This window comes from Caballeronia sordidicola (assembly GCF_002220365.1).
Lineage (GTDB): Bacteria > Pseudomonadota > Gammaproteobacteria > Burkholderiales > Burkholderiaceae > Caballeronia > Caballeronia sordidicola_C.
The window spans coordinates 170,474-215,520 of record NZ_MTHB01000063.1 but is presented as its reverse complement, the minus strand read 5'-3'; the positions used below and the strand labels follow the sequence as shown (position 1 = coordinate 215,520).

Sequence of the window (45,047 nt, the reverse complement as noted above, 5' to 3'; positions counted from 1 at the left end):
GCGGGAAATCATCCCGCCGCGCGTCGTCCTGGAGCATCAGTATTCTTTTACCGCGCTTTTGGCGCTACCGAACGATCAACCGTCGAGCCCGTCGAGCAGGTCGGCCATGTCATCGGCGTGCTCTTCCTCAACTGCCAGGATCGTTTCGAAGATCCGGCGCGTGGTGACATCTTTTTCGCCGAGATAGCGAATGATTTCAGCATACGTGTCGATGGCAATGCGTTCCGCGATGAGATTCTCGCGAATCATGTCGATCAGATTGGCGCCTTCCTTGTACTCCGAATGCGCGCGTGACGCGAGACTATCGGGCGCGAAATTTGGCTCGCCGCCCAACTGGACAATTCGCTCGGCGATGGTGTCGGCGTGTTCCTGCTCCTCGGTTGCGTGCTGCGCGAATTCCGACGCAACAGCTTCCGAATGGATGCCCTTTGCCATGAAGTAATGGCGTTTATAGCGAAGCGTGCAGACAATCTCTGTGGCGAGTGAATCGTTCAGCAGCTTCAGCACGACTTCCTTGTCGGCGCCATACGTCGACGTGACCGAACCATCGTCCATGTGCTGACGAGCGCTGGCGCGAATTTTCTCCATGTCCAGCACGAACGGGTCGGACTTACCGGCGGGACCCTTCGATTGTGCCGGTGCAGCTTTTACAGCAGACGATTTCGACATTGATGTGCTCCAGAAAGAGAATGGATTTTTTGTTTGGCGGTGGGACAGCTTCCTGACTGCAGCCTCGCCGGATAGAGGCCCCGACCAGCGTCCTGAGTCGCTCTTGCGATCGCTCGCATACGGCGTGCCTGCTCGTGCCAGGCGCTTATCGTTTATCTCGCTTGGGGCGGCACGGCCTGTCACCTGCATGGCCGGCCGCTCGCGACCATCACGTTCGAAACACGCCCAGCAACAACGTAACCACGAAAACGACGAGAAAGATGTAGAACAGGATCTTCGCGATCTCGGCAGCGCCTGCTGCAATCCCGGTAAAACCGAACACAGCAGCAATAATCGCGATGATGAAAAAAACAACAGCGTAATGGAGCATGACGACCTTCCCTCTTGGTGGGTTCTTATAGGCCTCGGATCGGGCGTCGAATCCGGCTTTAAGGATGACTCGGGTGGACACTTGCCTTAAAGCGTGAAGTCAGCGTGAAGTCGCCCGCCCGTAGCGCAGGGTTTAGATAAAACCGGTCGAAGCATGCGAGCTTCAAGTACCGATGGCGATGGCTAAGGCCGCTAATCGACTATTTTCTTCGTCACGATAAAACCGAGCACAAGAAATACGACGCACAGGATCAGGAACAGCACGAACAGGAACTTCGCAATGCTGGCCGCGCCTGCAGCCACGCCGGTGAAGCCGAGCAAGCCCGCGACGACGGCGACAATGGCAAAAAACAATGCCCACTTCAACATGATCGGTTCCCCAATGAGGTTGGACTACTAGCCGGATGTTATCGAGGTGGTGATGGGCTGCCATCTGGATGCACGCCGTTTTTCGTGTAGGACATCACTGACAAACGCTTTCAATTCACTTCTGGTTTAACCCGGCCTGTCGTCAATCAAGCACAAGTGACCGTAATTCGATCAGCCCGGCACGGCGTGAAAAGTTACACTGGCCGCACCGAAACCCGGCGCACTCCCTATGACCTCCTCTTTGCACGAAGGCGGCGCGGCGAATCCGGCAGCGGCCATCACGCGGCGCGCAACCCGCTTCAGCACGCGTTTGAACGGGTGGATGCGACGTTGGAGCTGGGCTGTCGCCATGACCGTTGCCATTGTGATTACCGTTGGCGGCCTGGTGATACTCGAATCCGGCCGCATGCGGATTGCCGCGGAATACGAGACTGCGCTCGACGCGAAAGGCGCCACCACCCAGTTGACAGCGCTGGCGGCGGACATCGCGTCGCTCACGGCCGATGAACGCGCGTTCCGCCTCGCGCCGGACAACACCTACACCGCCCACTACGACGCAGCGGCGGCGAGGATCAAACAAACGGTTGCGTCACTGGATGCGTACTATCGCCGCAAAGCGGACGACACCGCGCTCGCCAGTTTCAAGCAGGTCAGCGCGATCCTCGACGCGCGGATCAACGCGGGACTCGCTGCTCGCTCCGGTTCCGACACGGCATCGAGTACCGATATCCTAGATGGCGCACTCGCCCTGCTGCGTCTGAATGAAGAACGGCGGGCGCAGTCCGCGCTCGACGCGAGCCGCGCCGACCAGCGTATTTCCACGTTCTGCGTGGGCGCATTGTGCGCGTTGAATATCGTGTTGTTCCTGCTGTTGTTTCGCAATCTCGGTATCCAGCTGGACAAGCAAGACCGCGTGCAGCAAAAACTGATTACGCAGCAAGAGGAGCTGGACCAGCTCGTGTTCGACCGCACGCGGCAACTTGAGGCGCTTGCGTGGCATTTGCAGTCGGTGAGTGAAAACGAGAAGACCCAGCTTGCCCGCGAACTGCACGATGAACTCGGTTCCATCCTGACGGCCAGCAAGATGGATGTGGCGTGGGTCAACAACAAGCTCAAGGGCGCTGAGCCCGCAATGGCAGAAAAACTCGGCCGTGCGCTTGCGAATCTCGATCAGGGGATTGCGCTGAAGCGGCGGATCATCGAAGACATGCGGCCGACCGTTCTTGCCAATTTCGGGCTGGTCACGGCGTTGCGCACCCTCGCCGATGAAACCGCGCAACGCGCCGGCTGGACACTCGAACTCGCGCTCCCCGACGACGACATCAAGCTCGGCGAAGAAGTCGAAATCGCGTTATTCCGGGTCGCGCAGGAATCGCTGACGAACGCGGCCAAATACGCGCGGGCGTCAAACGTGTCGATCGCGCTGGCGCTGGATGACGAGCGGGTATCGATGCATATAGCCGATGACGGCGTCGGCATCCGCCCGCAGGATCTGCAGCGCACGCACACACATGGGCTGCTGGGAATGCGGCAGCGGGTCAGCGCGCGCGGCGGTCATATCGAGATCGAACGACGCCAGCCGCATGGCACCGATATCCGCGTCACCATGCCCCGCGTGCGGAACTTCGATGCTTGAGAGTGCACCGTCCGACGGCTCTTTACCGGCGCTCGCACTACGCATGTAGGACTGCGCTGACACAAGTTACAGAGTGCACCTACACGATAAAAACATCCGCGCCTACAGCTTGCGGGCGCGCAGTTTTTTATGATTCTTCAGACCGGTGTGGTCGATCGAAGCGGTAGTCGTCATGGGTTTTGTTGCTTGTTCAAACCCGGCAAAACCGTTTCAAGGATCGGCCTTCGCCAAGGCCGCAATGTGTCTGGCAACTACTTTCGCAGTCGCTTTTTCTGTCGGACACCGAGTGGCCAGGATTCGAACATCGGGCACGCCTTCATGGCCGAACGGCCAACGTACCCGCATCAAACTCAAGGGGAATTGCTCATGACTCGACTTATCGCTTTGCTGTTGATCGCCGGAACTGCCGCACTCGCAGCTTGCAACACGGTGGCGGGCGCCGGCCAGGACCTTTCGAAGGGCGGCAACGCCATCACGAATTCCGCCGATAAGCACAACGCGGAGTAAGTGAGGAAGCTGGCAACAGATCGTTGGCGGTTAGTGGCCGCCAGCAATTTGCTGACCGCTGTCTTAGTTGGCTCCAGGGTTTTTTGACGCCGTGCCGGCAACGGGACGGGTCGTGGGATTCAACCAAAGCGACGACCAAAAAGAACCTCCCCTAGGGGAGGTTCTTTTTTTGGGCTTCAGGGTAGGAACTCGCACATCCAGAGTTTTGGGTCGCACTCTAACTCGGGCTTTGTGCTTTTTTTAAGACCAAATTCGGCAGAAAGCCGGGTTTCAATCGGGTCGAACGAAAGCAAGTCCGAGGTTATGTTTTTCCGACTATTCGGTTGCCCTCAAAAAAACGGCGCACTGTTTTTTGTACCGCCTGTCGTCATGCCGAGGTCAAACCAGCCCTCGCCTCTTGTAATCGAACCAGAACGACAGACCCACGCTCGCCAGGATGATGAGGGTCGCCATCACGGTCCACTTCGTGATCACTTCGCCGAGAAACACCGCACCTATCACCACGGCCACCACGGGATTCACGTACATGCAGCTGCTCGCGATAATCGGACTCGTGTGGCGAATCAGGTACGCGTACGCGACATAGGCGGCCATCGAGCCGACGAGCATCAGGTAGAGGTAAGCCAAGAACGGCGTGAACCCCATACTCACGATACGTTCGCCCGACACCCACGCAACGATCGTCGCCATCGCGCCGCCGAGGCTGATCTGCAATGCCGTCGATACCAGCAGGTCGGACGGCAGCTTGAGACGCCCCGCGAGAAACGAGCCGCCCGCCCAGAAAATCGCGCCACACAGAATCGCGAGGCTGCCGGCGGTTGAACCCGACGATGGATCGCCATGATTGAGCAGCGCAATCCCGACCAACCCAAGCCCAACCGCAACCCACTCACCCTTCGCCACTTTGCGGCCTGCAATGGCGGCGATGACCGTGGCGAACAACGGCACGGTCGCCACCATGACGGCGGCCGTGCCTGTCTCGACCGTGCGCATACCGAACGCGAGCATCCCGCTCGACAAACCCACCAGCAACGTTCCGACCGCCGCGGCGTTTCGCACTTCGGCGAAAGTCGGCCAGACCGGATCACGACGCGCAGCAAAGATGAACAAACCGATGCCGGCGAACAAGTTGCGCAATCCGGACAACATCAGCGGCGGGAACGATTCCAGCGACAGATGCACCGCCATGTAGGTCGAACCCCATACGAGGTACACCACGCAAAGGGCAAGCGCCACGCGGCCGCTGCGCGTCGCGGGAAGGCGAAACGGGAAATGATCGGGAAGATTGAACGGGCGACGCGTGGGGGTATCGGCCAAGGCTTGCGGGCTCGACACGTCGGCCAAAACGTCCGCCGAGGGCAATGGCGATGCCGAGGGCGCGACGGCTGCTGCCTGCGGAAACGGCAGCACGTCAGCCGAGGGCTGCGACTGCGGCGAGTGTGCCGGGGGCACGAACTGCGAAGCTGGAGAATCGGAAGCAGACGATCGCGAGGGCGGCAACGGTGTAGACATCCGTTACTCTGCGACGAAGATGATTGCTACGTCAACCGGCCAAACGGCCAGGCTGACGGCCAGACTGACGGGCAGACTGACAACCGCCGGTTTCGCTTTACCCGAAACCAGGGAAAGCGAAGAACGGCGCGCATGCCGCTTGAGCGTCGCGGCAAAACGGGCAAGGCAGGACAACATGTCGGAAGCAGAAAAAGGGGTCGGGCAACAACGTGCCGAAGCTCGATAACGGCTTGAAAAGCCGGCAAGAGCCGCCGCGAGTTTGCCGGACCGTTTCCGGTGAAAGAAATCGGACGGTATCCGGGAAAACACGGTGGTCGCCATTATGCAGTAAGCCATGCAAACGCACGCGTGAGTGTTACAGATGGTTGCCAACACGCTACGGCGAGGTGTATTGTTGCGGCTGCTAACGCGGGGGTCCTGCGCTGCACATCGCAATCTGTCACCGGATTGTCCGTGTGTCGCGGGTGAGAAATACCCTTTGAACCTGATCTGGATAATGCCAGCGCAGGGAAGCGTTCGGATTTTGCCGCGCAGGGGTCTTTTGGGTCTTTCTCTTCCCCGCGCACCCCGCCTAATCCGCCCGCCTCCTTCTCTGCTTTTCTTCGGTCTCCCGTAGCTAGCGTTTGACTCAGCCGTTTCTCGTGCGATTCCCGTTTTTATCGCGGGCCGGCTGGGATATATCCGCCCCCACAGCAACCATCTGCATGGGACCGGAGTAAACGCCATGGGACCAGAGTAAGCGCGAAAGCGCCAACTCTGGTCGACACGCTAACTCGGGTCGACACAGGAGAGCCGCATGAACGCCAATCCGAAATTCCTCTCCGACGACGCTGTCGTCGACGCTGCCGCCATCGCGCCGCTGCCCAATTCACGCAAGATCTACGTGACGGGCTCACGCCCCGACATCCGCGTGCCGATGCGGGAAATCACCCAATCCGATACCAACGAAAGTTTCGGCAGCGAAAAAAATCCTCCGGTCTATGTCTACGATTGCTCCGGCCCATACTCGGACCCGGAAGCAAAGATCGATATCCGCTCCGGTCTGCCGGCCGTCCGCCAAGGCTGGATCGAAGAGCGCGGCGATACGGAATCGCTCGGTGGCCTTTCAAGCAATTTCGGCCGTGAGCGCGCCGCCGATCCGGCTACCGCCGACCTGCGTTTCAAAGGTTTGCATCGCACGCCTCGCCGCGCTGTGCCGGGCAAAAACGTCTCGCAGATGCACTACGCGCGCCAGGGCATCATCACGCCAGAGATGGAATACATCGCGATCCGCGAGAACCAGCGCCGTGCGCAATATCTGGAATCGCTGCGCACGAGCGGCCCGAACGGCGAAAAGCTCGCCACGATGATGGGCCGCCAGCATCCCGGCCAAGCGTTCGGCGCCCAGGCCTTCGGTGCAAACGCCCCCAAGGAAATCACCGCCGAATTCGTGCGCGAGGAAGTCGCCCGCGGTCGCGCGATCATCCCGGCGAACATCAACCACCCGGAAAGCGAGCCGATGATCATCGGCCGCAATTTCCTGGTGAAGATCAACGCGAACATCGGCAATTCGGCGGTCACGTCGTCGATCGGAGAAGAAGTCGACAAGATGACCTGGGCCATCCGCTGGGGCGGCGACACGGTCATGGATCTCTCGACCGGCAAGCACATTCACGAAACGCGCGAGTGGATCATCCGCAATAGCCCGGTGCCTATCGGTACGGTGCCGATTTATCAGGCGCTCGAAAAGGTCAACGGCAAGGCCGAAGACCTGACCTGGGAAATCTTCCGCGACACGCTGATCGAACAGGCCGAGCAAGGTGTGGATTACTTCACGATCCACGCCGGCGTGCTCCTGCGCTACGTGCCGATGACCGCGAACCGCATGACGGGCATCGTCTCGCGCGGCGGTTCGATCATGGCGAAATGGTGTCTGGCTCATCACAAGGAAAGCTTCCTGTATGAGCACTTCGAAGACATCTGCGAAATCATGAAGGCCTACGACGTGAGCTTTTCGCTCGGCGACGGCCTGCGTCCCGGCTCGATCTACGATGCCAACGACGAAGCCCAGCTCGGCGAACTGAAGACGCTCGGCGAGTTGACGCAGATTGCGTGGAAGCATGACGTGCAGGTGATGATCGAAGGTCCGGGCCATGTGCCGATGCAGCTCATCAAAGAGAACATGGACCTGCAACTTGATTGGTGCGACGAAGCGCCGTTCTACACGCTTGGGCCCCTCACGACCGATATCGCGCCGGGTTACGACCACATCACGTCGGGTATTGGAGCCGCGATGATCGGCTGGTTCGGCACGGCCATGCTCTGCTATGTCACGCCGAAGGAACACCTTGGTTTGCCGAACAAGGACGACGTGAAGACCGGCATCATCACGTACAAGCTTGCGGCCCACGCCGCCGATCTGGCGAAGGGTCATCCGGGTGCTCAGGTGCGGGACAACGCGCTCTCCAAGGCGCGTTTCGAATTCCGATGGGACGACCAGTTCAATCTCGGTCTCGATCCGGACAAGGCGCGTGAATTCCACGACGAAACCCTGCCGAAGGACTCAGCCAAAGTCGCGCATTTCTGCTCGATGTGCGGCCCGCACTTCTGTTCGATGAAGATCACCCAGGACGTCCGTGAATATGCCGCGAAGCAAGGGGTCTCGGATATCGAGGCCCTGAAGCAAGGCATGGAAACGAAGGCAATCGAGTTCGTGAAAAAGGGTGCTGAGATCTACCAGCGCACGTAATAAAGAGCGAGCAACGAGCACGCCGGGCGCCTGCAAAGGCGCGTCGACCCGGCGACAAATAAAAGCGGCCTGTCGCATGTCATGTGCGGCGGGCCGTTTTGCGTTGGGAGGACGCTCAATCCGATACTTGTCTGCTGAATACGATGGTCGGGCACTGTTTCTGCTTCTATCAACATTGAAAGAATCGGCAGGAACTGTCTTTTCGCCACCGGGTTGGACGTGGACAGTCGGCTCATCGGCACAGCGCAGACCATGCGCGGCATGGACGATAGAGAGCCCCGCCGTTCCGACACCAACCCGTCACCCCCTCGTGGTTCATCGATTTGGAGAGTTGAAATGGACAAGATCAAACAGATTGGCGCTGCTGCTCTCATCGCCGCACTTCTCGGCGGCCTGTCTGCATGCGATCAAATGAGCACCCGTCAACGCGATACGGCCGTCGGCGCGGGTGTCGGCGGCGTGGCGGGTGCGGCACTCGGCGGTAGTGCACTGTCAACGGTGGGTGGTGCGGCCGCAGGCGGCCTGATCGGTAATCAGGTCGGCAAGTAGGTTGATACGCCGTGCCCGGTTGCCGCCCTTTAACAACACGGTGATCGGGTGCAGCTGAACTTAAGTGTTTAGGTACGCCTACAATGCCGTCCAGTGAAACAGATCGAAACATTGGGTAACGCCCCGGTGCTTTCCCACGTTTCAGCGATGCGCTAGGCTCCTGACATCCCGTTCATTCGAGCGGTAGCGTTTCGACGCAATCTGGAGTCGCATCATGAGCCCGAAGCTCGCACTATCCGCCCTCGTGGGCGCTTTGAGCTTGAGCGCTTGTTACTACGTGCCGTACGGTTCGTATGGTTATTACCCTGCGTATCCACCCTACCCGGGTACCCCGGTAGTCAACACAGCACAAACGCAGCAAGAGATTCCTGTCGCGCCTGCGGGGGCGTCCAGCGGCGGCTATGCGCAGAGCTATCAAGACACCAGCAACACCCCGCCGCCCGCGTATGCGTCTACGACACCGCAATACGTTGCTGCGCCGCCTGTCCTTTATGCGCCGTATCCTGCTTATTACCCGAGCTATCCGGTCTACGCGCCCTATCCGGCGTACTACGGCGGCTACGGTTATCCCGCGTACGGTTACGGCCCCTCGCTGTCGGTCGGCTTCGGCTGGTATGGCGGCGGTGGGCGCGGACATTATTATCGGCACTGAGTGGTTCGCGCTCGGCGTTAATGCCCGGTAATCGCCGGGCGCGCCTTACCCGTTCGATGTAACGCTTTCACACAAACCGCGCTGCAATAGCGCGGTTTGCGTCTGTGCGCGCTTGTTGTTTGTGGTGTCCGATCGCGCCAGCAGTGCGCAACGGACCGTTCCGTGCAAGCTGACGTGATATGGCACGATTTTCGCTGAGATTCCTCGACGCCGCGCCACTCCGGACGCTGCCGCTCCAGGAATCCTCACCATGCTGGTCTTCGCGCTGGTCCTGCTCTGGCTTGCCGCCTGTCTTGGCGTGATCTCCATCTGGGTGTTGGGCTGGGTTTCGCACGGCTCGCGCGAGACCGACGCGTCAGAGACACATGAACCCATCACACGCTAAGGCTTCGATACAACCCCAGAGGTATGGTTAATCCTTCCTTGACGCGCGCCATCCTCCCTCTATCCTTAGTCCAGACGCATTAGGCAAACGCTTAGTTGCAACGATGTGTCGGGCGGCGGTGCGCTTGTTGGAAAGCGAACGACGCTCACGGGGCTCTCAGTACCGGTCGCCATGACCGAAGAACGCCACGCGTTCAGCAAAATAAAAACCAGGAGACGATATGTTTCATCAGATTCTGACGCCCGTCGGCGGCTCACTCGGCTTGTCCTTTCTCGTCGCAGTGCTGCCTATTGCCGTCGTGCTGGTCCTGCTCGGTTGGGCGCGCCGGCCTGCCTGGCAAGCGTCACTCGCCGGATTGATCGTCGGCATAGTTGTAGCCATCGCCGTGTGGCACTTCCCTGTGGGACTGGCGATTGATTCCGTCGCGGCGGGCGCCGTGTTCGCCGTCTGGCCGGTCATGTGGATCGTCTTCACCGCGATCCTGCTCTATAACATCGCGCAACGCTCGGGCCGCTTCGAAGCGTTCCGGGTATGGATGATCGACAACCTCCCCAACGACCGGCGCATCGTGCTGGTCGTGATCGGCTTTTCCTTCGGCGCGCTGCTGGAAGGTATTTCCGCGTTTGGCACGCCGATCGCCATTACGAGTTCGCTGCTGATCCTGCTCGGCTTTCCGACGCTCGAAGCGCTCACCTTCACGCTGATTTTCAACACTGCACCGGTCGCGTTCGGCGCGCTCGGCGTGCCAATCACCGTGCTCGGCGCCGTGACCCATCTCTCCCCTGACCTGCTCGCCAAGATGGTCGGCCGCCAGTTGCCGTTCTTCGCTCTGCTGCTGCCGTTCTATGTGATCGGCGTGTACGCGGGCTTTCGCAACATGCTCAAGATCTGGCCGGTGCTGCTGGTGGCGGGCGGGACGTTCTCGCTCACGCAGTTCGTCACGGCGAACTACATCAATTACTCGCTCACCGACGTGCTCGCGTCGATGGTTTCGCTGATCCTCACGATTGCGTTCCTGCGCGTCTGGAAACCTGCCCCGGACGCGCGCTTCGCCGTGAACGTTGATCGGACGGCGCAGGTCCGAGGCAAGCTTTCCGGCGGGCACGGCTGGGTACCGTGGATCGTGGTGTCGGTGGTGGTGATCGTGTGGACGGTCGCAAAGATCTTCCTGATCGGCGATGTCAAGGTGCCGTGGCCCGGCCTCGACAAAGCCGTCTTCATCACGCTCTATAACCAGCCGTACGGCGCGATCTGGGACTTCCAGCCGCTCGCGACCGGTACCGCGATCCTGGTCGCATCGATTATCACCGCCCTGATCGTGCGGCTGCCGGCGAGCGAATTCGGCGCGGCGATCGTGGATACATGGGTCCAGACGCGCATCGCCATTCTGACTGTCGCGACTATTGTCGGACTCGCGTACCTGATGAACTACTCCGGAATGAACTACACGCTGGGCCTCGGCGTGGCGTCGGTAGGAGCGTTCTTCCCGCTGGTGTCGGCGTTCCTCGGCTGGGTCGCGGTGTTCCTGTCCGGCAGCGATACGTCGGGTAATGCGCTGTTCGGCAATCTGCAAGTGGTCGCGGCACGGCAGCTCAATCTCAATCCGATCCTGATGGCCGCCACGAATTCATCGGGCGGCGTGATGGGGAAGATGATCTCGCCGCAAAACATCTCGACGGGCGTAGCCACCACCGAGCTGAAAGGGAAGGAAGGCGTGGTTTTCGCAAAGACCTTCAAGCACTCCATCCTGTTGACGGTGCTGCTCGGCGTGCTGGTCTGGCTGCAGCAGAATGTGCTGACGTGGATGATTCCGCATTAAGGCGAAAGCGGATGGGCTTCTCGTTTTTTGCAGGGTTGTTTTGAATGTCAATATTCCTGCTACTCGTGAATGCGCGTGGCAGGAATCGTCAATCGTTGACAGCGGCCCGACGCGGGCTGAATCTGCCTCAGTCCCCCACTACCCGGCCCCGCGTTGCCTTCACGGCGCCTCGTCGCACTTTCCCATCCACCCTTCGCAACTGCGACGCTCGAGTAGGTTTCGTCGCCACGCGCGTACGGCGTGTCACGCTGACGCGCTGGATCATCTCGTCGAGCCGCGCGAGCGCCGCCGCACGATTCATGTCCTGCGTGCGGTGTTCCTGCGACTTGATGATGATCACCCCGTCGCGCGTGATACGACTGTCGCGTAATGCGAGCAGGCGCATCTTGATGGTTTCCGGAAGCGACGATGCCTGGATGTCGAAACGCAGGTGAATCGCGCTCGACACCTTGTTGACGTTCTGCCCGCCCGCCCCCTGTGCGCGCACGGCGCTCAGCTCGACCTCGTTCGGCTGGATCACATACTCGATCGTATGATTCACAATGCCGCCTCCGCAATCCGCGCGGCCAGACCCGAGTCACGCCGCGTAGGTGTACGGACGGCCTGCGCAAAGACCTCCGTCGAGCCGATTACCTCTATGCGGCTACGCGCCCGCGTGATCGCCGTATAAACCAGTTCCCGCGACAACATGCGGCCGAACGCGCTCGGCAATACCAGCGCGGCGTGATCGAATTCCGAGCCCTGCGATTTGTGGACCGTCAGCGCAAATGCCGTGTCGTGGGGCGGCAACGCAGCAGGAGAGAGCATCCGTAACGTGCCGTCTGCCATGCGAAAGCAAACCTGCATGGCGCCGTTGGGCGCCGGCAGCGCAATGCCGATATCGCCGTTGAACACGCCCAACGCGTAGTCGTTGCGTGTCACGATCACTGGCCGCCCGGCGAACCATTGAGCGCCCGCGCCCAGCGTAACCGACGCAGCCGCCCGGACCCACGCCGATATACGCGCGTTGATTTCATCGACTCCACGCGGCCCGTGACGCGTGGCGGCAAGGATGCGAAAGCGGTTGAGCGCATCGAAAAGCGGTGCTGCCCCGGTTCCCGCTTCTAGCGTCTCCAGCGTTTTGGCGAGCATCCGCGCGTACGGCTCGAAACCCGCGTTCAGGCGCGCCAGCGTGCGCTCGGAGAGATGAGGCCCCGCATCGTCAATAAGCAGCGCCGCTTTCGTCGGGTTGTCCTGGCTACCGGGCGTCAAGGCGGCAAGCGCATCGTCAACGGAACCGCGACGAATGGCGACCGACAGTCTGCCAATATCCGAATCCAGGCCGAACCGGTAATTACGCTGCAACCACACGACGCAATCGGTTAATGGGCTTACCGCGGTTTGGTCAGGCTCGACATGCGCCACCGGATGCCAGTCGACTTCGGGCAAACCGGCGAATCCATCGTAAGCGTCATTGCCGTCGTCGGGGATCAGATAATCGGGTTCGTTGATCCACTGGGGCTCGGTTTCAAGCAGCGCGACCAGATCAACGGCGTCGCCGTCCCGGTCGTTCGGCAACGCGGCAATGAACCGCTCCGCCGGCATCGACAGCGCTGCCGCGATCCGTGCCGCGCCAGCATCGCTGTACACCGGCCGCGCGCTCAGTTCAGCGAACACCGCGCCCGCTTCCACGGCGGCAAGTTGATCCTTGTCGCCAAGCATCACGAGTCGCGCACCGGGCGCGACCGCTTCGAGGAGATGCGCGGCCAGCGCGACGTCGATCATCGATGCCTCATCGATCACGATCACATCGAACGGTAGCGGGTTATCGCGATGATGCCGGAAGCGCCCGTTCGCCTGCGTGCCGAGCAGACGCTGCAGCGTGAACGACGTGTGCGGCAATCGCGCTGCCAACTCCGGCGGCAACCTATTGGCACGTTCGACCAGTGCCTCCTGCATACGCTGCGCCGCCTTGCCCGTGGGCGCCGCGAGCGCGATGCGCAAAGCCGGGTTTTCGTCGAGCAGGCAAGCGAGCACACCGACAACCGTCGTTGTCTTGCCCGTTCCCGGCCCCCCGCTCACGATGGTGAGACGCCCTGACAACGCGACGAGCGCTGCCACGCGTTGCCAGTCGATGTTGTCATCGTCGTTCTCTGACCCGGCGAAATAGCGCCCTACGCGCGCTTTCAATTCAGCCGGATCGGGCGCATCAGCCGCGACCTGGGCACGTTCGACCAGTGCCCGCGCGAGCCGCCGTTCGTAGTCGAAATACCGGGCGAGATAGATACGCCGGCTGGAATCTATAACAAGAGGAAGCAGGTCCGCAGCAGCTTCCTGGCCGTCACACACCACGCCACTCGCCAGCAACGCGGTGTGAACCTTGCCGGCAGTTTCGCCGTACCGCTGCGCGAGTGCATCGAGCGCGATACAAACGTGCCCTTGCGTTGTCGCGCGGCTTACTGCAAACGCCGCGCGCTGGGCCCAGCGGACGTTGTTGGCGTCTCCCTGAAGGCGCTTCGATAACCCGCCTATCCGGCGCGCGAATCCGTCGGCGAGCGCAATACTGTCGTCGGAGACAAGAGTCAGGTCGGGCGCGTTCATGCGGCAACTCCTTGCATCAGTCGATCGATCGCTTCGATCAGTTCCAGCGATGGCTTGCCCACATGCACACCCGCCGGCCTGTCACCATCGCGCCAATCGGGTCGTACGCCGCGCACGAACAAATACAAATAACCGCCGATGTGCCGCTCAAACCCGTAGTCGCGTAACCGCAAACGCAGATAACGATGCAGCGCGACCGTGTAAAACAGCGCCTGCAAGTGATACGCATGCGAGGCCATTGCGGCGTCGAGAGCTTCCTCGTCGTAATCGGCGGGTGTCAGCCCAAGATGATTCGACTTCCAGTCGACGATCCAGAAACGCCCTTCATGCTCGACGATCAAGTCGATGAACCCCTTGACGAAACCGCGCAAGGTTCCGGCTTCCAGCGCGACGTCGGGGAAGCCATGCGCGACCAGTACGCGCCTCAAGGCCGTGAAATCCAAAGATTCTGCCGGGAACAGGAACTCGAGTTCGTTCATGCGTCGCTTGGCGGGAATGGTATCGAGGCGCATGCCGGGTACGAGTTGGGTTACGACCGTATCGGCGAGCAGGCGCGCCATCATCGCGGGCAGGTTGGCGGTCAGCGCGTCGGTCGCTGAAACAGGAATGGGATGCTCATGTAACGCGCGCTCGATCGCTTCGGGCCACTTTCCCGAGTTCGTGAAATCCGCGAGTTCGTACATGCGGTGCAGGCACTCGCCCGCCGAGGGGCCGCGCGGGAATAAGAGGATATCGTCGGTATCGAGTTCGACCGGAGGCAACGGCGTTTCAATCGGCGTCACTAGTGTAAGTGCCGCTACTGCGTCGATACGCCCGTCGTGGTCGGGGCGTTCGTCGGTGGGCTGCGCCTGATTTGATTCCTCACGTGCGCCGGCCGCGATCATGGAACTGAAACTGGCGGTCCGCCAACTGTCACGCAACACGCGACGACTGGTTCGCGGTTGCGGCGTGAAATCTGCGTCTCGGCTAACGATGAGCGGTTCACGCACATCGATCACAGGCAAGGGTTCGACCGAAATGGAGCCCGTCGCGAGCGCTTGCCAACTTCCGATCACGTCGTCTTCTTCGGGTGGTTCAGCGAGCCAGTCGCTGAATTGCCGGCCAGCGCCTGCGACCAGCCAGTTCAGCACGCTGCGCCGCGACTCCTTCGCTGATTTGCCGATCAGATACACGCCTCCAACCAGGTAACAGCGGTACACCGCACGCGTGAGCGCAACGTACACGAGCCGCGCGCGTTCGGCGGCTTGCTCGCGCGTGGCGAGTCCGGACGCGCGCTCACCCTCTTCGTCGGTGTAGCCGTAGTGCAGTATGGCCGCGCCGTCGTCGTGGTATTCGCGGGCATCGGGCAGTCCTGTGGACGGTGGGTCGCGCAACGCGCCATCGTTCAGGAACGGACAGAACACAACCGCGTATTCCAGTCCCTTCGATTTGTGCACCGTGACGATCTGAACGAGATTGCGGTCGGACTCGAGCCGCAACTGCGCATCTTCTCCGCCGCCCTGCTCTGCACGCTGCGCGGCTAGCCAGCGCAGGGTGGGCGCAATGCCGGGTTGAACCGCGCCACGTGCCTGGATCAGCTCGGCCAGATGATTGACGTTGGTCAGGCGGCGCTCGCCGTCCGGACCGACAACGAGACGTTGCGCGATCAGCAGCTCACGCGCGAGCGTGCGCCACATCACCGCAAAACCGCGCTCGTGCCAAAGCATCCGGTAACGCGAGAAACGTTCGACCCAACTCATGGCGTCGATCGCGGCGGAGCCTTCTACCGCTTCGCTATGCTCCATGCTCCACAACGCCGCGGCATCGAGCCCGAGCCAGTCCGTTGCAAGCGCCGCGCGCAGACGACGCAAGTCGCCAGGGGTATCGATAGCGGCTAGCAATCGCTCGATCTGCTCCGCATCGAAGGTACCGAATACCGATGCTTGCGCCAGTTCCACGCTGCCCACGCCCCAGCTTGCGAGCACCCGCTTGACGAGGCTCCCCTGCCGATGCGTCTGCACAAGTACCGCAATCTGGCCGGGCGACAGAGGCTTGTCGCCGATCGTTACTTCGCCGTTTTGAGCACCGCGCAACAACCGCACGATCTCCGCCGCGCAGGCCTGCGCCGCTTGGCGGTTCGCGTTCGTTTTCGACAGCGCCGAATCGCCTTGCGGCAACATCCACACGCAGAAATCAGCGGTGTCGGAATACGCCGCCGACGCGGTTTTGTCGTTGAACGGCTTGCGCTCGCGCGTGCCTGCGCGCACCGGCTGGTAAGTCAATCCGTCCAGGATGAACGCTGCCGGATTTGCACTGAAAATGCGGTTGCAAGCGTCGATGATCGGTTCAGTCGAGCGCTGGTTGACCGCAAGCGTATATCTCGCCGATGCCTGCTTGCGCGCCGTCAAATACGTATGCAGGTCGGCGGCACGAAAACTATAGATGGCCTGCTTCGGATCGCCGACCAGAAACAACGGCCCTTGCGGCGCGAAGATGCTGTTGAAGATGGCAAACTGCAGCGGATCCGTGTCCTGGAACTCATCGATCAATGCAGCCGGATAACGTGCCCGAAGTGCATCGGCAAGCCACGGATTCGCGTCGAGCGCCTGATAGAGGTTCGACAACAGATCGTCGAACGACACCACGCGCCTCGTCCGCTTGCGCACCGCCAGTTCCAGCGGCGCGTAGTTGAGCCACTCGCGCACGATGCCGAGCCATGCCGCGCGCTGCGCCGCTTCCGCGGCGGCAGCAGCGGCGGCAAGCGTCTCGGCGTGATCGAAGAAAGCATGCGTGGGTGGCTCGTTCTTCACCTTCGTGCCTTTCTTCAACGCGCTCGCCGTGAGCTTCAGCGCTTCTTTCGGCGGCGCGGCGTGACAATCGTTGTCGGCGAAATAGTCGGACCACGCGGCAATCGCCGCGTCGATCAGCGTGCGCTTATGCGTGGTCTTGCTGAGCTTCGCTTCGGCGTCGATCAGCAATTGCACGATGGTGTCGCGTTCGGCTTGCCACACCGCGCACGCCGTATCGAACAAGGCTTGCGCGTCCTCGCGGTGGGCGAGCTCCGACTCACCCCAGCGCAACATGGCGAGCGGTTTTTTAAGCCGGCGCGAAAGCTGCGCGTCGAGCGACGCCGGTCCTGCGCCCTTGCTCACGAGCCAGGCGGCAAACGATGAATCCCGCGCCGCCGCCGGTTCGACCCGTTCACGCCAGAAGTCCGCTGCCATCTCGAAGCGCAACGCGCTGTCGTCGGCTTCCAGATCGAACGCGAAAGGCATGGTTGCAGCGAACGGCGCCTCTTGCAGAGCACGCTGGCAGAACGCGTGAATTGTGTGGATGGCGGCCTGGTCGAAGGTATGCAGCGCGATTTTGATGCGCTTGAGCGCTTCATCAGGCTCGACGCGTTCAAGCGTGGTCTCGAACAGGCGCTCGAGGAAGGCGTCGCCCGCGGTGTCCCCGGTTTCCATTGCGTGCGCGATCTGGACGAGCCGCGAGCGGATGCGCTCATGCAGTTCAGCCGTGGCCGCCTTCGTGAAGGTGACGACGAGGATCGCGTCCGCGGCGAGCTTCTTTTCAAGTAGAAGGCGCACGTAGAGCGCACAGATGTTCCACGTCTTCCCCGTTCCCGCCGATGCTTCGATCTGGTTCACGCCGTCGAGCGAGCATTCGAAGACGTCAAGTTCGTCGGCGGCGTCGGCCGACGTGGCCGTCAGTGTGGTTGTTTCGGTACGCATCATGCGTCGCTCCGCATGTGCTGGATCAACGGCTCGAAGACGATCCTGGCCAACGTGGCGAAGGTTTCATCGAGTCTCAGTTCCGCGCCGCGAAACGCGATACGCAACGCGGGATCGTCCGATTCTCCGCGCGTCCTGTCCGACACCCACACGCCCTGCGCCTTGGACTCGCTCTCCTTGACCCACGTCCACGCGCTCTTTGGAAAGAACCGCAGCGGCAAGCGCTGCCCGGCGCGATACAACGCAGCGAGTGTTGCCAGGTGCGTGTGAGGATCGTCGACGGGCGTCAGTTCAAAGCCGCTCGATTGCGCGCCGCGCCCGTGCCACACCGTGCGTCGAGGGCCATCGGGCAATGCCGCGCAATAGGCAAGATGTGCAAGCCATGCACAGAGGTAGTCGCGAGCGCGGGGCACATCGTATCGGTAAATGATCTGGCCTTCGTCGGTGAGCAAATTCAACGTGCCGTGAAGCTGCAGGGGCTGCAAAGCGTCACCTTGCAACGCAGCGTCGTGGCGGCCGAACAACTCGACATCCGGCCAACGTGGCTTGATATCCAGCGTGAACGGCAAGCGCACTGCCCGTTCCCCCGTCGCGACCCGCACCCGATTGGCAAGCGAATGCAACGCGCCGATTTCCCGCGATTGCCATACACCGCCCGTCGCGCCGCCTGGCATTTCAGGACTTGCACGCGCGACCCGCCGTGCACGATCGAGCCCGCGTGCTTCATTGTGGGCGGTGAGTGCGAGCAGCGACGGCAGCACCCGATCTGCCAGCGCGGCACGGCCCGGATATTCGAGCTCGAACGGTTCTGCATCACCGAGTTCGGTCTCAGCGTCGAAGAGCGAAATGCCGAGCCGATCACGCAAGATAGCGCGCGCCGGATGACGCCAGAAACGCTCGAAGTCATCGAATGCAACGGGTTCCACCTCCTCCGCCGGCAACGGCTCAATAAAAAATTTCATTGACGGTTCGATCTTGCCGAGCGCGAGCGCCTGGGCCAGTTCCGCACGCTCCGGCTCGTAGGTGAACAACGGCGCGCTGAAGTACTCAGGCGCGAACGGCTGCAACGGATGCTCGAACACGAAGCGGCTGCGCGCGCTCTCGCGCTCGTTCGGCGGTGCACCCGTGCCTGCCACCGTTTCCTCAAGATAGTCGAGCAGTTCGTCGATCAGCGCGGCAGGCGGCAGCGCGGCGTTGTCGCGAATGCTGCGTCCCGTGTAGGCAATCATCAAGCGGTCCCGCGCCGACAACAGCAAGTCGAGGAACAGATTGCGTTCGTCGTCACGGCGTTGCCGGTCACCGAGCTTGCCGAAACTCGCCATCAGGTCGAATTCGTCGGCGCGCGTAAGGCTCGGCAACATGCCGTCGTCCATGCCGAGCAGGCAGACCACGCGATAGGGCAACCCGCGCAAGCTCGTCAGCGACGAAAACGTCACGCCGCCCCATGGGACACCACCACGCGCAGCGTCGTCGAGTGCGTCAGTGAGTGCCGTTCGCAGAACGTCGGCGGCAATTTCGGTGTCGACAGCGCCTTCACCCATGGAAAGCATCAGTGCATCGAGTGTCGAACGGACGTCGGCGATTGAGTCCGCGAATGGCAGACCGGCATCGAAGAACTGGGTGAGCGCGTCGAGCAGCAATTGCGTCCAGGCCTGCGGCGTACGCGCGGTGGCTATACGTTCGCCGAACGCGTCAATGTCGTCGACAAACCGCGTCAGCCGACCGAGCAATTGCGCATCCGATCCTTGCGGGCCGCCAACCGGCAGCCATTCGTCGACGGGCGCGCCGCCGTCGGGCAGCGCATAGCCGAGGAACAGTCGCGTGAGGGCATCGGAGAAGGTGTGACGGGCTGCCGGCACGTCGGCGCCCGTCACCACCGACGGCGTGAGCCCGCGCCGCGCGCCAGCCGCCGCAAGCCACGTCTGCGCGGTTTCCAGCGCGACGGCATCTATGCCATAACGTGCCGCGACCGCATCGACCCGCAACCATTCGATCAACTCGGGCGCGCCGACACTGCGTTCAGGCAACGCCAGCCAGTCCAGCAGCACGCGTGCGACCGGGTTTGCCTGCGAAGGCGGCAGACCCGTGATCCGATACGGAATCCGCCGACGCTCACCAGCCACGCCAGCGGGCGCGGTGCCGAACACCCCGTCGATGAGCGGACCCGCCGCCGCCAGATCAGGAAACGCCACGAGCACATCCGACGGCTGCAGCCCCTCTATCTCGTCGAACCAGCCGAGCAAACGGTCGTGCAACACTTCAAGCTGCCGCGACAAGCTATGGCACACATGAATTTCGATACCGGGTTCAAGCGCTTCGTGCGCTTCGTCCAGTCCCGCGACCTCCTTCAAATTGAGGATCGCGTTCTGCACGCGGGCGAGCCACGTGGGCGCGAGATTCTCCTCGAAATGGCTCGCTTCCCGCGACGCCGCGCTCTCCGTCAGCTCGCGCAGCATGTGCAATTGCGCCTGCGTCTGGCGGCCCCATTCGGCGAGCAGCGGATGGCCTACCTCCTGAAAGTCCAGCTTTCCCGCCAGTTCGAGCTGTTCCACGCGCGCCTCGCTCACAATGTCGAACCAGAACTCGCGACACGGGTCAATGGCGTAGATCCGTACGTCGATCCATCGCGACAACTCGCGCAACAACGCAATATGCAATGGCGGCATGGTCGGCAACGCGAACACGCTCACCCGCTCCGGCCACTCAGCCTTCATCACGGCGTCGAGATCGAGTTTCGGTGAATCGCTCAGGAACCGGTACGCGGGAGGCGTGGGATCGTGAGCGTCGGCGTTCTGTGCGAGGTCAGCGAGCAGCGCACGCCATAGCGAGGCCTGCCAGCGTTCGTCCTCGCGCTGGATAGCCGTGGCGTTCGGCAGGCGCGGACCGTTTGCATCGATTGCCCCGCCGGCGGACGCCAGGATCGACCCGCCGGCCTGCCAGTGCAGCAGCCATTCCGGCCGATACGTCAGATAGTGGTCGAACACCGTCGCGATACGGCGCGCGAGTTCATAGCGCATGGAGTCGTCGGCGGCGTCGAGGTAGGCGCCCAGTCGCGACGAGCTCTCCGGCGCAGCCTCTGTCATTGCGCCGAGCAGCCGGAAGCAGCGCCACACCAGCCGGTCGGGTGCAAACGGCGAATGCTCGGGTACGGGCAATACGTCCCCGATCCGGGCCCACAACCACTGCGCGAGATAACACAGGTCCACGTTTGCACAAATGCCAAAGCGGGCGGCCATGTCCAGTTCGAGCCGACGGCGCACCGCCGCGCTCGGCACAATGATCGTCTGGCTCGCGAACGGATCGCCGCCATTCAGCGCGAACGCGGCGACGTCGTCGAGCAGCGCCTGCGACAGCGTTTCATGGCGATTCGAATAGAAAAGTTCGAGCATGGATCCTGCTAGTTGGGCATGAAAGGCAACAGCTCGAACAGCCGAGGCCACGATCGTGTCGCGAGGTGAAACGACAGGATAGCAAAGGGCGTTCTTATCCGGGATTCGTCCGAACGGCCTAGGTTTGGATGCCGTCGAGTTGGGTTAGACTCGAAGCCACATTAAGTCAGGTCCGGGTGCGCCCATGTGGCGCGCTTAGACCATGGCGGGACCTGAGACACCCCGAAGATACCCGGGCAGCAAATTAGGAAGTCGATGCGTTACTCGCTAGAAATCAGAAAATTCATTTATAGCCAGTACTTCTTCGGTGGCTTGCGGATCGCGCTCGGCGTCTCGCTGCCAGCCATCCTGATGCTGACTGTATTTCACAATCGTGAACTCGGCTTCACCATTGCGACCGGCGCGCTGGGTGCAAGCGTTGTCGACATGCCGGGACCGTTGAAGTACAAGCACAACGAGATGCTGGCATGTACGGTGATCGGCTTCTTGTCGGCGCTTGCTACCGGGATCGCGAGCGCGAACGCGGTGACGCTGTGGCTGACCGTCGTGCCGCTCACCTTCGTGCTGTCGCTTGTCGTGGTCTACGGCAACCGCTGGCCGCAGATCAGCTTCGCCACACTCTTCATGATGATCGTGACGCTGGAAGAGCATTTCACGCCCATGCAAGCACTCGTCAACGCTTCATGGATCCTGCTCGGCGGCCTTTGGTACACCTACTGGGCGACCTTTGTCAGCCGTTCGCTTGTTTATAGAATCGAGCGCCAGGCGCTGGCTGAGAGCGTGTTCAGTTGCGCCGAGTATCTGCTCGCGCGCTCATCTTTTTACGATCTCGACGCCAATCTCGACGAGTGTTACCGAAAGCTGATCGAAAAACAGATCGCGGCGGTCGAGCGCCAGGATGGGGCACGCGACATCGTGCTGCGCAACCTGCCGAAACTGAGAAGCGGCAAGCTCGATGCCCGCCGCGTCATGCTCTTCAACCTCTTCATCAACGTGGTCGACCTGCACGAGATGTTTGTGGGTGCGCACACCGATTACCCGCTCGTGCGCAACACCTTCGGCGGGCAGGACATCCTGATCTTCTATCGCGACCTGATGAGAAAGACCGCGCTCGATCTCGAGGACATCGGTCTGGCCGTGCTGCAAAACCGGCCGGCGCGGGCACGAATCAACGTGAAGGCCGAGTTGCGCGCGATCGAATACGAACTCGACCAGATGCGCCGGCACGAGGTCCCGCAGAAGAACCCGGAAGCCTATTCGGCGGTGTCCTCCGCGTTCAGAAGGCTTTGGAGCGCGACTCGGTTGATCGACAAAATGCGCCGCCAGACGCGGCATGATCCGAGCATTACGGAAACGGTGATTCGCGTCGATCCGACCTTGTCACGTTTTGTGTCAAGCCGGCGCGTACCGTTCATGCAGATTTTTTCGAACCTGACGATGGCCTCGCCGAGCTTCCGGCACGCGCTGCGCGTAACCATTGCAGTGGGCGTGGGATTTTGGCTGGGCCGCCTGCTGCCGCTCACCAACGCGTACTGGATCGTGATGACAACGGTCATCATTCTTAAACCCGGTTATTCGCTCACCAAACAGCGCAATGTGCAGCGGATCATCGGCACGGCGATCGGCTGCACGGCGTGTGTCGGGTTGATCCTGGTGGTGAAGGATCCGCATGTGTTGCTGGTCGCCATGTTCGCCTGCATGGTCATGAGCTACAGCCTGCTGCTGTTCAACTACACGGCGAGCGTAGTGTTCACGTCGGCTTACGTGTTGCTGATGCTGCACCTGCTTGCGCCGGGCGGCATGCGGCTGATCGGCGAACGCGCCATCGACACCGCCGTCGGATGCGCCATCGCCATTGCCGCCAGCCATCTCTTCCCGTACTGGGAATACAGGCTCATGGGCAAGCAGGTGCGCGACATGATCGGCGCAATGCGAAATTATCTTGAGGCCAGCTGGTGGTGGACCGGCAAGCCCTCCGCTCAGGCGGAAGCCAAGAGCACGGCGGACGCCAATCTTTTCGCCGATGCCAACGCCGGAACAGCGCAAGCAGCAACGGCCGCGCTCGCGCGGGTGGAAGCCGGCGAAACGGAACTCACGACGGCGGTGAATGATTCTCTCAGTTTGGCAAGTGGCGGCGAGGCCGGGCCTTCACCCGTTGTGAGCGAGCGGTCAAGCGCTTTGACGCAGCGAGCGAGATCGAACGGAAGCGACGCCGCAGGCCTCGCGAGCGACGAGATAGCCGCAAACTTCGATAGGCAAGCGGTCGCCACATCAGCCATGAACACGTCCGGCGAAGCGCAGCCTTCTGCGGCCGCGAAGCAACCGGACAGCGCGGCCCAGACGCTCGCGGGTCCGACAGCGAACACCTCAGATCAACCTGTCGTCGCTGAAACGAGCAGCAATCGCCCGTTCGCGGCATCGAAGAAAAAAACCCTTACCGGCGAAAGCGCGGCCGCGGCCGCCATTTCAGGTGCCTCCGCCGCGGCAGCCATCGCAGCCGAGGCGCTCGACAGCGACTTCCGCTATCGCCTCGCGCGCAAGAACGTGCATATCGCGTTTGCGAATCTCGGCCAGGCGTTTCAGCGCATGATGCTCGAACCGAAAGCGCACCAAAAGTTCGTGCCTGAACTCAACGACCTGCTTATCCGCAGCCATGTGCTCGCGTCGCAGATCACCGCGGCGGGGCCGTTGCTCCAATCGGTAGGGAAGTCTGCCGCAGGGCATGCGGCGCAACCCGTGCAGCGCGCGCTGACCGTCATCCGCGACAATCTAACGCAGGCGCAGGACGGTGTGGCCGCCCCGGAAGATCAAGCCGAGCAGTCGAAGCTGCTCACGCGCGAACTGGATTCAATGGTGGTGGGTGCGGAGCGCGCCCAGGATATCCCGGCCGATGTCGTCCAGGATCTGAAGCTGCTTGCGCACCAGTGCAAGCAGATGCTGACGGCATCGCTCCTGATTCGCAAGGACGCGAGCTTGATCAACCTGCCAGAGTAACGGCCGGGGTACCCGGCCCATTAAGCATAAACGGCATGAACGCAGAAGCGGCATGAAAGCAGAAGCGGCAGGTCGAAAGAACGTTACTGGGAAGCAGCCGTCGCAGGCGCGGCAGGAACGGTAGCGCTCGCCGCCTCCGGTGGATTCTCTCTTTCGTACTCGCGCTTGTCGCGGATCGCGTTGAAGAACAATGTGCCGATCACAAGCAGCACCACGACCACGATAAGAATACTGATCGCGAAGGTAGGGTTCTTCCGCTTCGGGGCCTTTTTGCGGCGGTCATCGGTCATGAAATCGAAGCTCTGAGTGGTATTGGACGAAGCGCACGATCTTACCCGACATCCATTCCAGAAGGGTTGCGGCGGCCTTCTCTCCACCCCGCAGAACGCGTTCCATCTCACGCACAAACCCTCAGTTTCCCGTGACCCCGAGCGGGGAGCGCACTGGCAGCGCGGTGGAATATTTGATCTGTTCCATCGCGAAACTCGAACTCACGTCGTAAAGCGGCACGGCGCGAATCAGCGTTTTGTAGACACGGTCGTAATCGTCGATATCCGACACCACCACGCGCATCAGATAGTCCGTTTCCCCGCTCATTCGATACACCTCGACGACTTCGGGAATGTCGCGCACCGCGCGCGTGAAGTCCTCCGCCCAGGTCTGCGTGTGCTGATTGGTCTTCACCGCGACGAACACCGTGGTCCCGACCCCCAGCTTGCGCGGATCGCACAGCGCGACCTGAGCGCGGATCACGCCGGTTTCCTTCAGCCGTTGCACGCGCTTCCAGCATGGAGTCTGCGAGAGATTGACGCGCGTCGCCAGCTCGGCAATCGGCATTGTCACGTCTTCCTGCAGCAGCTCCAGCAACTTGCGATCGATAAGGTCCATGCCCACAGCCCGCCCCTTGTAGGAAATTATTCTACTTTTCCGTGCCTTGGCGAAATTATATGGAAACTTTTTCCACATGCAAACCGGTATAAAAGAAGCTCAGCTTTCCGCTCCTTTCTGTCTGATTCCGCCCTCCTGACGAGCCTCGCCATGACTTCTGCCCTTGATACAAAGTCGCCGCTCGCGCGGTTGTCCACTGCACTCGATCAAGCCTGTTGTCTCGATCCGTCGTCCGCGGGATTCGCGCTTGGTGTACGGGCGGCTCTCACCGGCTTGTCGCGGGAAGCCGGCCTTTTGTCCGATGCCCAGCGTGAAGGCGGGCTGGATTGTTATCGGCGCCATTTGCTGGTCGCCGATCCGCTCGGCCGCTATGCCGTCGCCGCGCTCGTCTGGCAAGCCGGTCAGGCAAGCCCGGTACATGGCCATCACACGTGGTGCGCTTATACCGTTATTGAAGGAACGCTTTCCGAGACGCTGTTCGCGTGGGATGCCGACACGAATCGGGCGGTTCAAACGCGCCGCCATGAACGGGCGCACGGCGCGGTGTCATTTGTAGGCGCGGGGCGCGGGGCAATTCACCAGTTGGGCAACGCGTCGGCGACGGGACGCACCGCGGTCTCGCTCCATATCTATGGCGTGCCCGGTGAGCGCATCTCGACGCACGTCAACGATCTCGTCATGGTTGCCGCTTGACACTCGTCGGCCCGCGTCAATCCGGTCCTGGAGCGGCGCTTCCCCCGCCCTACGCTTTCCCCGGTTCAGACGCTGTTGGAATCTGCGGCGGTATTTGCACGGATTGATCGGTCGGCGGCGGCGCGGCCTGGGATTTATGCGAAACATCGCGGGCCATGGCTGCCGAGCTGCGTTCCACCGGCGACAGCGGAGCCGCTTCCGTCAACTCCTCCAGATCGTTCAAGTCCGTGTCCATTGACCCGGATTCCCGTGATACCCGCAGTTGCATTTGCGGCACTGGAACATCCATCCCGATCTCGTCCATCTTGCGCTTGACTCTGACGTTAAATGCCCGCGCGACACTCCATTGCTTCAGCGGCAAGGTCTTGATCTGCCCTTTCACGACCATCCAGTTGGGATCGAACCGGTCCAGCCCCCACACTTCGATCGGTCCAAGCATCTCGCGCCGGTATCGGAAATCGGCCATCAATTCCGCGCCGACCTCACGAATCATCTGCGTGATCTGGTCGACATCGGCGGAAAACGGCACCCGCACTTCGAACACCGCGTAAGCAAAATCGCGCGACAGATTCTTCACCACCTTGATCTGCGAAAACGGGATGGCATGAATAGCGCCTTGCCCATCGCGCAGTCGCACGGTACGGATGGTCAGCGTTTCCACCACGCCCGCATGACCGCCGTCGACCTCGATCGAATCGCCGACAGAAATGGTGTCCTCGATGATGATGAAAAGTCCCGTTATCAGATCGGCTACGAGCGACTGCGCACCAAAGCCCACCGCCAGTCCGATCACGCCGGCGCCAGCAAGCAACGGCGTCACGTTCAACCCAAGATTTGCCGCGGTAATGATCGCGGCGACGCTCAGCAGTCCGACGAACACCACGTTGCGGATCAGCGGCAGCATGGTGCGTGCGCGCATGCTCGGACCACGCCCTTTGCCGCGCGGCGTGTTCGGATTGAGCGCCTCCTGAATCGCCGTATCGATCAGGATCCACACCAGCCACGCGATCAGAATGGTCAGCAGGATCGCGCTCACCGCATGCGTGATGCCGCGCGCGGCCACGCTTTCCTCCGCCAGTTTGGTGAGCGAGAACCCCCAGAAACGCGAGGCAAGTTCGAGGAAGGCCAGCCAGATCATCAGCACGACCATACGGCCAAAGAACCTGAAAAGCCGTCGTACATACGCCGATTGCCGGCGCGTCTTGCGCTGCGGCAGTCGCGTGACCCGCAACGCAACAGCGCTTAGAAACAGTCCGACCACCAGCAAGCCGGCGGTTGCGATCGCCATTTGCAGGACGTTCTCGGAGGTGCCGATACCCGCAAGCGTCGCGATCACCGAAGCCGATGCAAGCAGCAGCATGGGCACCTGCCAGAGCGAGCCGACCACCTCGAACGTTTCGGTCGCGGCCTTGTGCTGGCTGCGCTGCTCATATGAACGGCTGCGGATCAGATGGGACACGGGCCGCTGGAACGCCAGCGTGAAATAGCCGGTGAGGATCGCCGCGCCCATGTTTGCGACCGTTGAGAGGAGCCCGGACAGATTCGTGCCGAGTTGTTGCGCCACGTCGTAGTTCGACGCAGCGTCGCCCAGTGCGCCGAGCGTGCCGATGAGAAATAACAGGCGGCGCGCGTGCAGAATCAGCAGATGCACCGCCACCCGGCGATGCGCCGAGCCGAACAGCGAGAACATGATCAGGCAGATCGATGAAAACACGGCGCCGGCGACAATCGCGTATGCCGTCACCATCGCGAGCGTGCGGCCGAGCGACACCGGCATCAACCGCGCAAAAGTCAGCGCTGCGACGAACGCAAACAGGTACGGTCCGACCCGCCGCAGCGCGAAGATCAGAAGCTCGCTCGTGGTCGGATTGGCACGCAGCCCGAAATGAACCTTGTAACGCGCGTGCAAGTACCGCTGGAGATAGACCAGCAGAAAAGCGCACACGCCCCAGCCAGCCAGCATCAGGCAATAGTTGAGCAGCGTGTGGCCAAAACTCTCACGGCTCTGGCCCGAGACAATGGTGAAAAGCTCATTGCCCGCGGCGTTCAGGCGACCGCCCCAATAATTAAGCGGGGTGCGGCCACGGCTGAAGTCGGCCTCTACGCTCGCCAGCCCCGACGCGATCGCCCCGAGCAGCCCCGTTTTGGGCGTGATAGCCGCGACTACCGACGACGCTGCCGACGACGCTGCCGACGTTGAACTCGCCGACGAGGCCGCGGCCACCTCCGGCAGCACTGCCGCGCCGGAACCGTCGGACGCAGCCGATGAGTCAGCCGATGAGTCAGCCGGTTGAGCGGCGGCTTGAGCATCACGCTTGGCGTCGCGAAGCTTTTTCAACTGTGCGACCAGCGCCGTGCGTTCCCGGTCGTTGTCCAGCGTGGAGATAACCGTGTCGAGCGATCGCGTCAGATCCACGTCGCTGGCCGGACTGGCGGTGGCGTCGGCCGTGCCGGAAGCTGCCGCGGACGCCGAGCCCGAGGCAGATGCCGCCGGTTTGTTGATAAGTTCCTGGAACGACGGCAACGTGAGCGCCGGAGGCGCAGCGGTGGCGTTCAGGGCGAAAACAGTGAGCGCCGAGCTGACCAACGCGGCGAATACCAGCGCGCCAGCTAGCGCCCGGATGCGGCTTGGTTTCATGGCGGTGCGCAATACGCAAAAGAGGTAAAAGATCGCCAGTTTAGCCGCTGCGCTGAAATAATCTTTAGACAAAACGGTCACGCAGGTAACGAGATGTTAGCCCGCAGACGCCGTGTTTACGGTGTTGAACAGCGCCGCAGCTTGCGTGACTCCAGCCGGCTGTCACCTATTTGTCCATATCCGAGCGGGCGTTTCCGGGATCTGCCGACGTAGCAGATGACCCGCTCGACGAACTGCCCGAACTTGTTCCCGATGCTCCGCTAGCGCCGCTTTGACTCATCGCCGAGCTTGCCGACCAGTCCTGCAATTTGTGCCCGGCGGACTGCAAGCCCGCACCGGTGTCGCTTGCGGCGTTGATGATAGCGGCGTTGGTCGCGCTCGCCGCGCCTGCCAGATTGGCCCTTGCGGCCGCCGCCACGCCACTCGCCGACATATCCGGCAAGGTGCCCGCCGACTGCAGGTTCTGCTGCGCGGACTGCTTGACCGAGTCGACCTGCTGGTCAACATAGTTCGTCGCCTGATCGAATTTCTGGCCAGCCTGGCTCGCTACATTGTTCAGCGCACCGGCGGCCTGCCCCGCTGCGGCGTCGTGCTTCTCACACGCGGCGAGAAGTCCAAGCGCAACCACGGCGCCGGCCAGCCGGTTCATCCAGTTCTTTTGCATCGTCATTGTCCTGTTGGGCGAGCAAGCTGCAGCTGCCCGATTGTTACATTCACCGCATTAACAGATCACTTCAACGGCTCTTTCGAACCCCATGATAACCGTGCACGCCAGCCCACTTCCTCTCGACGAGGCAATGCTGGCCATTCGGCCGGGTTTCAGGCGTACCCCGGACAAATCGCAGCGACTCCAACCGCACCGTCTCCGAACGTTTGAAATTCGACCCGATTTAAGACGCTTCTGATTCATTTCATCGGCGCCGCTTCTTATAGTGCGGCCATCCCTGAATTCGATAGCGAAGTGTTGTCATGATCCTGATGAACCTGCTCGTTGCCCTCGTCGCCGGCCTGATCCTTTTTGAGCCGTTCACGCGCACGCCCATGTCGCGTTCAGTGCGTTTTTCCGACCATCGAAACCGGGCCATGCGTGCCTTTGTGCAGGCAGGCGTGGCGCTGATCGCCGGCATGATCGTCGCTACCAGCAATCCTGCGCCACAGCAGGTTTCTCCCGTACTCGTGTTCGGCAGCGCGGCAGTGTTGGGTGTGGCTGGCATCTATTGGGCACTGCGCGGCCGGCGCTTGCTGAAACCCGGCAGGATGTTTGCCGCACACCGCTAGGGGTACTGATAAGGGCTTGAGCCCTTCGCCGGGTCAACCGCCCGGCAAATACCAGTGCTTCTCACGATGCCCTTTCGCCTCGGAAGGGCATCGGCCTATCGGCGCAAGCATCAAAATCTTTTAGTTCACCAGAAAATACTAAACATGCACGGGGAATGAATTGGAACACCTTGAGATAAGGTAGCGTAAGGACTTGAGTCGCGCGGACGCCACATCCAGCGTCCTTCATTGCTTGCACCGCAGCAAGATCATCACGGGGCAGCACGCCCTTTGCACACGTAATCGAAAATACGCTTTCAGGAAGGCGCTGCCCGGAGGATCCTCGGGCAGCGCCTTTGACAGGCAAAAAAAAGGCGCTACGTTGCCGTAGCGCCTTAAAAGTTCTAGCCATTCCGAGGGCCGTGCTAGAACCTGAGAGCTGGTTATCGATCGCATTTCGAAGCGCGCAACTCGCGCTTCCGGAGTGCTTTCGAAATCGGGTTCCATTTTTTACGTTATGCGAAACCTAGTCAAGCGAAATTTCGAAGATTGAGCGACTATCTGACAGCAAGGTACGCGGGTTTGATGACAAAAAGGGGTCCAGCAGATGCACCTTTCATTGCTGGATAATACGATTCCGGTGAGCGGTGGCGCGCGTGCTCAGTCAGCTTCGATGAATGGCGTCTCCGGCCTTTCCAACGAAACCAAGTTCCGAAAAATAATGCAAATCACTGAGAGCCGGCCTACGAGCCGGGAAAAGGAAAAAGGGCGTGACGGTGAAGAAGTCGTCGCGTTATCGCGAGGCCTCGATGTACTCCGGCGTATTGCCGCCGCCAACGCGCCGGTAAGCAATCGCGAGCTGGCCGAATGGACGGGCATCCCAAAGCCCACTATTTCACGGTTGACGGCGACTCTGGTCAGCGCCAATTTGCTGTTTCAACTACCCGACAGCGAGCGTTTCGTACTGACGGCTTCAGTCCTGGAGTTGAGCAACGGCTTCCTGCGCAACTTCGACATCCGGGCGCGGGCGCGGCCGTTTCTTATCGAACTGGCGGACCGGACCACGCTAAGCGTTCACCTGGCCGTACGAGACAGGCTGGACATGGTTGTCATCGATACCATCCGGCCGCGCTCGGCCGTGCTTGTATCGCGGCTCGAAGTCGGCTCGCGCATGGACCTGGGACGCACGGCGGTCGGCCGCGCGTATCTGGCGGCGCTCGGCGAGCCCGACAGGGCCGGCCTGATCGACAGCCTGCGGATCGCTTCGGGCGACGACTGGCCGAGCATCGACGGCAGCCTGAAGTCGGGCCTGGAAGACGCGGTGCGCCGTGGTTTCGCCATCTCCACCGGCGAGTGGCACCAGGGGCTCAATGCCGTAGCGGCGGGCTTTGTCGGCCCATCCGGGCAACGCTACGCGGTCAATTGCGGCGGCGCTGAATATCAGGCGCCACGGGACGCGCTGCTCAACGAGATCGCACCGGCGTTGCTCGAATGCGTCGCGAAGATCACGCACGAGATCGGCGGAACACCGTCCGCGCGCCTGAGCGAATAACGCGTCGAATAACGCGTCGAATAACGCGCCAAATAATGCGCGCCATGCCTGATGGCGGGCAAAACACCCAAATGTGTCACTGCACCAGCATTGGCACAGCGGGACGTTTTGCCTTCAATCGTTGCTCGCTTTCTTGGCGCATGCTTCCCGACGCACGACGCCTCCTGCTTTGCGTCCACAGCGGCACAAGAGGTCCACTGGGCACGCCTCGCCATGGGCTTCGCGTGGCTCGTGCACGCACAAGACGATACGATGTCGGTCGGCCTTCGCGTCCCTGCGGGGTGGTGTTTCGAATTGCCCTCTGTCTCTATGAGGAATTCGTAACGTTCGTAATCAATCGAAAGAAAGATAGCTGGACTGGAACGAAGCACGGGACGTAGCATCATGCTTCGCGCGCCCGGGCACCTTTCGAAGCTTTCATTCAAGCGAACGCTTCGCGAGCACACCGCGCGCCAATGGCGTGTTCGCCGCGTGAGCATCACTGCGCCGCGCAAAGTGCGTGACGTAAATCGACGGCGGTTCCAGCACGCTTCAGAACCGTCCGCGCGAACGCCGGCAAGCCAGTCCGCCAGCACCTCAAGACAGTTTCCGAGCCCACCGACACCGACTCACCGAGCCACTGAAACGATGGACGAACAAAAAAAACACCCAGCACCACCGCCTTACCCTGAAGCCCGTTCGCCTACCTCCCAAGCCTCGACTCCTCCTGTGTCCCCTGGCCGGCCCCGCCGGCGCCGGCTTGTCTGGATCGTCGTCGCGATCCTGATCGTGGCGGGGCTGTTCGCATGGCATCCGTGGAACCGTGGTGGTGCCGATCACTCGCAGCAAGCGCGGCAGGCAGGCGGCGGCCGGCGCGGTGGCGGCGGTCCGGGCATGGGGGCTCCGCCGCAACCCGTGCATGTCGCGACGGTGACGCAAGGGGAAATGCCCGTGGTGATCAATTCGCTCGGGACGGTGACACCGCTGGCGTCGGTAACGGTCAAGACCCAGCTCAACGGCACGCTGCAAGACGTCGCGTTCCAGGAAGGCCAGATGGTCAAGAAGGGGGACGTGCTGGCTCAGATCGACCCGCGCCCTTATGAAATCTCATTGCGCAATGCACAAGGCACGCTCGCGAAAGACCAGGCGTTGCTGCAAACCGCCCGCCTCGACCTGAAGCGCTACCAGATGCTGCTCTCGCAAGACTCGATCGCGAGCCAGCAAGTGGACACGCAGGCATCGCTCGTCCAGCAGTACGAGGGGACGGTGAAGTCGGATCAGGCAAATGTGGATACCTACAAACTCGACCTGACCTACGCGCGCATCACGGCGCCGGTGTCGGGCCGTGTCGGCTTGCGGCAGGTCGATCCGGGCAACTACGTGACGACCGGCGACACGAATGGCGTCGTGGTCATTACGCAATTGCAGCCCATCAGCGTCATTTTCACGACCTCCGAAGACAACCTCACCGCGATCCTGAAGCCGCTGCATGCGGGCACGAAGATGTCGGTGACGGCTTATGACCGGGCCAACACCAAATCGCTCGAAAGCGGTTACCTGGAAACGATCGACAACCAGATCGATACCACCACGGGCACTGTCAAGCTGCGCGCAACCTTCGACAATCAGGAAAGCATGCTGTTTCCGAACCAGTTCGTGAACACGAAACTCCTGGTCGATGTCATCAAGGACGCGACCATCGTGCCGACGCCCGCGGTACTCAACGGTTCATCGGGCGCGTTTGTCTATGTGGTGAAGCCGGACAATACGGTGACCGTACGCAATGTGAAGATCGGTCCGGTGGATGGTGAACGCACCAGCATCAAGACAGGCCTGGAAGTGGGCGAACGTGTGGTGATCGACGGCTCCGACCGCCTGAAGGAAGGCGCGAAGATCACTATTCCGGCAGACAAGCCCAAAGCCGCTTCCGGTGCTTCCGGAGCCTCGACGGCGTCGGCGGCATCGGCTGCTTCGGGGACGCATCGCGGCCACCATCGCAAGCAGCAGCAACAATGATGTACTCATGATCCATAACCGCACTGCACCCGCATGAATCCATCGCGTCCTTTTATTCTGCGTCCGGTCGGCACGGCGCTGCTGATGGCGGCAATCATGCTGGTCGGCCTCGTCGCGCTGCGCTTTTTGCCGCTGTCCGCGCTGCCCGCCGTCGACTATCCGACCATCCAGGTGCAGACGTTCTATCCGGGTGCGTCGCCGGACGTGATGACCACCTCGGTCACCGCGCCGCTTGAAAAGCAGTTCGGGCAGATGGCGAGCCTGAACCAGATGTCGTCGCAGAGTTCGGCAGGCGCGTCTGTCATCACGCTGCAATTCAGTCTCGACCTGCCGCTCGACATTGCCGAGCAGGAAGTCCAGGCGGCTATCAATGCAGCCGGCAACCTGCTGCCGTCCGACCTGCCGGCCCCGCCGATCTACGCAAAGGTGAACCCCGCCGACGCGCCCATCATCACGCTCGCGATCAGTTCGAAGACCTTGCCGCTCACGCAGGTCCAGGATCTCGCCGATACCCGTCTCGCGCAGAAGATCTCGCAAGTTGGCGGCGTGGGGCTGGTGTCGGTCAGCGGCGGTAATCGGCCGGCTGTGCGGATCCAGGCGAACACCCGCGCGCTGGCGTCGTACGGTCTGAACATCGACGACTTGCGCACCACGATTTCGAACCTCAACGTCAACACGCCGAAGGGCAATTTCGACGGCCCTTCGCGCGCCTATACGATCAACGCAAACGACCAGCTCACTGACGCCAGCGCCTACCAGAGTGCGGTTATCGCGTACAAGAACGGCCGGCCGGTGATGCTGACCGACGTCGCGACCGTTGTCTCAGGCCCGGAAAACACCAAGCTCGGCGCGTGGGTCGACAACACGCCGGCGATCATCCTGAACGTGCAGCGCCAGCCGGGCGCGAACGTGATTGCGGTGGTCGACGGCATCAAGAAGATCCTGCCGCAGTTGCAGTCGGCGCTGCCGGCTGCGCTCGACGTGCGCATCGTCACCGACCGGACCACGACCATTCGCGCCTCCGTGCGCGACGTGCAGTTTGAACTGGCGCTTTCCGTGGTGCTGGTCGTGCTGGTGATCTACCTGTTCCTCGCGAACGTCTGGGCCACGCTGATTCCCAGCTTGTCCGTACCGGTCTCGCTGATCGGTACGCTTGCAGTAATGTACCTGTGCGGCTTCTCGCTCGACAACCTCTCGCTGATGGCGTTGACCATTGCAACGGGTTTTGTCGTCGATGACGCCATCGTGATGATCGAGAACATCGCGCGTTACGTGGAGGAAGGCGAGTCGGCGCTTGAAGCGGCGCTCAAGGGTTCAAAGCAGATCGGCTTCACCATCATCTCGCTGACCGTCTCGCTGATCGCAGTGCTGATTCCGCTGCTGTTCATGGGCGATGTGGTCGGCCGGCTGTTCCACGAGTTCGCAATCACGCTGGCCGTGACCATCGTGATCTCCGCGATCGTCTCGCTTACGCTCGTGCCCATGCTGTGCGCAAAGCTGCTGCGCCATACGCCGCCGAAGGAAAGCCATCGCTTCGAAGCGCGTGCGCACCAGTTCATCGACTATGTGATCGGGCGTTATGGCGTTGCGTTGACCTGGGTGCTCGACCGGCAGCGCTCGACCCTGGTGGTCGCCTTGCTCACGCTCGTACTCACTGCCCTGCTCTACATATGGATCCCGAAAGGCTTCTTTCCCATCCAGGATACCGGCGTGATCCAGGCGATTACGCAGGCGCCACAAGCTGCGTCTTACCAGGCGGTCGCCGCACAGCAGCAAGCGCTCGCCGCGCAGGTCCTGAAGAACCCGGACGTTGAAAGCCTGACCTCGTTCATTGGCGTGGACGGGACCAATATCACGCTGAATAGCGGCCGGATGCTGATCAACCTGAAACCTCGCGACGACCGCAGCAATACGTCGAGCGACGTGATCCGCACCCTGCAGAAAGACGTGGAAAATATTCCAGGCATCCGGCTCTACATGCAGCCGGTGCAGGATCTGACCATCGATTCCACCGTTAGCCCGACCCAATACCAGTTCATGCTGACGGATCCAAATTCGGCGGAATTCGCGGAATGGGTGCCAAAACTGACGGCGCGGCTACAGCAAGCGCCGGAACTGGCGGATGTCGCGACCGACCTGCAGCAGAACGGCCAGTCGGTGTATGTGGAAATCGACCGGGCGACGGCTGCGCGCTTCGGCATCACGCCGGCTACCGTCGATAACGCCCTCTACGACGCATTCGGCCAACGCATCATCTCGACCATCTTCACGCAGTCGAACCAGTATCGCGTGATTCTTGAGTCCCAGCCGACCGAGGCGCATTACAGCGAGACGCTGAATGGCATCTACCTGCCGTCGTCCACGGCAAGCTCGGGCCAGGTACCGCTCTCGGCCATCGCGACCTTCCATGAACGCGCGGCGCCGCTGCTGGTGACGCATCTCGGGCAGTTCCCCGCGACCACCGTCTCGTTCAACCTCGCTCCCGGCGCGTCGCTGGGCGCGGCCGTGAAAGCGATCGATCAGGCGCAGAAGGACATCGGCTTGCCCGCCTCGTTCCAGATCCGTTTCCAGGGCGCGGCGCTGGCTTTCCAGGCGTCGCTGTCGAACGAACTGTTCCTGATCCTGGCCGCGATCGTCACCATGTATATCGTGCTCGGCGTGTTGTATGAGAGCTTTATCCACCCGATCACGATTCTGTCCACGCTGCCCTCGGCGGGCGTCGGCGCGCTGCTTTCGCTGATGATCACCGGGCACGATCTCGACATCATCGGGATCATCGGCATTGTGTTGCTGATCGGCATTGTGAAAAAGAATGCCATCATGATGATCGACTTCGCGCTGGAGGCCGAACGCGAGCAAGGCAAAAGTCCGCGCGATGCAATCTATCAGGCGTGTTTGCTGCGCTTCCGCCCCATCCTGATGACCACCATGGCCGCGCTTCTCGGCGCATTGCCGCTGATGCTCGGCTGGGGCGCGGGCTCTGAACTGCGGCGGCCGCTCGGGATCGCGATTGTTGGCGGGTTGATCGTGTCGCAAGCGCTGACGCTGTTCACCACGCCGGTGATCTATCTCGGCTTCGATTCGCTCGCGCGCCGCGTGCGTTCGCGTTTCTACCGGAACGCGCCGCCCCGCCCGGCGAGCCCGGCAGGCCCGGCAAGCGACCAGGAGTAAGCGCATGAACCTGTCGCAACCGTTCATCGCGCGCCCCGTCGCTACCACGCTGCTGGCTATCGGCATTGCGCTTGCCGGCCTGTTCGCGTTCACCAAGCTGCCGGTCGCGCCGTTGCCGCAAGTCGATTTCCCGACTATTTCGGTCCAGGCGAGCTTGCCTGGCGCAAGTCCGGAAACCGTCGCCACCAGCGTGGCGAGTCCGCTGGAGCGCCATCTGGGTTCCATCGCCGACGTCACCGAAATGACGTCGCAAAGCTCGGTCGGCTCGGCGCGGATCACGTTGCAATTTGGGTTAAACCGCGACATCGACGGCGCCGCGCGCGACGTGCAGGCCGCCATCAACGCGTCACGCGCCGATCTGCCCACGGCGCTGAAAAGCAATCCGACATATCACAAGGTCAACCCCGCCGACGCGCCGATCCTGATCCTCGCGTTGTCCTCCCCCACTCGTACGGCTGGTTCGCTCTACGATTCGGCCGCGACCGTGCTGCAGCAAACGCTCTCCACCGTGCCCGGTGTGGGCGAAGTGGACGTGAGCGGCTCGGCGAATCCGGCGGTGCGAGTAGAACTGGAACCGAACGCGCTGTTCCACTACGGCATCGGGCTGGAGGACGTTCGTGCGGCGCTGGCGTCGGCGAATGCGAACAGTCCGAAGGGCGCCATCGAGTTCAACGGCACCCATTTCCAGCTTTATACGAATGACCAGGCGAGCAAGGCCGACCAGTATCGCGACCTGGTGGTGGCTTACCGGAATGGCGCGCCGGTGCATCTGCGAGACGTAGGTGAAGTCGTCGATTCGGTCGAGGACCTGCGCAACCTGGGCCTGATCAACGGCAAGCGCGCCGTGCTCGTGATTCTTTACCGGCAGCCGGGCGCGAACATTATCGACACCATCGACCGCGTGAAAGCGATGGTGCCGCAACTCCAGGCCGCGCTCCCGGCCGACGTCGAGATCACGCCGACCTCCGATCGCGCGACCACGATCCGCGCGTCGCTGCACGATACGGAGTTCACGCTGATTGTCGCGGTGGCGCTGGTCGTGATGGTCGTGTTCCTGTTCCTGCGCAACTGGCGTGCGACGCTGATTCCAAGCGTGGCCGTGCCGATCTCGATCATCGGCACCTTCGCCGCGATGTACTTGCTCGGGTTCTCGCTCGACAACCTCTCGCTGATGGCCTTGACCATTGCGACAGGGTTCGTGGTCGACGACGCCATTGTCGTGCTTGAAAATATCTCGCGGCACATAGAGAACGGCGTTCCGCGCATGAAGGCCGCCATTCTTGGCGCGCAGGAGGTAGGTTTTACGGTGCTGTCGATGAGCATTTCGCTCGTGGCCGTGTTTCTTCCTATCTTGCTGATGGGCGGCATTGTCGGGCGGTTGTTCCGCGAATTCGCGTTGACGTTGTCGTTGGCTATCGCCGTCTCGCTGGTTGTCTCGTTGACCGTCACGCCCATGATGTGCGCGCGTTTGCTGCATGAACCGCACGAACAAAAGCAGCCCGGCCGGATTTCCCGTTGGCTCGAACGCCAGTTCGTGCGGATGCAGAACGGCTATGCACGAACACTCGGCGTGGCGCTTGCGCATCCGAGGATCGTGTTGCTGGTGTTGCTCGCAACCATCGGGTTGAATGTGTATCTGTACATCATCGTGCCAAAGGGATTTTTCCCGCAGCAGGATACGGGGCGCCTTGTGGGCGGCATTCAGGCTGACCAGAGCACCTCCTTCCAGGCGATGAAAGGCAAGTTTTCGGAGATGATGCGGATCGTGCAAGCCGATCCGGCTGTGGAAAGCGTCGCCGGTTTCACGGGTGGACGGCAGACCAACTCGGGCTTCATGTTCATCTCGCTGAAGGCCAAGAAGGACCGCAAGGTGTCGGCCGAAGAGGTGATCCAGCGCCTGCGCGCGCCGCTGTCCGACGTCGCGGGCGTGCGAACCTTTCTGCCAGCCGTGCAGGACATACGAGCGGGCGGACGGCAATCGAATGCGCAATATCAGTTCACGCTGCTAGCTGATTCCACCACCGACCTCTACACGTGGGGGCCGAAGCTCACCGACGCCCTGCTCACCCGTCCCGAACTCGCCGACGTCAATTCGGACCAGCAGCAGGGCGGCCTGGAGTCGTTCGTGACCATCGACCGGGCGACGTCCGCGCGCCTGGGCATTCAGCCGGCGCAGATCGACAATACGCTCTACGATGCGTTCGGCCAGCGCCAGGTGTCCACCATCTACAACGAGTTGAGCCAATACCACGTGGTGATGGAAGTCGCGCCGAAATACTGGCAAGACCCGGAGATGCTCAAGCAGATATATGTGAGCACGTCGGGTGGAACCGCGAGCGGGGCGGCATCGACGAACGCAACCACGACTACGCCGAAGTCAACCTCAACATCGACGTCCACAAGTTCGAGCAGCAGCGCTTCGGCAACTGCCGCGACCAGCGCACTGGCGCTGGCATCCATCCGCAATGCCGCGACCAACGCCATTGCCGCGAGCGGCAAGTCCAGTTCGTCGTCCGGCGCGGCTGTGTCGACCTCGCAGGAGACCATGATCCCGCTCTCGGCCATTGCCAAGTTCGGGCCGGGCAACACGCCGTTGTCGGTGAATCACCAAAGCCAGTTCGTGGCGTCGACGATCTCGTTCAACCTGCCGCCCGGCAAGTCACTGTCGGATGCCACCGCCGCCATCTACGAAACCATGGCAACCATAGGTGTACCCAGCACGATTCACGGCAGTTTTGCGGGCACTGCGCAGCAGTTCCAGGATTCCACCAAGGACCAGCCGATCCTGATCCTGGCCGCGCTTGCTGCGGTGTATATCGTGCTTGGGATTTTGTACGAGAGTTACATCCATCCGATCACGATTCTCTCGACACTCCCCTCGGCGGGAATTGGCGCGTTGCTTGCACTGCTGCTGTTCCGAACGGAGTTCAGCATCATTGCGTTGATCGGGGTGATCTTGCTGATCGGCATTGTTAAGAAGAACGCGATCATGATGGTCGACTTTGCGATCCAGGCGCAGCGACATGGGGCTGCGACATCGCGCGAGGCGATTGAGCAAGCGTGTTTGCTGCGTTTCCGGCCGATCATGATGACGACCGCTGCGGCGTTGTTGGGTGCGTTGCCGTTGGCGTTCGGGACTGGCGAAGGATCGGAAATGCGTGCACCGCTTGGGATCGCGATTGTGGGCGGGTTGATCGTGAGTCAGTTGCTGACGCTCTACACAACACCGGTGGTTTACCTTTATATGGACCGGATCCGGATTTGGTCGGAAGAGAGGCGTGCGCGCAGGGGGCAGACAGGGCCGGCTCAAGTCATTAAATAAGGGATTTGACTCGCACCGAAGGGTGGCGCGGGAGGAGAGGATCCCGGATCAGCGATCGGGGCACCAATCCTGTTCCCAAACGCCGGTGAAAACCCGCATACCGACGCCCTTCCCCGTGCATTGATTACCAAAATCGCTTACCGTTTTAGCTCCTGTTCACAGACAGAAGGAGCGAACCAGCAATGAAAGTCCTGCTCATTGGCGCGCACGGCCGAACCGGCCGCCACATTGCCCGGCAACTCCGCGCTGCATCCCTGCCCTTCAAAGTCCTGCTGCGCAAATCGGCTCACCGTGGTGAGTTCGCCGCTCTGGGCGCCGAGATAGTACTCGGCGACCTGACACACGATTTCTCCCACGCCTTGGACGACATCACGCACGTGATCTACGCTGCGGGATCGGCAGAAAACGAAGGTGTGAACGAGGAGCGCGCAATCGATCGCGACGCCGTGCAACGCACCGCCGACTACGCGAAACGCCGCCGGACAAAACAACTGGTGGTCATCAGCGCGATCTCCGCATACTGGCCGAAATCCAACCCGCTCGCGCTCAAGCACTACTCGAAAATGAAGCGCGAAGCCGATGACTATGTCCAGGCAAGCGGCGTTCCGTACGTAATCTTGCGACCAGGACCACTCTGCGATGACATCGGCCGCGGCACAATCGCGCTCTCCACCGAACGCTGCGCAGATGCAGCACCCGTTTCACGCGACGACGTTGCACGCATCGCAGTGGCGTGCATCAAACGCGATGTGCGCGACGAGGTGATTGGATTTGTCGGCGGGGACGTGCCAATAGACGATGTGCTCGACGCAGTTCAGACAGCCCCGATCAACCGATAACCCACGCCGGTTTCAGTGACGATATGCTCCGGCTGCGCGGCATCGCGTTCAAGTTTCTGCCGCAGGTGCGCCATGTAAATGCGCAGGTAGTGGTGGCTTTCCACGTGCGACGGCCCCCACACTTCGCGCAGTAACTGGCGATGCGTCAACACGCGGCCTGCATGTCGAACCAGCGTTGAGAGCAACCGGTATTCGATCGGCGTCAAGTGCACGGGCGCGCCCGCCCGCGTGACCTGGCGCAGGCCAAGATCAATGGCGACGTCGCCGAATTTCACCAAGGGCGATTCACTCGACGCCGCCTGATTGCGACGCCGCAAATGCGCGCGAATCCGCGCCATCAGTTCCGATACGCCAAACGGCTTGGTCAGGTAATCGTCGGCTCCCGCATCCAGCGCCGCGACCTTCTCCTCCTCCTGCGTACGCGCCGACAACACGATCACCGGCAATTCCGTCCAGCTTCGCAGTTCGCGGATCACGTCGAGACCGTCGGTATCGGGCAGACCGAGATCGACAATCACAAGATCTGGCTTGCGCGTTGCCGCCTCCACCAGCCCCTGCTTGCCCGTTTCCGCCTCGTGCACGGTAATGCCCTCGGCCTCGAGCGACGCGCGCACAAAGCGGCGAATCTGCTTTTCGTCCTCGATCAACACAACAGTGAGGTTAGGTTCGCTCATGGGGCTTCATGGTGCTTTAGGTCCGGCGGGGAAAAATCGACGAAGTCCTGTTCGGCTTCGTCGGAGAAACTGGGCACAGGCGGTGCTGCATCCACGGGCAAGGTGAACCAGAAACGCGCACCCAGGACCTGCGGGTCCGCAAGACGCTCGTCCAGCCGGTTATTCGCGCCGATTGTACCGCCGTGCGCCTGCACGATCGCGCGGCAAATCGAGAGCCCGAGCCCGATGCCCGGCTTCGCCGACTCCTTCTCGCCACGCGTAAATTTCTCGAACACGCGGTCTTCCATGTTCGCGGGCAAACCCGGACCGTTATCGTCGATATAAACACGCACGAAAGGCTTGCCATCCACATCCAGACTCTCCGCGCCAATGACGAGCTTCGAACCCGGCGGCGTATATTTCGCGGCGTTCTCAAGCAGGTTCGAGAAGAGCCGCTCCATCAGCACGGCATCGAGTTGCAGGAACGGCAGATCGGCGGGCAGATGCACTTCGACCGGGCGGCCGTTCAAAACGCGCCGACATGCCCGCAACGCCGCGCCGACCGTCTCTTCAAGGAGCGACCATTGCCGGTTCAGCCGCAGACCGCCTGCCTGCAAGCGCGCCATGTCCAGCAAGTTCGTGACAATGCTGGTCATGCGCAGCGATTCATCATGGATTGCCGCGATCAATTCGGCATTGGCCGGTGAGCGGGCGTCACCGCGCGTTTCTGCGAGCATGGATGCAAAACCAACGATGGTCGTGAGCGGCGTGCGCAAATCGTGCGAGATGGCAGACAGCAGCGAATTGCGCAGGCGCTCGGACTCCATGCTCACCAGCGCGTCGCGTGCAATCTCCACGTAATGCACCCGTTCGAGCGCCAGCGCGATCTGCGCGGCGAATGCGTCGAGCATGCGCTTTTGTTCGGGGACATCGAGTTCGCGAGCGTTGCGCGTGACGACCGCGAGCACGCCGCGCGTGCGCATCGGCGCCTTGAGCGGCAGATAGAGCGCGGCCGCGGCAGGCAGCGTGTCCGTGCCGTGACCGGCCGGCTTCTGCTGGTCGTAGACCCATTGGCCAACATCGAGATCCAGCGCGCTTGCATCAAGCAGCAGCGCAGCCGTGGACGTATCCGATGGATCGAGTTTCTGGCGAACTTTGTCGCTGGAATCGGGCAGGAGCATCGCGACTTTCGCGCGAAATACTTCGCTTACATGCCGCATGCCGATACCCACGATCTGCTCGGTCGCCAGCGCCGCGCCGAGTTCGCCAGCCATTGCATACATCGCACCCGTACGCCGCTCACGCTTCGACGCAACCCGCGCCTCGCGCCGCAAGCTCGACGTGAGGTGGCTGATCACCAGCGACGTCAGCAGCATGCCGGCGAACGTCAGCAGATATTGGGTATCGGAGACGGACAGCGACATGCGCGGCGGCACGAAGAAGAAGTCGAAGGCCGCGACGCTGAGGAACGACAGCAGGACGCCCGGACCACGGCCAATACGCGCCGCTGCATAAATCACGCCGATCAGATAAAACATCACGAGGTTCGTGAGATCGAAATGATCCCGGATCTGGCTCGCGAGCAGCGTGATAACCGCGCAGATCGCGATGGCGTACGCGTAGCCCCGCGGCGCCGAGCGCTGCTCGTGCGCGGCACTCAGCGCGTCGTGCCAGTCGGGTGCGGTCTGCGCTTCTTCAGGCGTCGATCCGCTTTGGACACCCAAGCCGCTTGCGTCGCTCAGGTCGCTCTCCCGTGCTCGAATCAGCGTGAGATCGAGATCGCCCGCGTGTTCCGCCAATTGCTCTCCAAACGACCGTTTCAACCACCGTGCGATACCGCGATGTTTCGATGCACCCGCCACCAGCTTCGACGCGTTGCGCGCCTGCGCATACCCAATCAACGTCGCGACTGCATCGTCACCGGCTAGCGTCACCGTCTCGGCGCCCAGTTCAGCGGCGAGCTTGAGCGCGGCAAGCGTGCGTTCACGGCGCGCATCAGAAAGTTTTTGCAGCCGCGGCGTTTCAACATAGACCGCGATCCAGTCCGAGCGCAGGCTTGCGGCTAGCCTTGCCGCCGCGCGAGCGAGCGTAGGGGCCTCCGGTCCCGGCCCGATGCACACCACCAGCCGGTCGCGCGCCTGCCAGATCCTGTCGATAGAACGATCCGCGCGGTATTCGCGCATCTGGGCATCGACGCGATCCGCTGTGCGCCGCAGCGCCAGTTCACGTAGCGCGATCAGGTTGCCCTTGCGAAAGAAATTGCGGACTGCGTGTTCCGCCTGCTGCGGCATGTAGACCTTACCGTGGCGCAGCCGTTCCAGCAGTTCCTCGGGCGGAAGATCGACTAGCGTGACTTCATCGGCCTGATCCAGCAAGCGGTCCGGCACCGTCTCGAACACGCGGATCTGAGTGATCTGGCCAACGATGTCGTTCAGGCTTTCCAGATGCTGGACATTGACCGTGGTGTAGACGTCAATGCCCGCGTCAAGCAGTTCATGCACGTCTTGCCAGCGTTTCAGATGACGTGCGCCAGGGACGTTAGAGTGGGCAAGTTCATCGACAAGCAGAAGCTGCGGATGGCGCTCAAGCGCTGCGTCGAGATCGAACTCCTGGAGCGCATGACCCCGATACAGCATGTTCGCCAGCGGCAGTTGCTCGAGGTCTTCCAGTAACGCGGCGGTTTCGCTTCTGCCATGCGTTTCCACTATGCCGATGACTACGTCGTCGCCCTGCTGCTTCCTGCTGCGCGCCGCAAGCAGCATGGCGTAGGTCTTGCCCACCCCCGCCGATGCGCCGAAAAATATCTTCAGCCGTCCGCGATGACGCTTCTCTTCCTCTCTTTGTAGTTTTCCGAGCAGCTCGTCTGGGTTTGGGCGGTTCATTTTTTAGCTTTTTGGAGCAATCGCATCCGAGGCGAGGTTCGGTTTCTTCGTTTCAACATCAACATACTGGCACGCGGCTTTCCTGGTATGACGAGCCGGTAGGGTTCTTGTCTCCGGCATCGAGGCCGATACTGGGTCTGCTGCCGGGTATTTTCCCCAAGTGCTGAACGATGGCCCGAACATTAAGCGCGCCCACGTAAAAGGCGGGTCAAAGATCGGGATACGGACGTAAAGATTGTGTAAATGGCGCTGCGCAAGACCTTCGCAGCGACGCTTTGTGGCGGTGGTCTTACAGCCGACACTTGAATAACGCGGATCGCAAACGGTCCTCTGCGTCGAGTGATGCGCTGACTACTTCCATTCACCTGCATTCGCCGTAACCGCAATCGACGACGCGGCACGAAAGAATGCCGCATCCGCCCTGTCCGTTCCCTCGCGCTTTTATCAGGGCAGGAAAATTGTCGATCCCGTGGTTCGGCGCGCCTCCAACTCTTCGTGCGCCTTTGCCGCTTCGGCCAGCGGATACCGCTGCCGCACGCTCGTCTTGACCTGGCCTGTACTCAACACATTGAACAGTTCACCCGTCATCTCCTCGAGATCGCTGCGTTTGGCGATATAGCTGAACAACGTGGGCCGTGTGAAATACAGCGAACCACGCCCGGCGAACTCGGACGAATCGATGGGTGGCAACGGCCCCGATGTATTGCCGAAACTCACGAACATACCCAAAGGTGCGAGGCAGTCGAGTGATGCCGTATAGGTGTCCTTGCCGATTGAGTCGTAGACCACCGGCACGCCTGCGCCGTTCGTGATCTCGCGCACCCGCTTCGTGAAATCCTCGCGGGTATAGACGATCGGATGATCGCAGCCGTGTGCCTTCGCGAGTTCGGCCTTCTCGTCCGATCCAACCGTACCGATCACCGTCGCACCAAGCGCCTTCGCCCACTGGCACGCGAGCATGCCTACGCCCCCCGCCGCCGCGTGGATCAGGATCGTATCGCCGGCTTTCACGCGATACGTCCGTCGCAACAGATATTGCGCGGTCAGACCCTGCAACATCACCGACGCCGCATCCTCGTACGCTATGGAATCGGGAAGGGGCACGACATACTGCGCCGACATGACCCGTTCCTGCGCATAAGCGCCCGGCGGCCGCGATGCGTAAGCCACCCGGTCGCCCACCTTGAAACCTGTCACGCCTTCGCCGAGCGCAGTTACCTCGCCGGCCGCTTCCATGCCGAGTCCACCCGGCAGCGGCATGGGGTATAGCCCGGTACGAAAGTACACGT

At 61.6% G+C, this 45,047-nt stretch carries 31 protein-coding genes and 1 riboswitch (1 of these 32 cut by a window edge); of the genes, 15 read left to right on the top strand and 16 right to left on the bottom strand.

Translation table 11 applies throughout. From position 1 onward, the window contains the following. Positions 1-75 precede the first annotated feature (75 nt). The 3 genes from BSU04_RS11635 to BSU04_RS11625 form a co-directional block, all read right to left on the bottom strand. Entirely contained in the window at positions 76-669 is a 594-nt protein-coding gene (locus BSU04_RS11635; RefSeq protein ID WP_089160742.1) for a ferritin-like domain-containing protein, read from the bottom strand. Between the two features lie 208 nt (positions 670-877). Next, a complete protein-coding gene (locus BSU04_RS11630) occupies positions 878-1,039 on the bottom strand; it encodes a DUF1328 domain-containing protein (protein ID WP_074264073.1) in 162 nt (53 codons plus the stop codon). 191 nt (positions 1,040-1,230) lie between these two features. After that, the gene (locus BSU04_RS11625) at positions 1,231-1,407 is read right to left on the bottom strand and encodes a DUF1328 domain-containing protein (RefSeq protein WP_089160741.1); all 177 of its coding nucleotides are present in this window, start codon (positions 1,405-1,407) and stop codon (positions 1,231-1,233) included. A gap of 229 nt (positions 1,408-1,636) precedes the next feature. On the opposite strand from BSU04_RS11625, the gene BSU04_RS11620 reads away from it, so the two are divergent. Both BSU04_RS11620 and BSU04_RS11615 read left to right on the top strand, forming a co-directional pair. Beyond that, on the top strand, positions 1,637-3,043 hold the full coding sequence (locus BSU04_RS11620) for a sensor histidine kinase (RefSeq protein ID WP_089160740.1): 1,407 nt from the start codon (positions 1,637-1,639) through the stop codon (positions 3,041-3,043). Positions 3,044-3,409: 366 nt separating this feature from the next. Then, positions 3,410-3,550 (top strand): entericidin A/B family lipoprotein, encoded by a 141-nt coding sequence (locus BSU04_RS11615; RefSeq protein WP_031363847.1) that lies wholly within the window; start codon positions 3,410-3,412, stop codon positions 3,548-3,550. Between the two features lie 378 nt (positions 3,551-3,928). On the opposite strand, the gene BSU04_RS11610 is transcribed toward BSU04_RS11615, so the two are convergent. Both BSU04_RS11610 and BSU04_RS45325 read right to left on the bottom strand, forming a co-directional pair. Beyond that, entirely contained in the window at positions 3,929-5,062 is a 1,134-nt protein-coding gene (locus BSU04_RS11610; protein WP_089160739.1) for an EamA family transporter, read from the bottom strand. A gap of 3 nt (positions 5,063-5,065) precedes the next feature. Next, entirely contained in the window at positions 5,066-5,383 is a 318-nt protein-coding gene (locus tag BSU04_RS45325) for a hypothetical protein (RefSeq protein ID WP_144021199.1), read from the bottom strand. A gap of 79 nt (positions 5,384-5,462) precedes the next feature. Next, positions 5,463-5,591, top strand: a riboswitch (TPP riboswitch). Positions 5,592-5,858: 267 nt separating this feature from the next. On the opposite strand from BSU04_RS45325, the gene thiC reads away from it, so the two are divergent. The 5 genes from thiC (at position 5,859) to BSU04_RS11590 (ending at position 11,195) form a co-directional block, all read left to right on the top strand. Next, entirely contained in the window at positions 5,859-7,790 is a 1,932-nt protein-coding gene (gene thiC / locus BSU04_RS11605) for a phosphomethylpyrimidine synthase ThiC (RefSeq protein ID WP_089160738.1), read from the top strand. Between the two features lie 336 nt (positions 7,791-8,126). After that, positions 8,127-8,339, top strand: coding sequence for a glycine zipper 2TM domain-containing protein (locus BSU04_RS11600; protein WP_031363843.1), 213 nt, complete (start codon positions 8,127-8,129; stop codon positions 8,337-8,339). A 214-nt stretch (positions 8,340-8,553) separates the two neighbouring features. After that, a complete protein-coding gene (locus tag BSU04_RS11595) occupies positions 8,554-8,991 on the top strand; it encodes a hypothetical protein (RefSeq protein ID WP_089160737.1) in 438 nt (145 codons plus the stop codon). A gap of 250 nt (positions 8,992-9,241) precedes the next feature. Then, positions 9,242-9,376: a hypothetical protein gene (locus tag BSU04_RS47500; RefSeq protein ID WP_256982526.1), complete on the top strand. Its 135-nt coding sequence runs from the start codon at positions 9,242-9,244 to the stop codon at positions 9,374-9,376. A 220-nt stretch (positions 9,377-9,596) separates the two neighbouring features. Next, positions 9,597-11,195 carry an L-lactate permease gene (locus tag BSU04_RS11590; RefSeq protein ID WP_089160736.1) on the top strand — a complete coding sequence of 533 codons (1,599 nt, stop codon included), beginning with the start codon at positions 9,597-9,599 and terminating at the stop codon, positions 11,193-11,195. A gap of 127 nt (positions 11,196-11,322) precedes the next feature. Here the strand turns inward: BSU04_RS11590 and arfB are convergent, their stop codons facing one another. The 4 genes from arfB to recC are packed head-to-tail and all read right to left on the bottom strand — an operon-like array spanning position 11,323 to position 20,874. Further along, complete coding sequence (gene arfB / locus BSU04_RS11585) at positions 11,323-11,736, bottom strand: alternative ribosome rescue aminoacyl-tRNA hydrolase ArfB (RefSeq protein WP_256982522.1); 414 nt, start codon at positions 11,734-11,736, stop codon at positions 11,323-11,325. Beyond that, positions 11,733-13,775, bottom strand: coding sequence for an AAA family ATPase (locus BSU04_RS11580; protein WP_089160735.1), 2,043 nt, complete (start codon positions 13,773-13,775; stop codon positions 11,733-11,735). Before BSU04_RS11580 ends, arfB begins: the two co-directional genes overlap by 4 nt. Beyond that, positions 13,772-17,488 carry an exodeoxyribonuclease V subunit beta gene (gene recB, locus BSU04_RS11575; RefSeq protein ID WP_256982520.1) on the bottom strand — a complete coding sequence of 1,239 codons (3,717 nt, stop codon included), beginning with the start codon at positions 17,486-17,488 and terminating at the stop codon, positions 13,772-13,774. The genes BSU04_RS11580 and recB overlap by 4 nt, the downstream gene beginning before the upstream one ends. Then, on the bottom strand, positions 17,485-20,874 hold the full coding sequence (recC, locus tag BSU04_RS11570) for an exodeoxyribonuclease V subunit gamma (protein ID WP_089160734.1): 3,390 nt from the start codon (positions 20,872-20,874) through the stop codon (positions 17,485-17,487). The genes recB and recC overlap by 4 nt, the downstream gene beginning before the upstream one ends. A gap of 255 nt (positions 20,875-21,129) precedes the next feature. Here recC and BSU04_RS11565 point away from each other — a divergent pair, with 255 nt between their 5' ends. Continuing rightward, positions 21,130-23,868 (top strand): FUSC family protein, encoded by a 2,739-nt coding sequence (locus BSU04_RS11565; protein WP_089160733.1) that lies wholly within the window; start codon positions 21,130-21,132, stop codon positions 23,866-23,868. Positions 23,869-23,951: 83 nt separating this feature from the next. On the opposite strand, the gene BSU04_RS11560 is transcribed toward BSU04_RS11565, so the two are convergent. Both BSU04_RS11560 and BSU04_RS11555 read right to left on the bottom strand, forming a co-directional pair. Continuing rightward, a complete protein-coding gene (locus tag BSU04_RS11560; RefSeq protein ID WP_089160732.1) occupies positions 23,952-24,158 on the bottom strand; it encodes a hypothetical protein in 207 nt (68 codons plus the stop codon). Between the two features lie 121 nt (positions 24,159-24,279). Beyond that, positions 24,280-24,762 carry an Lrp/AsnC family transcriptional regulator gene (locus BSU04_RS11555; RefSeq protein WP_089160731.1) on the bottom strand — a complete coding sequence of 161 codons (483 nt, stop codon included), beginning with the start codon at positions 24,760-24,762 and terminating at the stop codon, positions 24,280-24,282. 144 nt (positions 24,763-24,906) lie between these two features. Here BSU04_RS11555 and BSU04_RS11550 point away from each other — a divergent pair, with 144 nt between their 5' ends. Beyond that, positions 24,907-25,449: a cysteine dioxygenase family protein gene (locus BSU04_RS11550; RefSeq protein ID WP_089160730.1), complete on the top strand. Its 543-nt coding sequence runs from the start codon at positions 24,907-24,909 to the stop codon at positions 25,447-25,449. Positions 25,450-25,498: 49 nt separating this feature from the next. On the opposite strand, the gene BSU04_RS11545 is transcribed toward BSU04_RS11550, so the two are convergent. Together BSU04_RS11545 and BSU04_RS11540 are read right to left on the bottom strand one after the other, a co-directional pair. Further along, the gene (locus tag BSU04_RS11545) at positions 25,499-28,087 is read right to left on the bottom strand and encodes a mechanosensitive ion channel family protein (protein ID WP_089160729.1); all 2,589 of its coding nucleotides are present in this window, start codon (positions 28,085-28,087) and stop codon (positions 25,499-25,501) included. Positions 28,088-28,253: 166 nt separating this feature from the next. Continuing rightward, positions 28,254-28,751 (bottom strand): hypothetical protein, encoded by a 498-nt coding sequence (locus BSU04_RS11540; RefSeq protein ID WP_089160728.1) that lies wholly within the window; start codon positions 28,749-28,751, stop codon positions 28,254-28,256. A 305-nt stretch (positions 28,752-29,056) separates the two neighbouring features. On the opposite strand from BSU04_RS11540, the gene BSU04_RS11535 reads away from it, so the two are divergent. The 6 genes from BSU04_RS11535 (at position 29,057) to BSU04_RS11510 (ending at position 40,223) form a co-directional block, all read left to right on the top strand. Continuing rightward, complete coding sequence (locus tag BSU04_RS11535) at positions 29,057-29,365, top strand: hypothetical protein (protein ID WP_089160727.1); 309 nt, start codon at positions 29,057-29,059, stop codon at positions 29,363-29,365. Positions 29,366-30,065: 700 nt separating this feature from the next. Next, positions 30,066-30,896 carry an IclR family transcriptional regulator gene (locus BSU04_RS11530; protein WP_089160759.1) on the top strand — a complete coding sequence of 277 codons (831 nt, stop codon included), beginning with the start codon at positions 30,066-30,068 and terminating at the stop codon, positions 30,894-30,896. Positions 30,897-31,523: 627 nt separating this feature from the next. Next, entirely contained in the window at positions 31,524-32,891 is a 1,368-nt protein-coding gene (locus BSU04_RS11525) for an MdtA/MuxA family multidrug efflux RND transporter periplasmic adaptor subunit (RefSeq protein ID WP_089160726.1), read from the top strand. Positions 32,892-32,924: 33 nt separating this feature from the next. Then, entirely contained in the window at positions 32,925-36,062 is a 3,138-nt protein-coding gene (locus BSU04_RS11520; RefSeq protein ID WP_089160725.1) for an MdtB/MuxB family multidrug efflux RND transporter permease subunit, read from the top strand. Positions 36,063-36,066: 4 nt separating this feature from the next. Next, positions 36,067-39,384 (top strand): efflux RND transporter permease subunit, encoded by a 3,318-nt coding sequence (locus BSU04_RS11515; RefSeq protein WP_089160724.1) that lies wholly within the window; start codon positions 36,067-36,069, stop codon positions 39,382-39,384. Positions 39,385-39,566: 182 nt separating this feature from the next. Beyond that, complete coding sequence (locus BSU04_RS11510; RefSeq protein WP_089160723.1) at positions 39,567-40,223, top strand: SDR family oxidoreductase; 657 nt, start codon at positions 39,567-39,569, stop codon at positions 40,221-40,223. On the opposite strand, the gene kdpE is transcribed toward BSU04_RS11510, so the two are convergent. The 3 genes from kdpE to BSU04_RS11495 all read right to left on the bottom strand — a co-directional run. Continuing rightward, on the bottom strand, positions 40,199-40,897 hold the full coding sequence (gene kdpE / locus BSU04_RS11505; protein ID WP_089160722.1) for a two-component system response regulator KdpE: 699 nt from the start codon (positions 40,895-40,897) through the stop codon (positions 40,199-40,201). The genes BSU04_RS11510 and kdpE overlap by 25 nt on opposite strands. Beyond that, the gene (locus BSU04_RS11500) at positions 40,894-43,758 is read right to left on the bottom strand and encodes a sensor histidine kinase (RefSeq protein WP_089160721.1); all 2,865 of its coding nucleotides are present in this window, start codon (positions 43,756-43,758) and stop codon (positions 40,894-40,896) included. Before BSU04_RS11500 ends, kdpE begins: the two co-directional genes overlap by 4 nt. A gap of 444 nt (positions 43,759-44,202) precedes the next feature. Further along, positions 44,203-45,047: the 3' portion of a quinone oxidoreductase family protein gene (locus BSU04_RS11495; RefSeq protein WP_089160720.1), read on the bottom strand. The gene runs 130 nt beyond the window's last position; only the last 845 of its 975 coding nucleotides appear in the window; the start codon falls outside the window, past its right edge — the gene reads right to left on this strand; it ends in the stop codon at positions 44,203-44,205.

What these genes read in the sequence shown, in the direction of transcription:
- BSU04_RS11635 (WP_089160742.1), bottom strand. Translation starts at nt 669, where the DNA reads ATGTCGAAATCGTCTGCTGTAAAAGCTGCACCGGCACAATCGAAGGGT.
- BSU04_RS11630 (WP_074264073.1), bottom strand. Translation starts at nt 1,039, where the DNA reads ATGCTCCATTACGCTGTTGTTTTTTTCATCATCGCGATTATTGCTGCT.
- BSU04_RS11625 (WP_089160741.1), bottom strand. Translation starts at nt 1,407, where the DNA reads ATGTTGAAGTGGGCATTGTTTTTTGCCATTGTCGCCGTCGTCGCGGGC.
- BSU04_RS11620 (WP_089160740.1), top strand. Translation starts at nt 1,637, where the DNA reads ATGACCTCCTCTTTGCACGAAGGCGGCGCGGCGAATCCGGCAGCGGCC.
- BSU04_RS11615 (WP_031363847.1), top strand. Translation starts at nt 3,410, where the DNA reads ATGACTCGACTTATCGCTTTGCTGTTGATCGCCGGAACTGCCGCACTC.
- BSU04_RS11610 (WP_089160739.1), bottom strand. Translation starts at nt 5,062, where the DNA reads ATGTCTACACCGTTGCCGCCCTCGCGATCGTCTGCTTCCGATTCTCCA.
- BSU04_RS45325 (WP_144021199.1), bottom strand. Translation starts at nt 5,383, where the DNA reads ATGGCGACCACCGTGTTTTCCCGGATACCGTCCGATTTCTTTCACCGG.
- thiC (WP_089160738.1), top strand. Translation starts at nt 5,859, where the DNA reads ATGAACGCCAATCCGAAATTCCTCTCCGACGACGCTGTCGTCGACGCT.
- BSU04_RS11600 (WP_031363843.1), top strand. Translation starts at nt 8,127, where the DNA reads ATGGACAAGATCAAACAGATTGGCGCTGCTGCTCTCATCGCCGCACTT.
- BSU04_RS11595 (WP_089160737.1), top strand. Translation starts at nt 8,554, where the DNA reads ATGAGCCCGAAGCTCGCACTATCCGCCCTCGTGGGCGCTTTGAGCTTG.
- BSU04_RS47500 (WP_256982526.1), top strand. Translation starts at nt 9,242, where the DNA reads ATGCTGGTCTTCGCGCTGGTCCTGCTCTGGCTTGCCGCCTGTCTTGGC.
- BSU04_RS11590 (WP_089160736.1), top strand. Translation starts at nt 9,597, where the DNA reads ATGTTTCATCAGATTCTGACGCCCGTCGGCGGCTCACTCGGCTTGTCC.
- BSU04_RS11580 (WP_089160735.1), bottom strand. Translation starts at nt 13,775, where the DNA reads ATGAACGCGCCCGACCTGACTCTTGTCTCCGACGACAGTATTGCGCTC.
- recB (WP_256982520.1), bottom strand. Translation starts at nt 17,488, where the DNA reads ATGATGCGTACCGAAACAACCACACTGACGGCCACGTCGGCCGACGCC.
- recC (WP_089160734.1), bottom strand. Translation starts at nt 20,874, where the DNA reads ATGCTCGAACTTTTCTATTCGAATCGCCATGAAACGCTGTCGCAGGCG.
- BSU04_RS11565 (WP_089160733.1), top strand. Translation starts at nt 21,130, where the DNA reads ATGCGTTACTCGCTAGAAATCAGAAAATTCATTTATAGCCAGTACTTC.
- BSU04_RS11560 (WP_089160732.1), bottom strand. Translation starts at nt 24,158, where the DNA reads ATGACCGATGACCGCCGCAAAAAGGCCCCGAAGCGGAAGAACCCTACC.
- BSU04_RS11550 (WP_089160730.1), top strand. Translation starts at nt 24,907, where the DNA reads ATGACTTCTGCCCTTGATACAAAGTCGCCGCTCGCGCGGTTGTCCACT.
- BSU04_RS11545 (WP_089160729.1), bottom strand. Translation starts at nt 28,087, where the DNA reads ATGAAACCAAGCCGCATCCGGGCGCTAGCTGGCGCGCTGGTATTCGCC.
- BSU04_RS11540 (WP_089160728.1), bottom strand. Translation starts at nt 28,751, where the DNA reads ATGCAAAAGAACTGGATGAACCGGCTGGCCGGCGCCGTGGTTGCGCTT.
- BSU04_RS11535 (WP_089160727.1), top strand. Translation starts at nt 29,057, where the DNA reads ATGATCCTGATGAACCTGCTCGTTGCCCTCGTCGCCGGCCTGATCCTT.
- BSU04_RS11530 (WP_089160759.1), top strand. Translation starts at nt 30,066, where the DNA reads ATGCAAATCACTGAGAGCCGGCCTACGAGCCGGGAAAAGGAAAAAGGG.
- BSU04_RS11525 (WP_089160726.1), top strand. Translation starts at nt 31,524, where the DNA reads ATGGACGAACAAAAAAAACACCCAGCACCACCGCCTTACCCTGAAGCC.
- BSU04_RS11520 (WP_089160725.1), top strand. Translation starts at nt 32,925, where the DNA reads ATGAATCCATCGCGTCCTTTTATTCTGCGTCCGGTCGGCACGGCGCTG.
- BSU04_RS11515 (WP_089160724.1), top strand. Translation starts at nt 36,067, where the DNA reads ATGAACCTGTCGCAACCGTTCATCGCGCGCCCCGTCGCTACCACGCTG.
- BSU04_RS11510 (WP_089160723.1), top strand. Translation starts at nt 39,567, where the DNA reads ATGAAAGTCCTGCTCATTGGCGCGCACGGCCGAACCGGCCGCCACATT.
- kdpE (WP_089160722.1), bottom strand. Translation starts at nt 40,897, where the DNA reads ATGAGCGAACCTAACCTCACTGTTGTGTTGATCGAGGACGAAAAGCAG.
- BSU04_RS11500 (WP_089160721.1), bottom strand. Translation starts at nt 43,758, where the DNA reads ATGAACCGCCCAAACCCAGACGAGCTGCTCGGAAAACTACAAAGAGAG.